Consider the following 57671-nt stretch of genomic DNA (forward strand, 5'->3'; position numbering starts at 1 on the left):
ACAAAGTGCTGAAAGACAGCCCAAAGCATCTGTACCTGTCCTCACCCCTGGCCGGGGTCTGGAATGAGGCAGCGATGAAAGCCGCTGCGGAAATTATCCTGTGCGAAGCGCTGATCGATGCCATGACGTTCTGGTGTGCCGGGTTCCGTAACGTGATCGCCGCATTCGGGGTGAACGGGTTTAACCGTGAGCATCTCGACGCCTTGCAGTATCACGGCGTGAAACGGGTGCTGATCGCCTTTGACCGGGACGAGGCCGGAGACCGTGGCGCGGCTAATGTGGCGGCTGATTTACTGGAAGCCGGTATCGAGGCATGGCGGGTGCAGTTCCCGCCGGGCATGGATGCCAATGACTATGCGCTGAAAAGCGGCAACGCCGAACATGCGCTGGGGCTGGCTCTGCAACAGGCGGTCTGGCTGGGACAGGGAACGGCACCAGGTGCGGTGTTCAGTCATGAGCGGCCCGTCTCGTCAGATATGACGGAAAAGCCTCACAATGCAGATGTGGCTAAACCGGCTGCCTTAGCCGCCCCACCGGAGCTGACTGTTGCCCCCGTGCCTTGTGAGCGCACGGCCTGCGGTGAACTGCTGATGAAAAGCGGGCCACGTATCTGGCGGATACGGGGGATGAAAAAATCGCCGGTGCCCGATGTGATGAAAGTCAATGTGCAGGTGCGGGATGAAACGTCCGGCCTGTTCCATGTGGATACACTGGACATGTATCACGCGCGGCATCGTCAGAACTACATCAGCACGGCGGCGCAAGAGCTGGAATGCGAGCTGTCGGTCATCAAACGCGAAGCCGGGCGGGTCCTGCTGATGCTGGAGCAGCAACAGGATGCGCAACAGCAGGCCGATGCCGAAGCCGCAGGGACAACGGCAGTCACGGTCAGCGCGGAAGACGAAGCCGCCGCGCTGGCGTTGCTGACATCACCGAACTTAACAGAACAAATTATCCACGACATGGCCGCCTGCGGGGTGGTCGGCGAATCCACCAATCTGCTGACCGGGTATCTGGCGGCAGTCTCGCGCAAACTCGATAAACCGCTGGCCGTGCTGATACAAAGCAGCTCGGCGGCAGGGAAATCTTCCCTGATGGAGGCGGTGCTGAACCTGATGCCGGAAGAGGAGCGTATCCAGTACTCGGCGATGACCGGGCAGAGCCTCTACTATCTGGGAGAAACCAGCCTGCAACACAAAATACTGGCGATAGCCGAAGAAGAAGGCGTGCGGCAGGCGGCCTATGCCCTGAAACTGTTGCAGTCCGACGGCGAGCTAAAAATCGCCAGCACCGGCAAAAACGAACAGAGCGGCGAACTGGTGACGCGGGAATACAAGGTACAGGGACCGGTCATGCTGATGTTAACGACGACGGCCATTGATGTGGATGAAGAGCTGCTGAACCGCTGTCTGGTGCTGACGGTCAACGAATCGCGCGAACAGACGCAGGCCATCCACGCCATGCAGCGGCACCGTCAGACACTGGCCGGGTTGCTGGCTGACTCAGAGAAAAGCTATCTGACGCAGTTACACCAGAATGCCCAGCGCCTGTTAAGGCCGCTGAAAGTGGTGAATCCGTATGCGCACCAGCTCACTTTTTTAAGCGATAAAACGCGGATGCGGCGCGACCATATGAAATACCTGACGCTGATACAAGCCATTGCCTTGCTGCACCAGTATCAACGTGAAGTGAAGAAAACCACCCACCGCGGACAGGTCATCGAATATATCGAAGTCACCCAAGACGACATTACCCTGGCTAACCAGCTGGCGCATGACGTGCTGGGGCGCACGCTGGATGAAATGCCGCCGCAGACGCGTAAGCTGTTACTGCTGATACAGGCGATGGTGAACGCACAGGCGCAAATCCAGCACTGCCAGCCAAACGAAGTGCGCTTTACCCGGCGGGATATCCGCGCCTTTACCCACTGGAGCGACAGCCAGCTTAAGAATCATTGTCAGCGTCTCACCGAAATGGAATACCTGCTGTCGCATGGCGGCAGCCGGGGGCACCTGCTGCATTATGAACTGCTGTGGGACGGGGAAGACAACGGCGCGGCGCACCTGTGCGGCCTGCTGGATGTCGGAGAACCGGACTCAGAAACGGCAGGCAGTGAACGCAAGTCTGACCCGGAAGGTGGCAAGTCTTCCCCAAGTCTGGGGCAAGTCTGGTCTAAGTCTGGGGAAGAAAAACCCGCGTCAGCCCAGACAGTACAAGGGCCGGCGGGTGAACAAGTCCGGGCAGATGAAAACGCAGTTATTAGGGAAAATAATCACGGAGACGCATTGCCCGTGCCCGACAGGGATAAAACGCCGGCAGCCGTCCCGACAGGTCAGGAGAGCAAGTCTGACTTAAATGAACGCCAGTCTGCCTCAAGTCTGGGTCAAGTTAGGGTCAAGTCTGGGACGAAAAAATCCCCATCAGGGCAGGCAGAACACGGGTTCAGCGTGCCGCAAGTCGGGGTAACGGAAGACACAGTGATAAAAGGAAAAAAGAAAACACGCCCCTTATCTGCGCCCGCCACTCAATCTCAACCGGAGGTCAATCATGGCAAACCGTAAACCGCGCAAAGGAAGTCTCCTGACCGTCGATGACGTCTACCGTCAGCCGGTGGGTCCGGCACATGACCCGAAGAGCCTGTATGCGTTGCTGCTGCGCTTTGTGGCGTGGCGGCAGGAGCGGAACTGGTCGGAAACCACGCTGAAAGTACAGACCCATCACACCTATCGCTTCATCCTATGGGCCACGGAACGGGGCCTGTACTATGCCGCGGATATCACGCGGCCGATACTGGAACGTTACCAGCGCTACCTGTACCAGTACCGCAAGACCAACGGAGAGCCGCTGAGCATCCGCACCCAGCGCACGCAGTTGCAGCCGTTACAGGTGTGGTTCAAATGGCTGACGAAACAGAATCTGATACTGGCGAACCCGGCAGCGGACATTGAGTTGCCGCGGGAAGAAAAACGGCTGCCAAAGTATATCCTGAGCATTGATGAAATCGAGCATATCCTGTCGCTGCCTGACCCGCATACGTTGCAGGGCGCGCGCGACCGGGCCCTGATGGAGCTGCTCTGGTCAACGGGGATACGACGCAGTGAAGCGGCCCGGCTCGATATCTACAGCATTGACGGGTCACGCAAAACCGTGACCATCCGGCAGGGCAAGGGCAATAAAGACCGGGTGTTGCCCCTCGGCGAACGGGCTTTAAGCTGGCTCCAGTTCTATCAGCAACAGGTCCGCCCGCAACTGCTGGTCACCCCGGACCTTCAATCGCTGTTCGTGGCGATGGACGGGCTAGACGGGTTGCAGCCGAACGGTATCACCCATGCCGTGAGCGGTTATATCCGGGCCGCCGGCATTGAGAAAAAAGGCGCCTGCCACCTGTTCCGGCATGCGATGGCAACCCAGATGCTGGAGAACGGGGCGGACCTGCGCTGGATACAGGCGATGTTAGGCCATGCCAGCGTGGAGTCAACACAGGTGTATACGCAGGTCTCTATCCGGGCCTTGCAGGCGGTGCACGCCAGCACCCACCCGGCGGAGCAAATGGCCGACGAAAAAGTCAGCGACGCCGATGAGGTGGGTTTACTGGCCGACCTGTACGCCGAAGACAACGCCGACACCGACACGCTGCCGGACAGCCCGACGCCGACCTGAAACCTCAATATCCGCTGACCGTCCGCCCGCCCCCGTTAAGTTGGGCGGGCTCGGTGTGGGGGCAGACCGTGGCCGGACTGCCCGTGAGCCCTGGCGCACGCGGGGGTAAATAGTCGTCAGGCGGCGCAAGCCCCGGCGTCCCCGTTGAGCTGGTACAGGCCGCCTAACGCCTATTCAACATAATGCGGGGGAATTATACGCACTGCGCCGGTGAGCCCGGGCAATCGCCTGAGCATTGATGAGCGGCTTAATGCGTATAATTGGCATTATGTCTTGCGCCCCCGCGGGTCGGCATTGCGGGGAGTGGCGCACAAGGCTGCGCCTTATGCTCTAACCGACTGAGCCGGGCATCGGCAACCCTGAGCTCTTCTTTAGCTGCCCTGCAACCGTTGGGCCAACCCCCCTAAAGGCAAGTCGGCCTGCGGCCTCCGCTCATTGACTTCCCCCGCCCCAACCCTGCTGCACTGGCTGCGCGCGGCTCGCACTGCGCTGCGCTCCGTTGCTCGTTCCCGTGCTCGCCATCTCCGCCCCGTGCAGCCCCCGGGGGCTTCCCTGAACAAAACAAAACCGCGTGGTCATGCAAGGTCATACGCAAACCGAAGCCACAGTGCCTCAAAGCGTCGCAGGGGCGCCGCTTGCGGGCTCTCTGCCGCCCGCGCCCGCAGAACGGCCGCCCGCCGCCCAAGCGAGTTGGGCGACGTTCGCCCGTTGCCGAAAAAGGCGCTACACTGACAATGGCACGGCTGGAAAAACCGGCCTTTGGAGGGGAAAAGCGCGTCAGGGGGTTTTGGGTTCGGCGGTGAACGGACATCGGAAAAACCGGGTTGTAACTGACTGAGGGCATTAGGAAAATCGGCGTCCGGCGGTTAACGTTGCAATGGAATGCGTTGTTGTAGACAACAATGCCCTTAGCATGGGGAGTCTGTTTGGTTCCGAAGGCGCTAAACATTTTGAAGGAGCGGGATCACTCGCACAAAAAATGGCCCAATCCGGGGCAACACCCGAAGAAATCAACGCAGCCTTAACTCACTACCTCAAAGGACAAGTCCCTGAGGGTCAAGACCCAGCAAAAGGTCTGATTATTGCGTGGGGGAACTTCTTTGGTGTTCCGTTGGATGTCGTGTTATCAAATGAGCAGATGACGCCACAGAAAGCGGCGGAAATTGTTGCCGGAGGGATACCTACCAGTGAAGCGAAGCTGATACAGTTTGCGGCAGCAAAAGCGTTTTTGTCTTTAAGTAAGTATCAGTCGACAGAAGTCATTGAGGGGAAAGGAAGTTCTCTAGCTGATAAAAATATTGCTGGAAATAAGACGACAACTCATTCTGAAAAATTAGAGTGGAATTCATGGCAACATTATCAAAAAACTACTGTTGATGGACGACAATACGCCAAAATTGGTGATCGTCTTTACTCACAACATGCTGTGGATAGAATGCAACCTTCTGGTCTTGGTTCACCAGCAGGAACAACCGGACCTGGTAGAAATGTGACGCCCAACATTGTAGATCATGTAATTAAAACTGGTACTCCACAAAACAGTTTTGTTAATGGTGTTACCCGGACAACATATTGGAATGGTGATGTTGGTGTCGTGACTGAAAAAAATGGTAATGTAATTATTACGATCCTTCGTAGGAGTGTGAAATGAATGATTGGATCTACCCTGAAGTAATTGAGTGTCTGAAAGAAGCTTGTAGGAGCTTTCTTGAAAGAAAGATAACAATACAGGATATTCAGTCAGAGATTTATAAAGCAGAAAATCAAATAGTTGCACTTGAAGAAAAGTGGCTTCACACAATTTTATTTGATGCAGAGAATGAGATAGAGCTATTGATCTATACAGTCGATGAAAAAAGGCTAGATGAATCAGTAACATCTATAATCAAAAATATTTTAACCAATATAGGATAATTTCAAGTAATTTCCTGCCTCTTGAACGGATATCTAGTTTAAGAGGCAAGATTTCTTCTGAGATTGTTTGAACGACTGTTTCACTTTATCACCTTCAACATCAAACCACGGGGATAGCATTCAGTCTAGTTAATAGCCATATCGGGATTTACCGGTTTAATACTCAGTCCTTTTAGCTATACCAGTACCTAATCCAGTGACAGCGAATAATGGGTTAGTTTATAAATCAAATCCTAAACATACTCTTGGTGGTGATGGAAATCGCCGTAATGCGGGAATAGAACCAAAAGACTCATTGAAACTTTTTGAAAACTCAATTCCAAGCTCCAAAAATTATGGTAATAAAGAAGTTAGATTCGCTAAGGATGAAAAAGGTAATATTCATAGGTTCGAAGGTACCAATGGGGAATATCACTGGAATGGCAGTTCTGGAGATATAAAAAACCAGTTAACAAGTAAACAGGTGCCAAGCGACATTCAAAAGAAATTGGGAGTTAGGTTGAAATGATTTATGGCGATCCGTTTTATTTTTCTCTTCAGTTCGATGCTGTTGAATCATGGAACTCATCTGATGGTTTTTGGAAAAATGGCATTTTCTTTTTCTATTTGGATGGACATAAAATATTTGATCTTTTGGATGTTTTTGAGCTGAAAACAACCTTCAGTTTTTATTCAAATATGAAAATAGATGAATTGGTATGTAATGATGTCAACATTGAACCAGTTAGCCTGTATAGAAATGCTGAGAGTTATTTCACAGGGGATGGAGAAAATCTCATTGAGGGGCTGTTCGATATGACATGTACACCAATGGGAGATAATGGATGTTATGTTTACTTCATGAAAACGAGCCATAATGATCGTTTTGTATGGAGTAATGATGATGGAAAAACAATAAATGAAACATTATTACCATCTGGTACTGTAAGCTCTGTAATTAAAAAATTATCTAATTATTGATGTTAGAAACATAAATCCCGGCCAAAATGAACTACCCCAAATGTTAGACAATCATCCGACATTTAAAAGGGGTTGTTCATTACGTCTGAGAAAAGTGGCTTACAGGCTAAAAAGTCGCGTCGGGGCGTTATGGGCCGGGCATCGAATCGCACCGAGGAAAATCGGTTGTAACTGACTGAGCACACAGGAAAAATCGGTGTCCGGCAGTCAACTTCGCAATGGAATGCGTTGTTGTGGATAATAATGCTCTTGGTTATGGTCCAGGAACCTTTTGGGGGCAGATAGCCAACTCGATCAGCTCAGATCCATCATTGTCCTTTGATCTACAAGGTAAAGGGAAAACAGTAGAAGAAATAAACGAAGCTATAAAATACTCTCATCAGGGGCCATCATGGGGTGTTACTTATAAAGTTAAACCACATGTAAAAGGTGAGGTTACAGCTGGAATAGGTACAGCAGGGTTTGCTGAAGCAGCATTGGATCTAAATAAATTTGCAATTAATGGTGGGATGACAACAGCTATTGGTGCTCATGGTGGAGCAACTGTCTGTTGGGGTTTCTTGCATGCTTCATCTACTTTGGCTTGAGCAAAAAAGTTTCACGAAGAAGTGTAAAATCTCCATTGCTCTTTTTTGATTTTTGTTTTTTTAATAAAAACAAACTTGCTAATTTTTCCATAATAATATTATTTGTTATTTATATGTCTGGGATTTGGTTTTAATTTATCAAAAATGGAAACTTAATTTCCTTTGCTGGCTATTTTGTTGGAGTGTTTGTAATTCTTATTTATTGCGGATTTTTCTTAAAAAAATTTGCACATAGAAATAATATTGAATTCATAAAAGAGTTTGCTTTTGAAATGGAAATAAGTCTTCAAAATACGTTATTATGGTTATCTAGGTTATTTTATATTGTTTGGCTTTATTTATTTTTTCTACGTAATTGTTGTAGACGATAATGCATTTAATATGGGAAGTCTGTTTGATTATAAAGGAGGAGGAACCCAGTTTGATCTTATGGGGCAAAGAACAGGTACATTCACTAATGAACGGGTTATTCAGAAAAAATAGGATATAAAATGGCTATCTTAGTAAACGATAACAAGATTAATATTAATGGGCACCTAATTATATTTAATCAAAAGATTATTAAGGCGATAGAAATTGATAATGGTTCTGTTCTTGTCTTAACTGATATTCCTATAGGAGATGATGGACTAAATAATCTATTTTCTTACACAAATAATGGAGAATTTCTTTGGCAAATAGAGCCTTCGGATTTACAAAAGGAAGGTCAAACAAATTACCCATATGAAGGGTTGAATGTTGTTGCAGGGCAATATTTTGTTGTTGATTTTTATGGAAGAAGAATATTTTTAGAACCTTATACTGGTCTATTATTATCACGAGATGTTGTAAAATAAGATGTGGAGAATAACGCATTAGCGACCAGTTTGATTGGTGGAGGAGCTAATACAGGTATTCAATATATTTCTATGGTAGTATTGATTTACAATGATGTCGTTTTTGTGCATTGGACTGGCTCAAGCTATATAAAATGTGATGGTTCAAAGAATGGTCGAGTAAAGTTTTTCTTTATTAAAAATATCATATGGATATTGGTTATGTTTTTATGAACCTAGCTATTTCTTTATTATCAAATGGTTGTGTCATTTTTTTATAGATGGAATATTTCTTTTGTCACTTGGCGATGTAAATAAGGCTATTAAAAACAGGGGTATTTATCGGACTAATAAGTTATTGGTTTATTATTATCACCTGTATGATTTACGTAGATTAATAATCAATCTTTGGATTGAAATTACTATTTGGAGAAATTTTATGAAGTGTATTAAATGTGAAAACCCAGCATTACATGAATCATATTTTTGTGCAGCATGTGAAGAGAAAGAACTGAGTGGAATTGGAGGTTTTCTCTATTTTTCAGCAATAAATATTATCTTTGCAATATTAAGTTCTTTATTTGGTTCATATAAAACAATGACAATCTTGATTTCTGGTTATGATTTTCTCGGTGAATTACGTATCCTTATAGGATTTGAGTTTATACCCGTTATCTTTCAAGTTGCTTCTTTGTTGGCTGCACTCGCTCACCCCGGTTACATAGTTACCTATGCTCCCGGGGATTCACTCTCTGGCCGTCGTGATATATCTTGAAATCCATAGGGTATATTTGTTTTACCATTATTTTTGGAGTTGCACTTTATACACCTGTTCTTTTCTTTAGAAAAAATAAAAAAACACCTTTGTTTTATATTATCCTTTTGGTTTTTACTTTATTATTTGTAATAACCGATTTAGCATTGGCTCATTATGTATATGAAATAAAACTGGATTATAATTATCTTTTCTTGCTTTTCAGAACTGTGCTTTATGCGTGTATATGGATACCTTATTTTATTATATCTGTTCGAGTTAAAATAACATTTATAAGGTAATGATTAAAATTAAACTATTTTGCAAGCAATATTGAACAAGAAATAATAATAAGTGAATTTTTTGTAACTAATATTTATCCAAAAAATATGATAGTAAAAATTATCCTGGCCTTGTGAATTGTTCCCCAAAAATTAGACAATTTAAATCACGCGTTTATTAAGGTCTGAACCCTGTATTTTATGGAGTTCAGACTATTTAATTTCTATTTAATTCGTAAGCGTTCGGGAAAAAAGTAAAAGTATTATAGTCAAGATAATTTTTCGTTCTATTATTAATAACTGTATTAATTGCATAATGATTTTGGCTGCTAATTATTTTTTTACAATCAAACATGCGTCTCAATATTATGCTGAAATGATCAAGAATAGCAAATGGAATAATCCAAAGGTTGTATATAATTTGGAGAGCAGTTCTGTTGGTAAGTAAATGTTAATATATTGTAAGATGTAAAAGGTGGTTAATTTATTCTTTATCAGATAGATATGAACTTGGTATAACAATGATATTAGGAGAGCCAGGTAAACGGATTTTTACGTTAAGACTATTTTTCAATTGTCATGAATTTTCTTTTTTCCCTATTCAGGGCCTGTATCTGGTTAACTTTAAAATTAATTATTGCCTTAATTTTCTTTTTCTTATCTGGATATTTTAATTTTACTCAAGAAAACTTCTTGCTTTGTTTAAAATTAGGAACTTTGGGAGAGTCTGTTGATAGAATAGAATGTTGATTCATATATTATTGTTAACGTAATTTATATTCAAATACTGGAATAATTAAATCACATTTTTATTGTTATAAATCTTTATAAATTAGGATTGAAAGAATCTATTGATTTAGCAATAAGCTTTTTCCCACATTTTTGGCAGATATAATGACTTTCTCCTCGCAGAATTTTATTATGGCGTCGCAGGGTTAGTTCATGTTGCTGGCAACTACAGTAATAAGTAAAAGTTTGACTGCGTACTGAGTCGATTTTAAATTTGTGTGTACGGTTAGCTGGAATGTTTAGTACTTCTTCCATCATCCAACGCCACTGTTTCCCATGTGGAGGTACTTTCCCAAAGTAGCGATAAACCAATAGATGAGCTAATTCGTGAGGCACAACTTCATCAATAAAAGCTTGTTGGTTTTCAATCAGTAACACGGGATTCAGGCGGATTTCCCAATTTTTTATATAGGCGCTGCCCGCGGTGGTTCCCCGCTGGCGGTAGTTTATTGTAGGTTCAGGAAAGTCACGGTTGAGATATGAGTTTGCCTGTAGCAGTTTTTGCCGCAAGGTATTCATAACGGCTTGTTGTAGAGAAATTGGAACGCTAGCTAATTTCATGTGTTGAAAATGATAGATAGGAATTAGTGAATTTTATTAGAAATCCTTGAACAACCGATAGTAATATTTTTAGGGCTCCTTCGGTCGTCAGCTAATGTTAAAAAAGCCCGGTTTAGTTATCCAAACGGGCTTTTCGTATTTATATTTTTACATATTCATCGCTGATAGCTTCAAACCCGCAGCATCACGCAGTGCTTCTGCTTTATCAGTGGCTTCCCACGGGAACTGTGGACGACCAAAATGACCATAAGCGGCAGTATCGCGATAGATTGGGTGTAATAGATCCAGCATCTGAATCAAACCGTAAGGGCGTAAATCAAAGAATTCACGTACCAGCAGAGTCAGAGTTGCGGTTGAAACTTTTTCAGTACCGAATGTTTCCACCATGATGGACGTGGGTTCTGCAACGCCGATAGCGTAAGAAACTTGAATTTCACAACGATCAGCCAGGCCGGCAGCGACAATATTTTTTGCTACATAGCGTGCCGCATAAGCCGCTGAACGGTCAACTTTGGATGGATCTTTACCAGAGAATGCTCCACCACCGTGACGTGCCATACCACCGTAAGTATCTACGATAATTTTACGGCCAGTCAGACCACAATCACCCATCGGGCCACCAATGACAAAACGACCGGTTGGGTTAATGAAATATTTGGTTGTTGGATTTAACCATTCAGCAGGTAGAACCGGCTTGATGATCTCTTCCATGACGGCTTCTTGCAGATCTTTCTGGCTAATATTTTCAGCATGCTGTGTGGAAAGTACAACCGCGTCAACGCCGACAATTTTGTCGTTATTGTATTGGAACGTGACTTGGCTTTTAGCATCGGGACGTAACCAAGGCAGTACACCATTTTTTCGAACTTCGGCTTGACGTTGAACCAGGCGGTGCGCATAGGTGATAGGCGCGGGCATGAGTACGTCAGTTTCGTTGGTTGCATAACCAAACATTAGCCCTTGGTCGCCAGCACCTTGTTGCAGGGGATCTTCACGGTCAACACCTTGGTTAATATCCGGTGACTGTTTACCAATGGCGCTTAATACTGCGCATGAGTTCGCATCAAAACCCATTTCAGAATTAACATAACCAATCTCTCGAACTGTTTGTCGCGTAATTTCTTCAATATCAACCCAAGCGCTGGTAGTAATTTCACCACCAACCATAACCATGCCAGTTTTAACATAGGTTTCACAGGCAACTCGTGCTTTTGGATCTTGTTCCAGAATAGCATCAAGAACGGCATCAGATATTTGGTCTGCAATTTTATCAGGATGCCCTTCGGAAACAGACTCGGAAGTGAAAAGGTATGTGGTCATTATATAACGTTACCTTAAAATATAATTTCAGTTTGGAAATGGATGGATTAACATCTAGATGGCTATTCTAGGGTAATTCTTATCCATGTGCTAGATTTTTTTAGTTCATCAAGTAATTTTCATCGGGTGAATGAATAATTTCTTGGTTTATATGTCAGTTTCTGTCAATTTCATTTTGCAATTTTATGTAATTGCGAGTATAAACAGCGGCCGTAGTTGAATGATTTGTGCTACAGACTCGCAGAAAGCTAAACAGCTTCTGTTTCTCAATCGAGAAATGGCTCCTTAGATATGAGTCATGTGTGGGGGTGAATGGGGTAATGAACCATTATCTGCTGATTGCAAATGGCCAACAGCCACACTTGTCGTCGGATGTATCCGCGTCTTTTTCCTTTCTTTTCAATATGTCTTTAGTTCGATGTTATCTGTTGTCTGCAAACAGGCCGGATATGTCGGACAGGCGTATTGTCACTCGGTAATTTTGTCATTGTTTAGTAGTAACTAAACGCTTATTTACAACTTGAGAGCATGCTTTTCCCTGATATTTCTCAACACGCGAGAGTATAGCGTTTGGGTTTATTTATTAATTACAGGCGAAGGTGAAAAACTCTAACTCCCTTAAGGAGACTGCCATGAATGATAATATCGCTCGTAAAATGCAACAGACTTACAATATTGCATACTGGGGAGGGAGTTACTACTACGTCAATGATCTTGGCAATGTTAGTGTGTGTCCAAATCCTGATTTGCCGGGGGCAAGAATTGATCTTGCGGAATTGGTGAAAAGAGTTCAGCAGGAGCAGAAAAATTTGCGCTTGCCGGCGCTATTTTGTTTCCCTCAAATCCTGCAACATCGTTTGCGTTCAATCAACGCTGCATTTAAACGTGCTAGAGAGTCATATGGTTATAAAGGCGATTACTTTTTAGTTTATCCCATTAAAGTTAACCAACAACGCCGCGTTATTGAAGCACTGGCCAGTTCCGGCGAACCTTTAGGGCTTGAGGCTGGCTCCAAAGCCGAGCTAATGGCGGTGCTAGCGCATGCGGGCATGACTCGTACCGTTATCGTATGTAATGGATATAAAGATCGTGAATATATTCGTCTGGCGCTGATAGGTGAAAAGTTAGGTCACAAGGTTTACTTGGTTATCGAAAAAATGTCTGAGATTGCCCAGGTATTGGAAGAAGCTGAACGATTGAATGTGATCCCTCGCTTGGGAGTTCGTGCACGTTTGGCATCTCAGGGGTCAGGCAAATGGCAGGCCAGTGGCGGTGAAAAATCGAAGTTTGGGCTGGCGGCGACTCAGGTATTGCAATTGGTTGAGACTTTACGCGCAGTGGATCGACTTGATAGTCTACAATTATTGCATTTTCACCTTGGCTCGCAGTTGGCGAATATCCGTGATATTGCAACAGGCGTCCGTGAATCAGCGCGTTTTTATGTCGAGTTACATAAACTAGGTGTCAATATTCAATGTTTTGATGTTGGTGGTGGATTAGGTGTTGATTATGAAGGGACCCGTTCTCAATCTGATTGTTCTGTGAACTATGGGTTGAATGAATATGCCAACAATGTCATTTGGGGTATTGGTGATGCTTGTGATGAGCATGGTTTACCCCATCCGACAGTTATTACCGAATCCGGTCGCGCTCTGACCGCTCATCATACCGTCTTGGTCTCCAATGTTATCGGGGTTGAGCGTAATGAATTTACGCAGACGACGCCACCGGCAGAGGATGCTTCCCGTCCGCTCGCCAGTTTGTGGGAAACATGGCAGGAGATGCACTCGGAAGGAAATAGACGCTCTTTACGTGAATCGTTGCATGATGGTCAGCTTGATCTGCATGATGTTCATACACAATATGCTCATGGCATGTTGGATTTGACAGAACGAGCGTGGGCGGAAGAGTTATATCTGAATATCTGTCGCCGTATTCAACAGGATCTTGATCCAAGCAACCGTGCTCACCGGCCAATTATTGATGAGCTGCAAGAGCGTATGGCAGACAAATTCTATGTGAATTTTTCACTGTTTCAGTCTATGCCTGATGCATGGGGTATTGATCAATTGTTTCCTGTGTTACCCATTGAGGGGCTGGATAAGCCGTTGGATCGCCGGGCGGTATTGTTAGATATCACCTGTGACTCCGATGGTATTATTGATCATTATGTGGATGGTGATGGTGTAGCAGCGACAATGCCGATGCCTGCTTATGATCCTGATTGCCCGCCAATGATTGGTTTCTTTATGGTCGGAGCATATCAGGAAATTCTTGGCAATATGCATAACCTGTTTGGCGATACAGCGGCTATTGATGTTTATGTATTTGATAATGGCGAAGTGACCTATAACCAAAGTGAAGAGGGGGATTCAGTCGCTGATATGCTGCAATATGTGAAACTGGACCCTAACGTACTGATGGCCCGTTTCCGTGATCAAGTAAAAAGCACAGATTTGGATACAGGTTTGCAAGAGCAATTTTTACTGGAATTTGAAAGTGGTCTTTATGGCTACACATATCTGGAAGATGAATAATCTTCTGGTGTTAATTAAGCCTCCTGTATACAGATAATGTTATTTATATAAACCAGATACAGAATGCAGAAAAATGGGGTTATCTCAGAAATACCCCATTTCGTCATGGCATGGGTATTCTGGTATTAAGTAACTTTGTCCTGTCAGGAAACTTTTGAGGATATATCTCATGACAATAAGTACCTTGGGCAACCAACAAGATGACTCTTTGGTTTCAAATGCCTTCGGTTTCCTGCGCTTTCCGTTGAATTTCCAGCCATATTCTAGCGATGCAGAGTGGGTAATTACCGGGGTGCCATTTGATATGGCAACATCAGGCCGTGCAGGTAGCCGCCACGGGCCTGCGGCTATTCGTCAGGTTTCTACCAACTTGGCATGGGAAAGCCGCCGTTGGCCGTGGGATTTTAAATTACGCAATTGTCTTAACGTTGTGGATTGTGGTGATTTAGTCTTCAACTTTGGTGATGCTCAGGATATGAGTGATAAGTTGCAAGCTCATGCTGAAAAAGTGCTGGCTTCCGGTAAGCGTATGCTCTCTTTTGGTGGCGACCACTTTATTACTTTGCCTTTGCTACGCGCTCATGCCAAATATTTCGGCAAAATGGCTCTGGTTCATTTTGATGCTCATGCTGATACCTATCCAAATGGCAGTCAATTTGATCACGGCACCATGTTCTATCACGCGCCAAATGAAGGGTTGATCGACCCGCACCATTCAGTACAAATTGGTATTCGTACTGAACATGGACGGGACAATGGTTTTACAGTGCTGGATGCTGATCAGGTTAATGATCGTAGTGTGGATGATTTGCTTGCTCAGATAAAAGAGACGGTTGGTGATATGCCGGTTTACCTGACTTTCGATATCGATTGTCTTGATCCGGCTTTTGCACCAGGTACGGGTACACCCGTCATTGGTGGTTTGACAACCGATCGAGCACTGAAATTACTGCGTGGTTTGCAACCGCTAAATATTGTCGGTATGGATGTGGTGGAAGTCGCTCCAGCGTATGATCAGTCTGAAATTACGGCTCTGGCAGGTGCGACTATTGCACTGGAGATGCTCTATTTACAGGCGGCTAAGAAGCGCTAAAGAGCACGTAGTCTTAATATAGCCTTAGGGGATAGTGAGATAAGCTCGTGCTGAGTTGTGGCGCTATCCCCTTGAAACTCGGCTATTTTGATTGATGTAACCTTTATATGCTTTTCTGGATTCTCTTTGTCATTTTTTACATGCGAGCATCAATTAACCGAATATCATATTGAGAGAAAATACTATCGGCTGAAATCAATGTCAGTCCTTCCATCTGAGATTGAACAATTAGCATCCTATCAAAAGGATCACTATGATAGCGTGGTAAGTCCCCTGCGTACTCAGCATGGGAATGGGATATAGGTAGGTAGTGGAAAGAAGTTATTCTTCTCCATAGCAATTTCAAAGTCGGCTCTGAAGTCCAGTTTACCGATGGAGCGTTTAATAGATATTTCCCAAGGCGTAACCGCGCTAACATGAACAATGTTTGCCCCTTTGGACAAAATATTCCGAGTAATTGGCCCCAGTTTTGAATTATTGGTGAGCCACCAGATAAAAACATGTGTATCAAGCAACAAACGTTTCACTTGTCACCTTCAAACATGAACTGAATTTCCCGATCTGCATCAAAAAAATCTTCTCCTATGGTAATAAGATCTTCGAATCCTCCAGGAACTCTATTTTGTTGGGTTATTGGTACAATCTGGACATAAGGCTTGCCAGCTTTGGCTATGATGATAACTTCACCACTGACAGCTTTGTCAGCTAGTTGGCTTAAGTTACTTTTAGCTTCATGCATATTTGCTTGGATAGTCATAATAAAGCCCTCATACTTGGCTAGATTAGCTAAGTATGACAAAAAATGCCGAAATAACCGGCAATTTTTTTGTTACATAGAATTGAGATGCCACAGTGTTGGACTGGGCATCTGCTAGTAGCATACTTTTTAAATCAAAGAATGATATTTTTTAGCGTTATTTAGCGCTGTTTCTAATTTCTTTTCTTTTTCCCACGCATGAGATTCAGTGTTTCTACTGCCATTGAGAAGAACATAGCGAAATAGATGTAACCTTTAGGTATATGCACTTGTACGCTTTCCAGAATAAGGGTAAAGCCCACAAGGATTAAGAACGACAGCGCCAGCATTTTGACGGAGGGGTGACGATCAACGAATTCGCCGATAGGACGAGCGGCTAGCATCATAACACCGACCGCTATGATAACGGCTGCCATCATAATGAATAGATGATCGGACAGACCAACAGCGGTAATGACTGAATCCAGGCTGAAAATAATGTCCAGCAACATAATCTGGATGATGGCTCCCAAGAAAGAGTGAACAGGACGTTTTAGCTCTCCTTCATTGTCACCTTCGATAGCTTCGTGGATTTCTTTGCTGGCTTTCCAGATCAGGAACAGACCACCGAAGAATAGGATTAAATCACGGGCAGAAACATCATGCTCAAAAGCTGTCAATATCGGGTAGGTTAGCCGAATAACCCAGGCAATAGATGCTAACAGCGCCAAGCGCATTAGCATTGCTCCCATTAGTCCGATTTTACGTGCTCTATTTTGTTGATGGTTAGGGAGTTTTGCCACAACAAGTGACAAAAAGATAATGTTATCAATCCCTAAAACGATTTCTAGAATTGTCAGGGTGGCAAGTGCCATCCAAGCTTGGGGATCAACAATCCATTCTAACATTGCTTATTAAAACCTTAAGGTAAAAATCTAATTATACGCGCGATTAAGTGCAAGGTAAGTATGCCAATGTAAAAATCAGTCATGGCTCAACGTTAAATCAAAAAATGGCGGGCCAGTAGAGGGGCGGTGAAATTTTTCCTCAGATAGAACCCGCGAGGCAGAGTCATAATAGGCTGGCCGTGTATTCCGATTGCTTCAGTTAATGCTTTGCTGTTAGCCGCTTTTGGGCGTAACTGTAATACTTCGCCATGACGGGCGGTAACGCTCTCTACTTTGCCAAGCACGATGAAATCCATCAATTCTTCCCAGTCACGACGCAGTAACTCTTCCTCTTGTTGATTGGGACTCCACAATAAAGGGGAACCAACTCGGCGTTCGGCTAGAGGAATTTCCCGTTCGCCTTCAACAGGTATCCACAGCACCCGCGATAATTTGCGCCTGACATGGCAACTTGCCCAGGTAATGCCGCTGTTGCCTGTTAATGGTGCAACGCAGACAAATGTTGTCTCCAGTGGATAACCTCTTCTGTCCACGGGGATGGTTTTAAGCTCAATACCGATATGTTCGAAATCTTGTTCTGGCTTACTGCCGGCACTCGCACCGAGATAATATTCTAGCAACATGCCTACCCAGCCTTTATCTCGTTTCAGATTGGGTGGGATAGGTAAATCTGCTTTTGCCGCGAGTTCTCCCATTGATAAGCCAGCCAGAAGGTGGGCGCATTCAAGCAATTGTTGCTCGTTGTCTGGTGGCGGTGGAGGGGAAAAAAGAGTGCTCATTTGGGATATCCGTTTTTTAGGTCAAAAAACAGCCTTAGTTTCTGTGAATAATAAATCTGAGGTTCATACAATAGCTAACAAGTGATAATAGCATGATATACAAACATTTTTTATTGCTGTTTCAAATGTTGTAAAATTGACTGCCGTTCTTGTTCACCTATTGCCGGTAATAATGAACAGGATCTTACACCATGTTATCCACAGTTTTATGGGATAAGTAGACAAAAATGAGATCACTGGTTTGATTTACAGGTTTGACTAACACTTTTTTCTACAAAAACTACTGTTTTTTGCTTAACCAAAAAGCATAACCTGTGGATAACATGATGTTTGGTTGTTTTTTGTTCTCATCAACTAACGCTGTCCATTATAGCCGTGACTAACGTTAGAAATAACGAGGTAAATAGCTGCTATTTCAATGAAAAATAAATACTATTTCATTTTTTGTCTATAAATTGATAATTCATAATATAAAGCTATACCTGAATTACCCCTGCCTTTTTCACATAGATATCCACAGAAAAAGTGAATAAAAGCGAGTTTGTACACCTGTGTATGTTCATAACTCTGGCCTTTTCTGTGAATTACCCTTCAGATGGGTTGAACCAGGCAGATTTGAAATCAAACCAACCAAAGGTGTTCATTTTGACTCCCCTCATACTTCTCTGTCCCTGTAACTCAAGCCAGTGGTGGAACAGTGGATGCAGCCAATGTTCATCAATTATTTTTTCACACCACTCTTCAAGCGATAACGCTTGTTGTCGCCATTGTGATACTTCTTTACTTAAATCATTACCAAGGCACTTTTTCAATAATGGCATCTCGTACAGCGTAGCGAACAGCGAAAACTCCAGAGGGTTATAAAAGTTGGCGGTAGCAAGCCAGAGGTCACTTTCGGTGTTGCCATTGAACCATGTGTCATAATCCACGATGTTGATTTTCAATTCGACGCCGCACTTGGTCAGTATGGCTTGCAGGATCTGGCTGATTGTGTGGTATTCGTGATGTTGATGGCAAAGCGTGACGGTCAGATGGGTAATATCCTCTGGTTTGTTCAATTCGGATATCAGTTTACTGTGATGCCAGCGTAGTAATAAACCATAAGCGGGTGACCAATGGCGTTGATAAAAGGGGTCACAGTGCGCTAGTAGATTTATCGGTGTTAGCAGGCTGCATAGCCATTGGCGAACCTCTTCTCTCTTACATTTAGTTGAACGGTGGTCGTGTAGTAGAAAATAACAGCCCTCTTCTATCCTGCTATCTAACGAGTTATTACCTGTGCTGTCACTTTCCAGATGCAAAGTTGTACAAACCAGTTTCTCGGCGAGTTCCGGTAGGAACCATATATTCACCTGATCAATCAGCGCCCGAAAGCCAAAGTAATTATCAAAGGCCCGAATTTGTAGTTTCTGAGCGCTGTTTTTTATGACCTGGTAAGGGCCGGTTCCCACTGGCATACGAGAGAAGTTCGGTAACTTTTGCCACTCTTGAGGCAAGATCATGGCATGTGGGCTGCCAATTAATAAAGGGAGCCAGAGATCGGGTTCTGAAAGAAAAATATCAATTACATAGGGTGTTGGCGTGGTGACTTTTTCAATATGAGAAAAAAGAGGCAGGTTGCGTAATCTTTGTAGTGAAGCAATGACATCCGCCATCTGTAATTCTCTGCCGTGGTGAAAATGGATGGCCGGCCGTAGATAAAATCGCCAATGATTTGAGGATAATTGTTGCCAATGATGAGCTAAGTCAGCTTCTGGTTCCCCATTTTCCTCATTTATGCGGGTTAGGCTATTAAATATCTGCCTGACCAGATGAATTTCAGAACGGCGTAACGGTGAACCGGGTAGAAGATTAGGAAAGGGGCGATAATAGAGTATCCGCAGTAAGTTTTTTCCCTGACGGAAACGGCGTTCAATCTGGGAGAGTACCATATGACGGACTGTATCTTTATCACCAACCAGTTGGACCAACTTCTCAACATTCTGTTGCTCAAGTAACTCTTCAGCCCGTTGTTGTTGAAGTTCCCAGCCATCGCGTAAGAAATTCAGTTGAGAACGTTTCCCTCGACCGGACTCTGCCTGCCACTGTAACCAGCCAGCTTTCTGCATATTGTTGAGCAGTGAACGGATATGACGTTTTGAACAATGCAGTACATTTGCCAGCTCTTGTAATGTTGTTTCAGCCTCTTTTCCTTGATGGTGTTGCCATAATCGAATGAATTGTTGTTGTAAGCGTGAACTGGGCATAAAAGAGGAACTCCAGAGTATTATTCATCAATTTTTATTTCCTTATATTGAGACGATAATTATCCATATTGAAAGTAGCTCAATAGGCCAGACGAAATCTGGCTTCTCCCCCAATTTTCTTGAGTAATGGTGATTTGCCAGCCAGTAAGAAAACTTACTGGCTTTTTTTCTTATTATACATTATGTACTCCTCGCTTCTTTTTTACATGTTAGCTTAAAACGAGTAATAATCTGGCATTGGTGGCGATTTGTCCAGCTACTATCGCTATTTTATCTGTTAATTTCTTTTAAATGTGATGTGGCGTGATTAAATATTAGTTAAGACATTGTATGTGGCTGAAAAGTGACTGCCTGTATGAGTATAGACGTGGTGGGATTGTTCTTGCCTTTGACGTCGATAGAAAAATCCCGTAGTAGAAAACTACGGGATGAATCAATAAAGGAAAAATTAACGCAGAAAAACCGGTTGTTCCTGCTCGTAGGCTGTTATGGCGTCCAGATGTTGTAATGTCAAGCCGATGCTGTCCAGACCATTCATCATACAGTGACGTCGGAAACTATCGATTTCAAAATCATAATTTTTATTGCCAGCGTGAACTTTCTGTTGTTCTAGATCGACAGTAAAACGACAAGCTTTGTTTTGTTGAACCAAATCAAATAGCTCATTAACATCTTTATCGTTCAGTTTTACTGGCAATAACTGGTTGTTGAAAGCGTTACTGTAGAAAATGTCCGCAAAACTTGGGGCGATAACCACTTTAAAACCATAATCCGTTAGTGCCCAAGGCGCATGTTCGCGGGAGGAACCGCAACCAAAGTTTTCACGAGCCAGAAGAATACTGGCACCCTGATAACAAGGCTGATTTAATACGAATTCAGGGTTAGGTTTTTGTCCTGCATCATCAAGAAAACGCCAGTCATGAAATAGATGTTGACCAAATCCTGTGCGCGTGACTTTCTGCAAGAATTGTTTGGGAATAATGGCATCAGTATCGACGTTTGCCGCATCTAAAGGAGCAACCAAGCCGGTATGTTGAATAAACTTTTCCATCATTCTCTCCTTTATGACTTCTGTGCTGGATGGCGTATATCGATAAAATGACCATTAATCGCTGCTGCTGCTGCCATCGCTGGACTGACCAAATGGGTGCGTCCACCACGTCCCTGGCGCCCTTCAAAGTTGCGGTTACTAGTAGAAGCGCAGCGTTCACCGGGTTGCAGGCGGTCGTTATTCATTGCCAGACACATGGAACATCCGGGTAAGCGCCATTCAAAACCAGCCTCTATGAAAATTTTATCTAAACCCTCTGCTTCTGCTTGTGCTTGAACAGGGCCTGATCCGGGAACAACGATTGCTTGAACACCAGGAGCCACTTTATGGCCTTGTGCGATGGCTGCGGCAGCCCGTAAATCTTCAATCCGGGAGTTGGTGCAAGAACCGATAAAGACTTTATCGATCTTCACATCTGTTAGCTTAATACCGGGTTTCAAATCCATATAAGCCAGTGCTTTTTCAGCAGAGGCACGTTCGACAGGATCACTAAAAGATTCTGGCGCAGGAATGGCTTGATCAATGGCGATCACTTGTCCAGGGTTTGTTCCCCATGTGACCTGCGGAGAGATCTCTTCTGCATTAATGGTAATAACGGTGTCATATTGTGCATCAGGATCGGATTTCAATGTTTTCCAGTAAGCAACAGCTTGTTCCCACAGCTCTCCTTTTGGTGAGAACTGGCGGCCTTTCATATAAGTAAAAGTGGTTTCATCCGGTGCGACCAAACCAGCTTTAGCGCCCATTTCAATTGCCATGTTACATAAAGTCATACGGCCTTCCATGCTAAGCGCTTCAATCGCCTTACCACAGAATTCCACCACATACCCGGTACCACCCGCGCTACCTGTTTTGCCGATGATCGCCAGAACGATATCTTTGGCGGTGATAGCATTACCGACACCACCCATCACTTCGATTTTCATAGTTTTAGCGCGGGCTTGTTTTAGGGTTTGGGTGGCGAGTACATGTTCAACTTCAGAAGTGCCAATGCCGAAAGCCAGTGAGCCGAATGCCCCATGCGTCGCGGTATGGGAATCACCACAAACAATCGTCATGCCCGGCAGGGTTATACCCTGTTCAGGTCCGATGACATGAACAATCCCCTGATAAGGGTGGTTGAGGTCATATAATGTGATACCGAATTCGGCACAATTTTTCATCAACTCCTGCATTTGAATACGAGCCATGTCACCACAGGCGTTAATATCTTTTGTTTGCGTGGATACGTTATGATCCATTGTTGCGAACGTTTTACCTGGCTGGTGCACTGGGCGGCCTTTGGTGCGCAAACCATCGAAAGCTTGCGGCGAGGTCACTTCATGAACCAGATGACGATCAATATAGAGTAGCGGGATTTCATTCGGTACTTCCCGGACAATATGGGCGTCATATAATTTTTGATATAAAGTTTTAGCCATGCTAAATACCCTCGGCTATATAACGGGCGATAGCGCTGCCCATTTCATCAGTACTAATTGCTTTACCGTTTCCGGCTAAATCTGTTGTGCGATAGCCCTGTTCCAGCGCGTAGTTAACCGCCTGTTCAATCGCATTTGCGGCGTCATTGCGACCTAAGCTGTAACGCAATAGTAAGGCGGCAGACAGGATTTGGGCTATCGGGTTAGCAATACCTTTTCCGGCAATATCTGGAGCAGAACCGCCTGCGGGCTCATACAGGCCAAAACTTTTTTCATTCAGGCTGGCGGAAGGTAACATGCCCATTGAACCGGTAATCATGGCGCATTCATCAGATAAGATATCGCCGAAAATATTAGAGCACAGCATCACATCAAACTGAGATGGATCTTTAATTAACTGCATGGTGGCGTTATCAATATACATGTGATTGATTTCTACATCTGGATACTCTTTTGCAATCTCAGTAACAACTTCTCGCCACAATACGGAACTCTGCAACACATTTGCTTTATCAATAGATGTAACTTTATTACTACGTTTGCGGGCGGATTCGAAGGCGATACGGGCAATGCGCTCGATTTCAAAACGGTGATAAATCTCAGTATCAAATGCTCGTTCATATTTACCTTGGCCTTCACGTCCTTTGGGTTGACCAAAATAGATACCGCCGGTTAATTCACGGACACATAAAATATCAAAGCCTTTGGCGGCAATATCACTGCGTAAAGGACAAAATACCTCTAATCCGGCATATAGGCGGGCAGGGCGTAAGTTACTGAACAATTTGAAATGTTTGCGTAATGGCAACAGTGCGCCACGCTCAGGTTGCTCTGCTGGTGGTAAATGTTCCCATTTAGGCCCTCCCACGGAGCCGAACAATATGGCATCAGCCTGTTCACAACCTGCTATGGTTTTTGCCGGTAGTGGACAGCCGTGGCGATCGATAGCAATCCCCCCCACATCATATTCGCTGGTGGTGATGCGGATATTGAAACGCTTACGGATTGCATCCAATATCTTATAGGCTTGTGCCATAACTTCGGGGCCAATACCATCACCGGGTAAAACTGCAATATGATAATTGTTCGACATGTTTACACCATTTCCTTTGTATTTTGCTGTATGCGTTGTTTCTCTTTCTTAACTTGCTCTGTACGCCAAACACAGTTCAGAGCATGAACCATTGCTTTGGCAGAAGATTCAACAATATCGGTTTCCAACCCCATGCCGTGGAAGCGACGCCCAAAGCATTCGACAACGATATTTACCTGGCCCAGTGCATTTTTCCCGTGTCCTTTACCTGATAACTGATAAGAAACCAGTTCAATTGGGTATTCAGTTATTCGGCTAATTGCCTGATAAACCGCATCTACCGGGCCATTACCTGTGGCAGCTTCTGATTTCAGCTCTTTGCCACACACTAAACGTACAGCGGCTGTTGCCATCACATTGGAGCCAGATTGGATATTAAAGTGATCAAGATGGAAAAATTCGGGTTCTTGCTGTTGCAGGTTCATGAAAGCTAAGGCTTCCAAATCATAGTCAAATACCTGACCTTTTTTATCTGCCAGGCGTAAAAAGGCTTCGTATAAGCTATCCAGATCGTAATCTTTATCCTGATATCCCATCTCCTCCATACGGTGTTTCACTGCGGCACGACCGGATCGGGAAGTCAGATTCAATTGAATTTCTTTCAGGCCGATGGACTCTGGTGTCATAATCTCGTAAGTTTCACGATTTTTCAGTACTCCGTCCTGATGAATCCCGGATGAGTGGGAAAATGCATTGCTACCAACAACTGCTTTATTCGCGGGGATCGGCATATTGCATAATTGACTGACCAACTGACTGGTGCGGTAAATTTCTTGATGGTTGATATTGGTATAAACGCCTAACGTTTGCTGACGAACTTTAATCGCCATAATGACTTCTTCCAGTGAGCAGTTGCCGGCACGTTCACCCAAACCGTTTATCGTCCCTTCTATCTGACGGGCGCCCGATTGTACTGCTGAGATCGAGTTGGCGACCGACATCCCCAAATCATCGTGGCAATGGACGGATAATATCGCTTTATCGATATTAGGAACGCGTTCGATCAAATTGGTAATGATGCCGCCGAATTGATATGGCACGGTGTAACCGACAGTATCTGGGATATTGATAGTCGTTGCGCCAGCTTTGATAGCGTTTTCAACGATCCGACACAGATTATCAATAGGTGTACGGCCCGCATCTTCACAGGAGAATTCGACATCATCAGTGTAACGACGTGCTCGTTTGATTGATTGAGCTGCCATTTCCATAACATTTTCGAATGTCTTTTTCAGCTTAGATTCAATATGTAAATTGGAAGTGGCTAAAAAAACGTGGATTCGAAAGGCTTCCGCAACTTTTAATGCTTCTGCGGCCACATCGATATCTTTTTCTACGCAACGCGCCAAAGCACAAACACGGCTGTTTTTTATCTGCTTAGCTATCGTTTGGACAGATTCAAAATCACCAGGAGAGGAAACTGGAAAACCGACTTCCATGATATCAACACCCATTCTTTCCAGAGCCAAGGCAATTTGGAGTTTTTCGTTCACACATAAGCTGGCTTGTAATGCTTGTTCTCCGTCACGTAAGGTGGTGTCGAAGATAATAACTTGCTGGTTCATATGTACGTTCCTCTCGTGGTTATTTTTTGCGCCCAGCAGGTAAAAAAAACCCGCGCATGGCGCGGGTTCTTGTGAATGTCTGGTTTGGACCAACTCTGTTTTGAATCAACTCTGTTTTCTGTCCACCAGCATACCGCGCATATCAGATACGATAAGTAGTAGGTTTAATAGACAAATTGAGTGAATCATATCGATCCAACCTTTCAGTAGTATTAATGAGTGTTCGTGATTCGTATGCTTTTATTGATACGTTATCTTAAAAGTGATGTCAAGAATTCATTTAGGCATATGATTCTTGGTTTTACTTTTCTTATGGCGGTAAATTGAAGTGTTGATCTGTTTATATTTAAAAAGATTTTATTTTATCCTTTTTTGTTTGGGTTTGACTTTCGTGATGAGCTAAGATTTATATAAAAATAGTGCATTATACTGATTAATTAAAATTAAGTATTTTCCGTTTAGTGAGCTGGAAGTGGATTTGTATTTTTCTGAAAAACATCATTTGTCATTGGAAAAATAGATACAAATAGGAAGTTATGTTATATATCTTTGAAAAAATAATTCTATAACATAATAACTCTGATAAAATTGTTTAATAATAATAAGTCAGTAATTTTATTATGAATTGTGTCATTCTTTGATTTATCATCATATACAGAATAGCAGGGTGAATAAATTGTTAACATAATTGTACTTTTTTGTAAATAAATAATGAGCATTACATTGTCTACTAATTGAAATTATATATTTTTAACACTAATAGGGGGATGCGCTGGTTAGCTATGCGTATTCAGATTTGTACAAGGACGAGTCTTAATTATTTGTTATCGAAATGATTAAGACAATTGATCTCGTTAATAGTTATAGTCATCGTAATATCTGAGTAATAAATGAAGGTATTTCCGATGTTTTGTTATTAGCCGGGATCATCTGCATGAGTTTAGTGGAGTTAAACAATGGCTGAATACACCTCAGTAACTGCAACCAAAAAAGATCCAAATGAAATTCATTTGCGTAATGTGGATCTCAATCTGCTGACTGTTTTTGATGCAGTTATGCAAATGCAGAATGTGACACGTGCGGCACAGATATTAGGAATGTCACAACCGGCGGTCAGTAATGCGGTTTCTCGTTTGAAGCTAATGTTCAATGACGAATTATTTGTACGCTATGGGCGTGGAATACAACCGACGGCAAGGGCCCATCAATTATTTGGTCCAGTCCGTCAGGCATTACAACTGGTATATAATGAGTTACCTGGGGTTGGTTTTGAACCTGATAATAGTGATAGGGTTTTTAGTCTTTCAATTTGTAGCCCTTTGGATATTAGGCTGGCTGCAAAAATAGTTGAACAGGTAAAACAAAATACACCTAATCTGGGTGTGACGATTAGATCATATTTACATGATAATATTGAGCATCAGCTCAGATACCAGGAAACTGAGTTTGTCATTAGCTATACGCAGCTAGAACGCATGGATTTTCATCATTACCCGTTATTCAATGATGAGTTGGTTTTGGCTGTTTCTAATCATCATCCAAGAATTGAAAATAGTATTAGTGAGCAGCAATTGTATGAGGAACATCATGCAGTTGTATCATTGGATAATATATGTTCATTCAGCGTTCCCTATTATGATGGAGGTGAACGTCTGCGTTCGGTTGTTTATCAGGGTACCGACTTGAATAGTGTGTTGCACATTGTCTCTCAAACTTATTTGGTTGCAATTGCGCCAAAATGGCTGGTTGAGCACTATAGCGAACAATTAGCAATAAGGGCGGTTTCATTACCGTGGGATCAAGTAAGTCGTCCGTGTTATTTGATTTGGCACGAATCTACAACGAAAGATAAAGGGCATCAGTGGATGAAGTCGTTGTTGAGTCAACTTAGTAACAGATAATTAATTTGAAACTCACTACTGTATAAGGGTGGTGAGTTTTTTTATTTTATCACAAATTTTTCAACTTTTGATAAATAGGCTTTTCCTGTTGTTCAGGAATCGGTAGACTGCGAGGAAATAGCTAACACCTGTAAGCTGAAAAGCGAATAAGTGATGCGAAAAGGTATTATCAGAGAATAAAATTACTGTTTTTTCTCCGATAAGAAAAAAAATTTTCGAACAGGAAAAAAATTGTGATAACTAAAAATTTACATCCTTATCACTTGATAAACCGATTGCAACAACAAATCAAACGACACCCAGAGAAAATTGCTTTTCGCCAATGGTCTCCGGCTGAACAACTCGAACTAAATTGGAATGATATTGGCAAAAAGACCAATGCTATTAGCCGGGCGTTGTTGGAGATTGGTGTTGATGTGCAAGAAAAAATTGGTCTCTTTGCACATAACAGCATGGCGTGGTCATTGACAGATATTGCTGTATTACAACTTCGGGCGGTTACTGTTCCGCTGTATGCGACTAGTAGTCAAGAACAAGCGAGTTTCATACTGAATGATGCTAGTGTGCGTATCCTGTTTGTCGGTGGGCAGGCGCAGTACGATGTTGCTATTACTTTGACAGAACGTTGTCCTCAGTTAAGTCACATTATTGTCTTAGATGAATCAGTCGATTTGCGGGATTGTTCATTAGCTCAACATTTATCTGATTTCATGGCTGATGATAAATTACAACATCAGTCGGAGTTGGAAACCCGTATCGCTAACCACAATCTGGATGATCTTTTTACGCTTATTTATACGTCTGGTACAACTGGCGAGCCTAAAGGCGTCATGCTTGATTACCGTAATTTAGCCTATCAGTTGTATTCACATGATCATGTCCTGGCGTTAACTGATCAGGATGTTTCTTTGAGTTTTCTGCCGTTATCCCATGTCTTTGAACGCGCATGGAGTTTTTATGTCATGCATGTAGGGGCGCAAAATGTTTATCTGACCGACACTAACTTTGTTCGTCAAGCTATGGCCGATATTCGCCCGACCGTGATGTGCGCAGTGCCGAGATTTTATGAAAAAATTTATAGTGCGGTTTTTGAAAAGGTTTCTCAGGCTCCTTGGCATCGAAGAAAACTCTTTAATTGGGCGATTAAATGTGGTGAGCGTCAGTTTTTACGTAAGTTGCAAGGTAAAAAAAGCTGCCCTTGGTCGACAGCAATGCATCGACTGGCTGATAAATTGGTATTGAGTAAATTGCGTAATGTATTGGGGGGCAGAGTTCGGTTTTTACCTGTTGCTGGCGCACGTCTGGACGAAACGATTATCCTGTTCTTTCTCGCTGTTGGGATAAATATCAAATATGGCTATGGCATGACAGAGACTTGCGCCACAGTTTCTTGTTGGGAAGAGCAAGGTTATGTACTTGGTTCTATTGGCAAACCATTGCCTGGCATTGACGTCCGTATCGGTGAAGAAGATGAGATACAAGTGCGTGGCCCAATTGTGATGAAAGGCTATTTCAATAATCAGCAAGAAACCGCCAAAGCATTTACTCAAGACGGTTGGTTGCGTACCGGTGACGCTGGTAAATTGGATGAAAATGGTCATTTGTTCATTACTGAACGTCTGAAAGATTTGATGAAAACATCAAATGGTAAATATATTGCCCCTCAAATGATTGAAAGCGTTTTGGGGCAAGATCGTTTTATTGAACATATTGCTGTTATTGCTGATGCTCGTAAATTTGTATCGGCTCTTATCGTGCCTTGTTATGAAGCATTGGAAGAGTATGCAAGATCAATTAACCTCAAATATCATGATCGAGTTGAATTGCTGCGTCATAGTCAAATTATCAATATGTTTGAGCAACGCTTGAAAGAGATGCAGAAAAACTTCGCTCACTTCGATCAGGTAAAGCGTTTCACATTATTGCCAAATCCATTTTCAATGGAAACAGGAGAATTAACGCCAACGCTAAAATTGCGAAGGAAAATTATTATGCAGCGTTACCATAACGAAATTGAATCCATGTATCGAGATTAATTTCTGGAGCTTTATAGAGCGAGACCGGCTATTCAAGGGAAATTTAAGGTAAGTATTCTACTTTCAATTTATCTCAGGAGTATCCGGTTTTTAAAATTTCAATATTAGATGAATAAGCTGTAGTTTAATTTTAAAAATTATAAATAAATTATATTCACGGGTATCATTCTATGCTTGGAATAGAGCACTTGTTATTTAATAGGTTAGGGCAAGGTATAATTATCTGACTTTAAACGTCATGATGAAAAAGATGGTTATAAAAATGAAATAATAGTATTTTGTACTTGTGCGGTGTGCATGTATAGTAAATAAGACATATTTTGTATAATGAGGTGAATTGATGAATTTTGATAATATAGTTATTGTTCATGGCCTTATGGCGACTCCTGATCATCATTGGTTTCCTTGGCTTAAAAGTCAATATGAAAGGTCAAATGTTCGGGTAATAGTGCCGGAAATGCCTGAATCTCACGCTCCTTCACCTCATTTATGGCAAGAAAAGTTGCAGGAGAGTGTACCTAATCCTAATGAAAAAACGCTTTTTATTGGGCATAGCTTGGGTTGTATTGCCGCACTCCGTTATATTTCATCTTTACCTGATAATGTAAATATTGGCGGGATTGTATTAATTGCAGGATTTTATGAAAAATTATCGACTTTACCCGAATTAAGTATATTTACTGAGGAGAACTTGGATTTTCATCCCCTTATACACAGAATAAACCAACGAATAGTAATATTATCGCTTAATGATGAAATTGTACCTCCACAGTTTACATTAAATTTAAGTCAGCAGCTCCGGGCTGAATTATATGGCTTCCCTGGTGGCGGGCATTTTTTAGATCGCGACGGTTTTACTGTTTTTCCTAACTTAGAGAAGGTATTAAAAGACAATTCAATGTTATAAATAAATGTCTTTGTTGTTCTGTAAATATGCCAAGTTTACTTATATTCATAACTTGGCTATTTTAATTAATATGGATTATGACTAATAATAAATTCAGGATAGTGTAAATTAAAACTTAATTTAAATAAATGAAGTGGAATGGTTAGTGCCAAAATATATATTCTGCATTTTTAATCGCAGTGGTGAAAAAATTAAACCATAAGCTGCTATCGAAGTTCTCTATCGTTTGATGAAGGGTGAGGTCTGCTGACAAAATGGGCACTTCACGTCAACTTTGGCCATCAAAAATTTTTTAATAAATGACGGAATTTTACATGATGATCACCGCATTGAATGCATGACCGAAAGAATAATGACAATAAATTCAAATAATTACGTAAAATCAGCCTATTGAAAAGCATACCAAGCTCGGTACAATTTTTATCACAAAAAGTAACAAATAATGTACAATTTTTTCAATGGGTTACATTTTTAGTTGTGATAGTACCCACAAATAATTAACTATTATATAGTTGAAATAATAAAAACTGTTAATATTACAAAACTGAATTAAATTTTAATCCAGTGTAACTTGTCAAAACAAACATCCCGGAGGGGAATAAAAGTGAATGTGATAACAGCACAAGCATTTAGACCGCTAACTGATGATGAAACATTAAATTATGATAATGGTTTAATGAGTTCATCCCCTAATTAATAGAAAAAGGAATAAAGGTATACATAACCTTTATTCCTTTATTTGTTCTTTCATTTATAAGATAAAAGGTAAAGCATGGACATAATTAACGTAAAAAGGAAAATAACAGAAATAATAAATAAAAAATTTAATGATACTGATCTGTATACTTGCTACTTGTCAGGCTCAGTCATTGAAGGGTTTGCAACGCCAAAATCTGATTATGATGTCTATGTTATATTGGAAGAAGAACTAGAAAAAGAATGCGAAGAGATATTTATACCATCCGATATCGGAATGTTAGAAGTGACGATAATCTCTTTAAAAGAGATAAAAGAAATCATGAAGATAATCAACAATGGAAGCTTAAACTCCGATTGGTATAAATTACATTTATCTCATAGGATATTAACAGGGGAATCGATTATAAAATCAAATAATTTTGACACATTAAAAGGAGGAATAAATAAAGCTAAATTATGTGAAATACTTAAGACCAAAGCAAAAAACTTTGGAGAAAAGTGTTTTTCCGATGGGATTGGAAATATTTTAAATAATGACCTAATATCAGCAGCATTCAACTTTGAACGAACAGTTAATTCAGCAATGGATTATATCCTGGCTTCAAGTGAAAACACATCCACTTTAATAAAGTGGCGCTATCAAAATGCAATGAAGGTGTTTGGAAAAGATCATCCAATAACATCTATATACTTGATGATTTGTTCAAAATTTAATGTAATCAATGATATTGCAACAATTGATTACATAAATTCAGTTGCAAAAATGTGGCAATTAACTTTAGACTATTGTCAAGGAAAAGATATTTTTAGTTACAATGTATCTTTTACAAAAAGAAGAATAGCTAATACATCCGATATTTCATTATCAGATGAAAATAATAAACCAATAATAAAAAATTTATGGTATAGAGTCTTGTGTAAAGATGGGAAATTAATACTTTTCGCAAAAAAAGCATTATGTGAGATCAATTCAGATGCATATAGGGTTTGGTTAGTAATAGACAATGGAAAAACAGAGTTTGAAGTTGTTTCAGAGTTGGAAAAACTTGGAATAACTAATACAAAAGCTAGTTTTTATATATCGGAATTCGAAAGACTAGGGGCGTTAACAAGATAATACATATTTGTAATGAATTAGTTGATTATTTAAATATAAATAAACTTACTTATTATATAGGTAATTTAGTAAATGGATATGGCTTAGATCCAGAATTAGCCTTATATGGTACTGAACTACGTGAGTTAAAGAGAAATAAAGGAAACATTCTAGGAAACTTAACCCACATTAAACATAGAAAATATTTACCAAGATCATTATCTATGGGATAAGGTTTTTACGCTAGCTAAAAACAAACCATTTATTATCGGTAGTGGTAGAAATTCACTTGATACTGAAGCGTACTACGGGGAAAAAAGAAATGATTAAACGCGGGTTATTTATAGCTTTTGAAGGAAATGATGGTGCAGGTAAATCAACAATTTCACGCGAGATTTATGATATTTTATCTCTAGATTATAATAATATTGTTTTTTTAGATAAGAATTATCCTTTACTACCATCTGGATATAGTATGTATCACATGGGAAAAATACGAGATATCCTTTGGGATTATGACATTTCAGCTCCATTGGGTGAACTTGGTGACCGGCATTGGATTCTATTGATAGCATCATGGTTTTCTGTTTTAGATAGTTTAATTATTCAACCTTGTTTATTGCAAGGTAAAATTATTATATGTGATAGTTGGTATTATAAATATTTAGCAAGATTCTTACTTAAATCCACGGAATTAGCAGAATTAAGTAAATCAGTTCTATCTATAAACACAAAACCAGACATGGTTATATATCTTGATGTTCCTCCAAATATTGCTGAAAAAAGGAAAAGAATATTAAAACCTAGTGAGTCTGGAAAATTAGAGATAAATGAAAACTATGATTTTATAGAATATCAAAAACATGTTCTTAATCAATACCAGACGTTTTATGATGACACTTGGGAAATTATTGATACTGACACCTTAACTAAAGATGCAGTAATTAAATTAATAGTGGATATTATTCAAGTGGAAATACTGAAAAAAATGTAATTATTGCAAGATCTATATTTATTGAGGTTATTTTATCTGGAGGAAAATAATGGATAAAGAATTTAGAAAATTAATATTAGCTTCCTCAGGAAATTCTTTTACCTTGTATTTGGAGATGATAATATCATTCACGCTAATCACATATCACTGGAACGGTGGAGCGATATACTCATCTTTATATACAATTTCATATGCTGCATCGTTACTATTTCTAACGCCCTATGTTTCGTCATTTGTCGATGAACATATAAAACCGAAAAAGTACATTGTTATCATTTCGTTACTTTGTGATGTTATTACTGCTTTTCAATACAACATTGATGATATTAATATATATTCTTTATTCTTTATTCTTTATTCTTTATTCTTTTATTAAAAATATCCTTCGTTTATTTTTAGGACCTTCTAATTTTTTAATATTAAAAAACATATCAACCAAGCAATTTGAAAAAAACTTTAGTTATTGGCAGGTTTTATTTCAAATATACAAAATGTTAGCCCCGTTATTTTTAGGTTTTATTCTTATCTATTACTCAGTAAAACAAATTCTTATTTTAATATCAGTGCTTTATTTTATTTCAGCAGTTTTATATATTTTTGTTTCAGAACCATTGATTAATGTTGACCGCAAAAAAACAAGATATCACTAATTAATTACTTTAATATAATGAAAGATAATAGAATATTATCTTCATTTATTGTTATTTCTACTTTAACTTGTTTTGGCTATTTATCAGATAGCCTAATAGCTCTTAGCTTTATGAAGCAGGGATTAAATGGAAGCCATTATAGTTTTGCTATGTGTCTTTCAGGTGTTTCAGGTATTCTAATTGGTTTATTATTTGGAAAGTATAAAATTAACATATCTTTAAATATTATGTTGTTTTCATTCTTTTTGTGGGGATTGGGGTATCTTTTAATAGGAATAACAAATCAATTTAACGATTTATTTCCTGATAAAATCAGTTTATTTTTTATATTTTTAGTAATGGTAATAATAGGAGTAGGATCGTCTATGAATAATATTATTGTTACCATTCATATGCAGAAATTCGCAACTAATGATAACTCGGCTAAAATATTTGGCTTAACGTCAATTTCTGTTGGTTTTTCCATGTTTATTGGCCCTTTGATAGGTTCGACAATATCTTATTTTTTTTCCCATAAGCATCGTTTTTTTTACAACATTTATAGGTATTTTTTTAACCATAATTGTGGTCACTTTAATAAATCGTAAATCCACGTCATGACATAGTTTTACTGAGAGCCAATGGAGGATGTATTAGAAAAGGTATTAAAAGACAATTCAATGTTGTAAATAAGAATTTTCTTATATAAATTAATATGGCAGTTTTTTCATGTCTTATGTAATTATGATAGATTTTGTGTGTTTTAAATAATTTGTCAAAATATCATTTGCCTACTGTAAAATAACCCGCTCTGAATACAGAGCGGGATTATAAGTGTATTTTTAGTTGCTTTTTTCTACTGATGGGATGGGTTTATATCTCATTAGAATTAAAAATTCATCCCAATTATTTATTATTTCTTGAGATATTTCTTTTTCCACGGTGCCCTTTTCAGCATTTATTTTAATATAATGAAATGCCTTTTCTAAATCTTGTGGGCTATTCCCTAAACCATGTAAATAATTCACTCCTATTATCTGATACCCATTTATTATTCCAGAATCTCCAGCTCTTTGAAGCAGATCATTGGCTTTTATTTGATCTTCTTGTACTCCATAACCAAAACTATAAATTATGCCGAGATTATATAAAGATTCCGCATGGTTTTTATCTAACTTTAATGCCTTGCTATAATACTCGATGGCTTTTTGGTAATCCCTTTCTGATTCCTTTAATGAATTGTCAGTATAAAGTTTTCCTAATAAAAAATAGGCATCAACGCTACCATTCTGAGCTTGTTTTTCCAGTTCCCGAAACTCTTCAACTGTTCTCGGTACTTTCAGTGGAAGTTCCTTAACCATACCTGTATATTTAATTCCATCAAATACAGTTCTAGGAATATTTGTTTTCGTCGGTTCTGCACATGCATTGGTAAATAATACGATTATCAGCAAAAGTATATATTTCATTCTACTAGTTTATCCTATCGGGTTGACGGTAAGAAGTTGAATTGGTGTTATCCCGACAGAGATAGTGTTGTTAATTTCTTCTGTTTGCTGGCTGACAAAGCAGGCCATCGCATTAATTAGATTATGTAATTCGTTACTTAGTTCAGCTTCGTGTATAGATATTGGCTCCTGTTTAAACCAGACATCCGTGATCTCTGTCTGATATCCATTTGACCAGTTGACGGTAGATGTCAGTCCGTGGTAATTACCTTGTAGATCAAAATAATCGCTCTCCTGATAGTTTAGTTGAATAGATTTAATATCGGTTTCTTCAAGACTGTTAAGTTCATCTGGGGTACTGAGTCCGTCTAAATTCCTATCCTGCCAGATTTTTAATGTGTTCCAAGTTACATCTTGGTTATCAATAATACCGTCCTGATTGCTGTCTATATCAGCTAAAGCCATAAAACCATGTTGTGCTTTTACTCCAGATGACAGTTGGGAATTTTCCCCAAACAATTCGGTGCCATTATTGATTAATCCGTCATTGTTTTTATCCCAGACTAATAAGCTATCATTTGCATCGATCCAACCTGTATTGACTTTATGCCCTTGACCGTCAAAATCAAATACTACTCCTAATTCACTGGTTACTGTTTGAACGCCATCGCCATTTAAATCAATTACTAATGGTGTTATGTAAGTTTTCGTAACTTTTTTCGGGTTTGGGAAAATTTGATTGAGTACTTGATTAGGAGTCTTCTCTAAGTTTAGAGTAATGCCAGAGTAACCAGCATGTCCTCCCTCTCTGTGAAACGTGTCTTTTACAAAATCAATACAGTTATTTGTTAATAAATTATAGGATGGTGGTTGCGTTTTTCCATCCCGGTAATCAATAGTTTTCTGAAAAACCATATCAAGGTCCATCAAGAATTGAAGGTTTTGGGATACCATTGTTAGTGATGAGGCGGTAGGGTAGCGTATATGGTCATTAAACGACAAATTGTCTTTAACGGTACCCCAATCTTCCCCCGGACTTAATCCTGCGGTAATGGACTCAAAATTACCAGTTTTGGGGTTGTTATTTCTGATGGTATAGAAAACATGACCCGTAAGTGATTTACCCATATTGATTCCATTTTCTCCTGCTATAGGAGCACCTTGGGGGGCTACATGCAAGGTTATAGATGGCGTGTTTTCAAAGTATGAAAGTTTATCGTCGGGCATAATTTCTTGATAGTTTTCAAATATTCCTATTGTTTTATGTTTAGGTTGTTGTAGCGTTTCATCAGGCATATGTGGTTTCTTCCTCATTGATTTAAAAATAATTCTTATCTTTCAGATAAAGTGTCACTAAATTGGTTCTTTTTGTTTTAAAAAATGAATTGAGAAGTCATTATCATTCCTAAAGGCTTTCTTCGATTTTGGTTTTTAACGGGCTGAGCACATAGTCAATAATTCTCAGTCGGTTAGTTTTTGTTTCTACCTTTATGTTCATATTGGCAACTAGCATCATTTGTTCACCATTAACAGTCAGATGATTTTTATCTAACTGAATGATAGTCGAATAAATTAGGTTGTATCCGTTTATATTTCTTAGGACGATTATTGAATTGAGGGACACAACTTGGTTTCCTTGGCACGAAATGAAATGTTGTTTATCTGTATTCCAGACAGCCCTACATAAGGCAGGCGGAAAAAATCTTTTTTGATACTTTTAGTCTTTAAATCCATAGCCTTTAAACCCAATTTATTAGTTGCAAGTAACCACTGGGTTTTATCTAATCCTACAAGCGCCAAATCAGACCCCATCAAACATTAGAAGTTAAAATTGAACTATCTATATCATAACTCATTATTGCCTTTTGTAAATAATTTTAATGATATGGTTTGATTGTATTGCGGCCAAATAATCTGATTAATTTAAATTACCATTTAATTGTCAGCCTTAAATCATTTTCTTGGGAGATGATCTTTTACTTATTATTTAATTTGCGTATATGAGTATAAAAATCATATATTAAAATCTCTGGGAAAATATTGAATAGTTGAGGCTGGGACGGCAGGAAAAATAATAGCTTCCATCATATTATCTAATTAAAATGAGGTAAATGAATTTTACCCTAATCAATTATTTTCAGTGGCTATCCAAAAACGAGGAAATGACGGTCAAATTATCTGAGGCGTTTGTCGGCATTTCCTTTATCAGCTTCATACTTCGGTGACCTAAACGATTTTGAAAACTGCTTTTTAGTTTTTTATCGTATATATACTGGATAATACCTATATGTTGTCGTTCTTTTTAGGTATAGCCGCTCATATTCTACTTATTTTTAGCTTCTTGATAGTAAGATAACGCTTACCGGAGACATTTGGAATTGTCATAAAATTGCTATTCTGCCTTTACTCACATTGCTAACGCCTGTTTCTAGCGTTATGTTAATTAACTCAGCATCAATATATCGCTGAGAGGCTATTCGTCTTACTAAAATAAAAGTGGAAGTCACTTCCGATTTATTAACTTGCAAACAGAGCCTGGAGGAAAACCTATGGAGATGTTATCAGGAGCTGAAATGGTCGTCCGATCGTTAATTGATCAGGGCGTTGAGCATATATTCGGTTATCCGGGAGGGGCAGTACTGGATATTTATGATGCCCTGCATACGGTTGGGGGTATTGAGCATATCCTGGTACGTCATGAGCAGGGGGCAGTTCATATGGCTGATGGCTATGCCCGTTCTACCGGGAAGGTTGGTGTGGTATTGATCACCTCCGGTCCTGGAGCAACCAATGCCATTACCGGTATTGCTACAGCTTATATGGATTCAATTCCGATGGTTGTATTGTCCGGTCAAGTCGCCAGTTCCCTGATTGGCAATGATGCATTTCAGGAATGTGACATGGTAGGGATATCCCGTCCGATCGTAAAACATAGTTTTTTAGTGAAAAAAGCAGAGGATATTCCGAAGGTACTGAAAAAAGCCTTCTATCTAGCCTCCAGTGGCCGTCCGGGACCTGTAGTGATTGATTTACCGAAAGATACGGTAAATCCGGCAGTAAAATTACCTTATATTTATCCTGATCAGATCAGTATGCGTTCTTATAGTCCAACGATTCAAGGACACAAAGGGCAGATTAAGCGGGCATTAAGAAAACTATTGAATGCGAAAAAACCGGTCATATATGTAGGCGGGGGGGCGATTAACGCAGATTGTTCAGCAGAATTATTGGTATTGGCAGAAAAATTCAATATCCCTGTTGTTAGCTCCCTGATGGGATTAGGCAGTTTCCCTGCAACTCATCCGCAAAGTCTGGGTATGCTCGGTATGCATGGTACATTCGAAGCTAACAAAGCAATCCATAATTCAGATGTCATTTTTGCTGTCGGTGTACGTTTTGATGATCGTACTACCAATAATCTGGAAAAGTATTGCCCGGGAGCAACGGTATTACATATTGATATTGATCCGACATCAATTTCGAAAACGGTTTCCGCAGATGTACCTATTGTTGGTGATGCTAAACAGGTGCTTGGGCAAATGCTGGCGTTGCTGGAGACAGTGGAAGACACACAAGATCCCGATGCGCTAAAAGATTGGTGGTTATCTATTCAGCAATGGCGCAGCCGTAAATGTCTCAGTTTTGATCGCAGTGGTGAAAAAATTAAACCACAAGCTGCTATTGAAGTTCTCTATCGTCTGACGAAGGGGGAAGCTTATGTCACTTCCGATGTCGGGCAGCATCAGATGTTTGTTGCATTGCATTACCCATTTGATAAACCAAGGCGTTGGATCAGTTCCGGTGGTTTGGGAACGATGGGATTTGGTTTACCGGCGGCTTTGGGCGTTAAACTGGTGAAACCGGAAGCGACGGTAGTTTGTGTTACCGGGGATGGCAGTATTCAGATGAATATTCAGGAGCTGTCTACCGCGTTGCAATATGGGCTGCCGATACTGGTTCTGAATTTGAATAACCGTTTCCTGGGGATGATAAGACAGTGGCAAGACATGATTTATGCCGGTCGTCACTCTCAATCTTATATGGAATCCTTGCCTGATTTTGTCAAATTGGCTGAGGCTTATGGTCATATTGGCATTTCTATCCAACGTTATGATGAATTGGAAAGTAAATTAGCGGAGGCCCTGAAAGAGGTGACTGAAAATCAGCGGCTGGTATTTGTTGATGTCACAGTGGATGAAACTGAACATGTATATCCTATGCAGATCCGTGGAGGAGCAATGGATGAGATGTGGTTAAGCAAAACGGAGAGAACCTGATTATGCGCCGGATTTTATCTGTATTACTTGAAAACGAATCAGGGGCTTTGTCCCGGGTTGTTGGTCTGTTTTCCCAACGTGGCTACAACATTGAAAGTTTAACTGTCGCTCCAACTGATGATCCGACATTATCGCGAATGACAATTCAGACTAAAGGCGATGCAAGGGTACTTGAACAGATTGAAAAACAGTTGCACAAGTTGGTGGATGTGTTACGAGTCAGCGAATTGGCGTCGGGTTCTCACGTAGAGCGTGAAATCATGTTAGTTAAATTACAGGCCAGCGGATATGGACGTGAAGAGATCAAACGCAGCACTGACATCTTCCGTGGGCAGATCATTGATGTGACTTCGACCTTATATACTGTGCAATTGGTAGGAACCAGCGATAAATTGGATGCATTTCTCGATGCTGTTCGAGATGTTGCTGAAATTGTTGAAGTTGCTCGTTCAGGTATTGTCGGCGTATCTCGCGGGGATAAAATTATGCGATGAAAAATCGCAAACTGCGGGGCAATATGCATACATTTATCAGGCTCTGCGATAAAGTAGGGCCTTTCTGGGGTCTATAAGGAGTTAATGTGAAACTGGATGAAATCGCCCGCCTTGCAGGTGTTTCACGCACAACGGCCAGTTATGTAATTAATGGTAAAGCCAAGCAATACCGTGTCAGTGATAAAACGGTAGAAAAAGTGATGGCAGTGGTTAGAGAACATAATTACCATCCTAATGCTGTGGCAGCCGGTCTCCGTGCAGGACGTACCCGTTCTATTGGTTTGGTTATTCCAGATTTAGAAAATACCAGCTATACCCGTATTGCTAATTATTTGGAACGTCAGGCTCGTCAACGTGGCTATCAGTTATTGATAGCCTGTTCGGAAGACCAACCTGATAATGAAATGCGCTGTGTTGAACACCTGTTGCAACGTCAGGTGGATGCAATTATTGTTTCTACCGCATTACCGCCGGAGCATCCTTTTTATCAACGCTGGGCAAATCGTTCTTTGCCTATTATTGCTCTCGATCGGGCGCTTGAAAATGAACACTTTATCAGCGTAGTGGGTGATGATTTTGAAGATGCAAAGATGTTGGCGCAAGAATTTCGTCAATTTCCGGCTGAATCTGTGCTTTATCTCGGCGCATTACCTGAATTATCAGTCAGTTTCCTGCGTGAACAGGGGTTCCGTGAAGCATGGAAAGATGATCCTCGTAAAGTGATGTATCTTTACTCAAACAGCTATGAGCGTGATGCGGCTGCTGAAGTGTACTCCAAATGGTTAGAAACTCATCCAATGCCGCAAGCGTTGTTCACCACCTCTTTTGCCCTGTTGCAAGGGGTCATGGATGTTACCCTTAAACACAGCGGCCGTTTACCAAATCAATTGGTTATCGCGACTTTTGGTGATCATGAATTATTGGATTTCCTTGAATGTCCAGTGCTCTCTGTAGCGCAGCGTCATCGTGAAATTGCTGAACGGGTATTGGAACTGGTGTTAGCGAGTCTGGATGAAAAGCAGAAGCCAGGGCCAGGTATCACACGGATACATCGCGACTTATGTCGTCGAGGAAGCCTGAGTCGAAAAATATGATAAAAACCCCTCATTAATTTTCTGATGAGGGGTTTTGGTTGTCGGATTTGTCATAAAAGAAGTGTGTAAAGGCAACTTTCAAGCAATCCTTACGTTGGGTGTTTCAGCGCGAGCAAATAGCAATTTCGTTCATACATAAATTATTCAGTAGGGAGAAGCGCATGGAACAGCGCTTATTTGAGTTTGGGATTTGTCTATTTACCTCCGTTTTTTTACCCTCTTTTATATATTAAATTGATTTTAATAATATTTATCTTGTGGTTTTTTGCTGCTAGTTAGTTTGAGTGTTGAGTTCATCAAATAGAATGATAAACATTGCTGCACGGTGGTTAAATAGTAATGAAATGTAAATTATGTAAATAAATTAATCACACAACTATTTTTTTATTATTTTATCGTAAACATTTACTCTCCTTGTGCTTGTAAAATTATTCAGAATTATCATGGTGTTAATTATTATTGATATTGCTAAATTTAATAATTATGCCTCCCAACAGCCAAAATCCTGCCATCAAATATAGCTAAAGCGCATCGGCTCTGGCTTGACAAGGTTTTCGTCCCATCCGTAAACTCCTTATTGTGGGGATTAGTGGGATAAAGTGGTAATTCTTGATCACCAGGGGCGACCTGAGTATGTTTCGTGGAGCAACGCAGATTAATCTCGATAGCAAGGGGCGGCTCACCGTACCTACCCGATACCGGGCTATGCTAAATGAGGAATCGCAAGGGCAAATGGTTTGTACCATCGACCTTCATCAGCCGTGCCTGTTGCTCTATACATTATCTGAATGGGAAATTATTGAAGAAAAACTTTCTCGCTTATCCAGCATGAATCCGGCGGAGCGTCGGGTGCAACGTTTGCTTTTAGGTCATGCCAGTGAATGTCAGATGGATAGTGCAGGACGTCTTTTGCTAGCCGGTACATTGCGCCAGCATGCAGGGCTAGTCAAAGAGGTTATGCTGGTTGGTCAGTTCAACAAATTTGAACTGTGGGATGAGCAGGCTTGGTATCAACAGGTTAAGGATGACATTGCGGCTGAGCAATCCACACAGGAACCTTTATCAGTACGGCTACAGGAATTATCACTATAAATATGGCAAATAGTCATTTTAAACATACCAGCGTATTGCTGGATGAAGCAGTCAACGGACTGAATATTCGTGAAAATGGAATCTATATTGACGGCACATTTGGCCGTGGTGGGCATTCACGTCTGATTTTGTCGCAATTGGGAACGGCAGGTCGTTTAATTGCAATTGATCGAGATCCGCAAGCGATTGAAGTGGCAAAAGCGATCACAGATCCGCGTTTTTCAATTGTACATGGGCCATTTTCTAAATTGGCTCACTATATAGAAAATGCCGGGCTGACTGGCAAAATTGATGGTGTATTGCTGGATTTAGGTGTTTCTTCGCCTCAGTTGGATGATCCAGAACGCGGTTTTTCTTTTATGCGTGATGGGCCGCTAGATATGCGGATGGACCCGACTCGCGGGCAATCAGCAGCAGAATGGCTGATGCATGCAACAGCAGATGATATTGCCTGGGTATTGAAAACATTTGGTGAAGAGCGTTTCGCCAAACGTATTGCCAGAGCAATTGTGGCACGCAATCAGGAAGATCCCATTACCCGAACAAAAGCGCTAGCCGATTTAATTGCTCAGGCTAGCCCAGTAAAAGAGAAACATAAGCATCCAGCAACCAGGAGCTTCCAGGCGATTAGGATTTATATTAATAGTGAGCTGGAAGAGATTGAGCAGGCGCTGGAAGGGGCATTACAAGTGCTTGCGCCACAGGGGAGACTTTCAGTTATCAGTTTCCATTCGCTGGAAGATCGTATTGTTAAACGATTTATTCGTCAGAATAGTCGAGGACCACAAGTACCGGCAGGATTGCCATTAACAGAGGAGCAACTGAAAGCGCGAGGTGGGCGTAGCTTGAAATCGATTGGCAAGATGAAACCTTCAGAGGAAGAAGTGGCTGATAACCCACGGGCTCGCAGTTCTGTTTTGCGTTTTGCTGAAAAAGTTAGTGAATAATGGCAGGTGAACGTCACGGATTAACCAGTATTATCGGCAACGATTTACTCAAGAATGCCAAAATACCGTTGATTCTTCTAGTCGCTGTATTGGTTTCGGCCATAGTCGTTGTAACCATTGCGCATGAAACCCGCTTATTGACGGCTGAAAGAGAACATTTGGTCGTGGAACGAGATGCATTAGATATCGAGTGGCGCAATCTGATCCTCGAAGAAAATGCCTTAGGTGATCACAGTCGAGTTGAGCGGATAGCTGTTGAAAAAATGCATATGCAGCATGTTAATCCTGCTCAGGAAAACATTGTTGTTTCACAGTGAGTTAATTTAAATATTAAAAGGTAAGCGATGAAAGCAGCACGCTCCGTGAAATTAAAACGGCAAGAAGATAAAGCCAGTTTTGTTAGCTGGCGTTTTGCTTTGTTGTGCGGGGGGATTGCCGTGGCTTTAATTGGCTTATTGCTGAGAGTGACTTATTTGCAGGTCATTAACCCGGATAAACTGGTTAAAGAGGGTGATTTACGTTCTCTGCGCGTGCAATCAATCCCTACCGCTCGCGGTATGATCAGTGACCGTATGGGGCGGCCTCTGGCTGTCAGCGTTCCAGTCAATGCTGTTTGGGCAGATCCGAAAGAGGTATTTGAAAAAGGGGGGATTACGGATGATACCCGCTGGAAAGCTTTATCTGATGCCATTAATTTACCTCTTGAGCAACTTACCGACAAAGTTAGTGCTAATCCGAAAGGCCGTTTTGTTTATTTAGCGCGTCAGGTTAATCCATCGGTTGGCGATTACATTCATAAACTGAAATTGCCGGGGATTTATTTGCGTCAGGAATCCCGGCGTTATTATCCGGCAGGTCAAGTAACGGCACATATTATTGGCGTGACCAACGTTGATGGTCAGGGTATTGAAGGTATAGAAAAAAGTTTTGATCGTTGGCTGACGGGTCAACCGGGTGAACGAACTGTACGTAAAGACCGCTTTGGTCGTGTCATTGAAGATATCTCATCTGTTGATAGTCTGGCGGCACACAATCTGGTATTGAGTATCGATGAACGCTTACAGGCGCTAGTTTACCGCGAATTAACCAATGCGGTGGCCTTTAACAAAGCAGAATCCGGTACAGCGGTATTGGTAGATGTTAATACCGGAGAAGTGCTGGCAATGGCAAACAGCCCGTCTTATAACCCAAATAATCTCGTCAATACACCAAAAGACGCGATGCGCAACCGTGCTATCACCGATATTTTCGAGCCAGGTTCCACTGTTAAGCCGATGGTGGTAATGGCTGCGTTGAATGATGGTATCATCAAAGAAAATACGGTTATTAATACCGTACCTTATAGGATAAGCGGTAAGGAAATTAGAGATGTATCCCGTTATCCAGAATTATCTATCACTGGTATTTTACAAAAATCGAGTAACGTCGGTGTTTCTAAACTAGCGTTAGCCATGCCTGCGACAGAATTGGTGGATGTTTATTCACGTTTTGGATTAGGAAAGGCGACCAATCTGGGGTTGGTTGGAGAAAGCAGTGGTTTATATCCAACAGGAAAACAACGGTGGTCAGATCTTGATAGAGCGACCTTTTCTTACGGTTATGGGCTGATGGTAACACCATTACAGTTAGCGCGGGTCTATGCAACGATTGGTAGCTTGGGTATTTATCGTCCTCTGTCAATTACCAAAGTTGATCCACCTGTGCCCGGCACAAGAGTATTTCCTGAGCCTATCATGCGAACAGTCGTTCATATGATGGAGAGTGTGGCTTTGCCTGGCGGTGGTGGAGTGCGGGCGGCGATAAAAGGTTATCGGATTGCAATCAAGACGGGGACTGCAAAGAAAGTCGGGCCGGATGGCAAATATGCTAATCGATATATTTCTTATGCCGCAGGTGTTGCCCCGGCAAGTAACCCAAGATTTGCACTGGTTGTGGTCATTAATGATCCACAGACAGGTAAGTATTACGGTGGTGTGGTTTCTGCGCCGGTATTTGGCGCCATTATGGGGGGCGTTCTACGCATCATGAATGTGGAGCCGGATGCTTTGGCGGCAGGTGATAAAAACGAATTTGTGATTAATAAGAAAGAGGATACAGGTGGCAGATCGTAATCTACGCGATTTACTCGCGCCGTTGGGTATTGACGCCCCAGTGCGTGAGTTACGCGAAATGACATTGGACAGCCGTAAATCGTCTGCCGGAGATCTGTTTGTTGCTATTAAAGGGCACCAGACAGATGGTCGACACTACATTCCTCAAGCCATCGCACAAGGGGTTGCGGCGGTTATTGCAGAAGCCCAGGGCGAAGCTGATAACGGAACCGTACAAATTATGCATGGTATTCCGGTTGTTTATGTGAACGATTTGAATAATAAGTTGTCACAGTTAGCTGGTGAGTTTTATTGTCACCCTGGTGATAAATTGCACTTGATTGGTGTAACCGGAACCAATGGTAAAACAACCACTACTCAATTACTTGCGCAGTGGAGCCACGGGTTAGGGGAAACCAGCGCCGTGATGGGAACTGTTGGCAATGGTTTACTGGGGCATGTGGCGCCAAGTGAAAATACCACAGGCTCGGCTGTTGATATCCAACTGGATTTGCAACAACTTGTTCGTCAAGGGGCGACTTTTGCGGCAATGGAAGTCTCTTCTCATGGACTGGTTCAGGGGCGTGTGGCTGCCTTGCCGTTTGAGGCGGCAGTGTTTACCAATTTGAGCCGTGACCATCTTGATTATCACGGTGATATGGACCACTACGAAGCCGCTAAATGGCTGCTATTTTCCACTCATAATGTGAAGCAACAAATTATTAATGCTGATGATGAGATTGGATTGAAATGGTTATCCCATTTACCACAAGCGGTTGCTGTAACGATGGAAAACCGTCTGCCGGAAAATTGGCAGGGCCGTTGGTTGGCGGCGCGTGAAATAAAGTATCACGATAAAGGGGTATCTATCACCTTCGAGTCTAGCTGGGGTGGCGGTACAATTGATAGTTCTTTAATGGGGGCATTTAATGTCAGCAATCTGTTGTTGGCGCTTTCCACCCTATTAGCTCTGGTTTATCCGTTGGAAAAACTGCTTGAAACAGCTTCTTGCCTGGAACCTGTCTGTGGACGAATGGAAGTATTCACTGCGCCGGGCAAACCCGTTGTCGTTGTTGATTATGCTCACACACCTGACGCGCTGGAAAAAGCTTTGATGGCTGCACGTTTGCATTGTCAAGGTAAGCTTTGGTGTGTTTTTGGTTGTGGTGGTGATCGTGATAAAGGTAAACGCCCATTGATGGGAGGCGTTGCGGAACAGTGGGCCGATTGTGTGATTGTGACTGATGATAATCCGCGCAATGAAGAACCACAGGCAATTGTTGCTGACATTCTGACGGGTTTTCTTGACCCGGGGAGAGCGATAGCGATTCATGGACGTGTTGAAGCGGTAACTAGCGCTATTATGCAGGCAAAAGCAGATGATGTTGTATTGATAGCGGGTAAAGGCCATGAAGATTATCAATTGGTCGGCCATCGTCGCTTGGATTATTCGGATCGGTTAACTGTTGCTCGGTTATTGGGGGTGATTGCATGATTTCCCTCACTTTGCAACAACTGGCACAAGTCACGAATGGCGTATTGAATCAGGTGACTAAACAGCAGGCAGCAAATATTTGTATCAGTGATGTGACTACTGACAGCCGTCGGGTTGGCAATGGCAGCCTGTTTATTGCCTTGAAAGGTGAGCGCTTTGATGCGCATGATTTTTTTGCTGATGCAGTAAAAGCTGGTGCCGATGCTTTGCTTGTCAGCCGTGTGTTGGATGTTAACTTTCCACAGGTCGTGGTTAAAGATACGCGTTTAGCAATGGGTAAATTAGCGGGTTGGGTTCGCCAGCAGAGTAATGCGCGTGTTGTTGCGTTAACGGGGTCGTCCGGTAAAACATCGGTGAAAGAGATGACTGCGGCGATTTTGCGTCAGTGTGGCAACACGCTCTATACCGCGGGTAACCTGAATAATGATATCGGCGTACCGCTGACATTGTTCAGATTGACGGAACAACATGAGTTTGCTGTGGTTGAATTAGGTGCAAGCCATGTCGGTGAAATTGCCTATACCGTAGAAATGGTCCGGCCAGAAACGGCATTAGTCAATAACCTGTTTGCTGCGCACTTAGCGGATTTTGGTTCTCTTGCGAGTATTGCAAAAGCTAAGGGCGAGATTTTTACCGGCCTGCCAGAAAAAGGTACGGCGATTATCAATCTGGAAAGCAATGATTGGGCTCACTGGCAACAGGTTATTGGCGACAAAACAGTACAGCGTTTTTCCATGCAACAAGCATCAGTCGCTGATTTTTACGCTACGGATATTCAGGTTAAACAACTGACGACAGATTTTTGTCTGCATACGCCTATTGGCAGCATAGAAATCAACTTGCCGTTGCCTGGGAAACACAATGTCGCTAATGCGTTAGCGGCCAGTGCGTTGGCAATCTCTGTTGGCGCGACTTTACGAGATATTCGTCTGGGCTTGTTGGAGCTGAAAGCGGTACCGGGGCGGTTGTTTCCAATCAATCTGGCAGAAGGAAAATTGCTGCTTGATGACACGTATAACGCCAATGTTGGTTCAATGACTGTTGCGGTCCAGGTGTTATCACAGATGCCGGGTTATCGAGTGCTGGTAGTCGGCGATATCGGGGCATTGGGTGAACAGTCGGAAGATTACCATCGTCAGATTGGTGAAACCGCAGCTTCTTGCGGTATCGATAGTGTGTTCAGTGTCGGCAAATTAAGTATTCATGTTAGTGAGGCAAGCGGTTGTGGTCAGCATTTTGCGGATAAAGCCGCATTGATCGCAACATTGGTTCCGCTATTACAACAACACAAGGTCATTTCAGTGTTAGTTAAAGGTTCGCGCAATACCACAATGGAAGATATTGTCCACGCATTACAGGAGAGCTTCACATGTTAGTTTGGCTGGCCGAATATTTGGTCAAATATCACACCGGCTTTAACGTCTTTTCTTACTTGACGTTTAGGGCTATCGTCAGCCTGCTGACTGCTTTGGCTATCGCATTGTGGATGGGGCCGCGCATGATAGCCTTCCTGCAAAAATTACAAATTGGGCAGGTTGTTCGCAACGATGGGCCGGAATCTCACTTTAGCAAACGTGGTACGCCGACAATGGGCGGTTTGCTGATCTTACTTTCAATTACGATTTCTACACTGTTGTGGGTGCGTTTGAATAACCCCTATGTTTGGTGCGTGCTGATTGTGCTGATTGGTTACGGCATTGTTGGTTTTGTGGATGATTACCGCAAAGTCGTGCGCAAAGATACTAAAGGGTTAATTGCCCGCTGGAAGTATTTCTGGCAATCCGTCCTGGCATTAGGGGTGGCGTTTGCCATGTACAGCGTCGGTAAAGATACTCCTGCAACGCAATTGGTCGTGCCATTCTTTAAAGATGTGATGCCGCAACTGGGCGTGCTTTACATTCTGTTGACCTACTTTGTGATTGTCGGAACCAGTAACGCAGTGAATCTGACGGACGGATTGGATGGTTTGGCAATTATGCCAACCGTTTTTGTCGCGGCGGGTTTTGCTTTGGTGGCATGGGCGACAGGTAACGTCAATTTCGCTAACTATCTGCATATCCCTTATCTGAGCCATGCTGGCGAACTGGTTATCGTCTGTACTGCGATTGTTGGCGCCGGGCTAGGCTTCTTGTGGTTCAACACTTATCCGGCGCAAGTTTTCATGGGTGATGTGGGTTCTTTGGCATTAGGTGGCGCATTGGGGACGATTGCTGTGTTGCTACGCCAGGAGTTTCTACTGGTGATTATGGGCGGTGTGTTTGTGGTAGAAACCCTGTCAGTTATTTTACAGGTGGGTTCTTTTAAACTGCGCGGGCAGCGTATTTTCCGTATGGCGCCTATTCACCATCACTATGAATTGAAAGGCTGGCCAGAACCGCGTGTTATTGTGCGTTTTTGGATTATTTCTCTGATGCTAGTGCTGATTGGCCTGGCAACATTGAAGGTGCGTTAATCATGGCAGATTATTTGGGTAAAAAAGTCGTCATTGTCGGGTTGGGGCTGACAGGTCTCTCCTGTGTTGACTTTTTTATGGCGCGAGGTGTGATCCCGCGAGTGATGGATACTCGTGCGGCGCCACCCGGTAAGGATAAGCTGCCCGATGGTGTTGAGTGTCACAGTGGAAGCCTGGATACTGGTTGGTTGATGGATGCTGACTTGATTGTTGTAAGCCCAGGCGTTGCTTTGGCAACGGCGGAATTGCAGGCTGCGGCTAATGCAGGTATCGAAATTGTTGGCGATATCGAGTTGTTTTGCCGTGAAGCAACAGCCCCAATCGTCGCCATTACTGGCTCTAATGGTAAAAGTACCGTTACCAGTCTTGTCGGTGAAATGGCGAAAGCGGCTAATTGGCAGGTGGGGGTTGGCGGTAATATTGGCCTGCCTGCATTAGAATTGTTGAAGAAATCTTGTCAGCTTTATGTCTTAGAGCTCTCCAGTTTCCAGTTGGAAACCACGTATGGCCTGAACGCAACAGCCGCTGCTGTGCTTAATGTGACTGAGGATCATATGGATCGTTATCCTCAGGGGGTATCTCAGTACCGAGCGGCCAAACTGAGGATTTATCGTCAGGCGAAGAGATGCATTGTGAATGCTCAAGATCCCCTGACACTGCCTGAAACGGGTATGGACAGCCGTTGTGTCAGCTTTGGTGTCGATTGTGGCGACTACCAGCTTGATAGTGAAAATGCCTGTTTGAAAGTTCACAACCAATCACTGCTGGCGACAAATGAAATTAAGCTGACTGGACGACATAACTACGTCAATGGGTTGGTTGCATTGGCTTTAGCTGATGCGGTTGGTATTCCTCGTGAGGCCAGTTTGGCGACATTGACGGTTTATCCAGGGCTTGACCATCGTTTCCAACTTGTTCATCTGAACAACGGGGTGCGTTGGATTAACGATTCTAAAGCGACCAATGTTGGCAGTACGGTGGCGGCGCTCGATGGTCTGAACCCAGAGGGTACGCTGTATTTACTGTTAGGTGGTGATGGTAAGTCAGCAGACTTTTCTCCGCTCAAGCCTCTCCTTTGTAGGGATAAAATTTGGCTTTATTGCTTTGGTCGGGATAGGAAACGACTGGCGCAACTACGCCCGGAAATAGCGACATTAACTGAAACTATGGAGCAGGCGATGCGTGATATTGCTCCGCGGCTGGTGGCGGGTGACATGGTGCTGTTATCTCCTGCTTGTGCAAGTCTTGATCAGTTCCGTAATTTTGAACAGCGTGGTCATGAATTTACCCGTTTGGCAGAGGAGTTGGGCTGATGTCTATTCCGGGATTCAGTAGATTAAAAGACTGGGTTGTTGGTGGCCGTGAAACTGATGCCGCCAATATGGTGTTGTATGATCGCACACTGGTTTGGCTGACACTCGGATTGGGAATTATCGGCTTTGTTATGGTGACATCAGCATCGATGCCGGTTGGGCAGCGTCTTGCAGAAGATCCGTTTCTGTTTGCTAAGCGTGATGCGACTTATCTCTTGCTGGCTTTCGGGGTGTCATTGATCACACTGCGTATCCCGATGGATTTCTGGCAACGTTATAGCAATCTGATGTTGCTTATTTCCGTTATTTTATTGTTGGTTGTTCTGGTAGTGGGAAATTCAGTCAATGGAGCATCGCGTTGGATTGCGATTGGGCCTTTGAGAATTCAACCTGCTGAGTTATCGAAACTTTCTCTATTTTGCTATCTCGCCAGTTATTTGGTGCGCAAAGTAGAGGAAGTGCGGAATAACTTTTGGGGGTTTTGTAAGCCAATGGGCGTGATGGTCGTGTTAGCGGTGTTACTTCTGGCTCAACCTGACTTGGGAACTGTGGTTGTACTGTTTGTAACAACGTTGGCAATGCTATTTCTGGCCGGGGCGAAGTTATGGCAGTTTCTCGCGATTATTGGCTCAGGGGTATTCGCGGTGGTTCTGTTAATCATTGCTGAACCTTACCGTATACGCCGTGTAACTTCCTTTCTGGACCCTTGGGAAGATCCATACGGCAAAGGTTATCAATTAACGCAATCTTTGATGGCTTTTGGTCGTGGCGAATTTTTAGGGCAAGGACTAGGAAATTCAGTACAGAAATTGGAATACCTGCCGGAAGCGCATACGGACTTTATTTTCTCTGTTTTGGCAGAAGAATTAGGTTACGTAGGTGTGGTTTTGGTGTTGTTAATGATATTCTTCGTCGCTTTTCGCGCAATGACGATAGGTCGTCGCGCATTGCAGATGGATCAGCGTTTTTCGGGTTTTCTAGCTTGTTCGGTGGGTATCTGGTTTAGTTTCCAGGCTCTGGTTAACGTTGGGGCCGCCGCAGGTATGTTACCGACTAAAGGCTTGACTTTGCCTTTGATTAGTTACGGTGGTTCAAGTTTGCTGATTATGTCTACAGCTATCGTATTGCTATTAAGAATTGATTTTGAAACACGCTTGGCAAAAGCTCAGGCGTTTGTAAGGAGTCCCCGATGAGTGACAAAACCCGGCGTTTGATGGTGATGGCAGGTGGAACCGGAGGACATGTCTTCCCAGGACTGGCTGTAGCTCATCATTTAAAAGACCAGGGTTGGGACGTTCTCTGGTTGGGAACCGCGGATCGGATGGAAGCCGATTTAGTGCCAAAACATGGCATTGACATTGAATTTATTCAGATTTCTGGTCTGCGAGGTAAAGGGATCAGAGCATTGTTAGCTGCCCCGGTCCGAATTTTCAAAGCAATCCGTCAGGCAAAGGCGATTTTACGTCGCTATCAGCCAGATGTCGTGCTTGGCATGGGGGGATATGTTTCTGGTCCCGGCGGTATTGCTGCGTGGATGTGCGGTATTCCGGTTGTGTTGCATGAACAGAATGGTATTGCCGGGCTGACAAACCGGTGGTTGGCTAAAATTGCTACGACCGTTTTACAAGCATTTCCCGGTGCGTTTCCAAAAGCCCCCGTTGTGGGCAACCCTGTTCGCGAAGATGTGTTGGCACTGCCTGTACCTAAACAACGTTTGGCAGGGCGTGAGGGTCCGATTCGGGTTCTGGTTGTTGGGGGCAGTCAGGGGGCGAGAATTCTTAACCAGACAATGCCTGAAATTGCCGCCGGTATGGGTGATAAAATTACTCTTTGGCATCAGACAGGCAAAGGGGCTAAAGAAAGTGTTCAGCATGCCTATGACAATTCAGTTAAATGCGAACATAAGATTACTGAATTTATTGACGATATGGCACAAGCTTATGCCTGGGCTGATGTGGTGATTTGTCGCTCTGGCGCGTTGACGGTTAGTGAAGTGTCTGCTGCGGGATTACCTGGGATTTTTGTGCCATTTCAGCATAAAGATCGTCAGCAATACTGGAATGCGCTACCTCTAGAAAAGGTTGGCGCGGCAAAAATACTGGAGCAACCACAATTTACGGTTGATGCAGTAATCGAATTATTAACTCAGTGGCAACGGCCACAATTGTTGGAAATGGCGGAAAAAGCCCGTTCAGCAGCAATTGTTGATGCAACTGAGCGAGTATCGGCGGCATTAATCGATGCGGCAAAAAAATGATTTAGACCGCCTTAAAAGGGGCGGTGAAGCAAACATACATAGTGAAGAAGAAAACGTGAATACACAACAACTGGCGAAATTAAGAGCTTTCGTGCCTGAGATGAGAAAAGTCAGGCACATCCACTTTGTTGGCATTGGTGGTGCTGGCATGGGGGGGATCGCCGAAGTGTTGGCTAATGAAGGTTATCAGATTAGTGGATCTGATTTGGCGCCAAACCCGGTAACTCGGCAACTGACTAAGTTGGGCGCTCAGATTTATTTTAACCATCGCCCTGAAAATATACTGGACGCCAGTGTGGTTGTGGCTTCAAGCGCAATTCAGGCGGATAACCCGGAAATTGTTGCTGCTCGTGAGGCCCGAATTCCGGTTATTCGCAGAGCGGAGATGTTGGCGGAACTCATGCGCTATCGTCATGGTATTGCTATTGCCGGGACTCACGGTAAAACAACCACAACGGCGATGATTTCTAGCATCTATGCACAGGCTGGCTTAGATCCCACTTTTGTGAATGGTGGTTTGGTTAAAGCCGCGGGAACACATGCTCGTCTTGGCAGTAGCCGTTATTTAATTGCGGAAGCTGACGAAAGTGATGCCTCCTTCTTGCATTTGCAGCCGATGGTGGCGGTCATTACGAATATCGAAGCAGACCATATGGATACCTATCATGGTGACTTCGAAAACCTGAAACAGACGTTTATTAACTTCTTGCACAACTTACCGTTCTATGGGCGTGCAGTTATGTGCATTGATGATCCGGTTGTCAAAGAGTTAATTCCTCGTGTGGGGCGCTATATCACGACGTATGGTTTTAGTGAAGAAGCAGATGTCCGTATTACCCATTATGAGCAAAAAGGCGCTCAGGGATATTTTACTGTCAGTCGCCAAGATATGGCGGATCTGAAAGTCGTATTGAATGCGCCTGGTCGTCATAATGCGCTGAATGCCGCGGCGGCAGTGGCTGTTGCGACTGAAGAAGGGATTTCTGGCAGTGATATTTTGGCTGCGTTGGCAGGTTTTCAGGGAACTGGGCGCCGTTTTGATTTTTTGGGCGATTTTTCTCTGGAACGTGTTAACGGCAAAGATGGCAGTGCAATGTTGGTTGATGATTATGGTCATCATCCAACGGAAGTGGATGCAACCATTAAAGCCGCCCGTGCTGGCTGGCCGGATAAACGTATTGTGATGATATTTCAACCTCATCGTTATACCCGAACCCGTGATTTATACGATGACTTTGCCAATGTATTGAATCAGGTAGATGTATTGCTGATGTTGGACGTTTACTCTGCGGGTGAAGCGGTTATTCCGGGGGCAGATAGTCGTTCGTTGTGCCGTACTATCCGTAGTCGCGGTAAGTTAGATCCGATTTTGGTATCTGATCCGGCAAAGGTGACCGCTGCATTGGCACAGGTGCTGGATGGTAATGATTTAATTCTGGTTCAAGGGGCCGGCAATATAGGCAAAATAGCGCGTAATCTGGCTGAAACAAAATTACAGCCATCTTTGAATGAGGAAAAACACAATGGCTGAGAAAGTCGCGGTACTGTTGGGGGGAACTTCCGCTGAACGTGAAGTTTCGCTGTTATCGGGACACGCCGTGTTGGCTGGATTGAGAGAAGCAGGTATTGATGCTCATCCAGTTGATACAAAAGATTTTCCTGTGACTCAACTTAAAGAGGCCGGATTTGAGAAAGTCTTTATCGCGCTTCATGGGCGCGGTGGGGAAGATGGTACTTTGCAAGGTGTATTAGAATTTTTGCAGTTACCCTATACCGGTAGTGGCGTGATGGCCTCTGCATTGTCAATGGACAAATTGCGCACAAAACAGTTATGGCAAGGGATTGGATTGACTGTTTCGCCATATGTTTCAATGAATTCTCAGCAATTTGAACGATTGACGGATTTTCAACTCCAAGAATATGTAGCAGATTTAGGTCTGCCATTAATTGTTAAGCCAAGTCTGGAAGGTTCCAGTGTTGGTATGACTAAGGTTAATGAGATTTCGGAGTTGCGTGGCGCATTAGAGGCAGCGTTTCGTTATGACGTTGATTTACTGATAGAAAAGTGGTTGTACGGCCCGGAATACACGGTAGCTATCCTTGGTGATGCAGCTTTACCTTCTATTCGTATTCAACCCGCTGCTGTTTTTTATGATTATGATGCAAAATATCTGTCTGAAGAAACACAGTATTTTTGTCCAAGCGGCTTAAGTGATGAAAAAGAGCAGCAATTGGTAGAAATGGCGCTTAAAGCTTATCAATCAGTAGGATGTAGTGGTTGGGGACGGGTAGATATCATGATGGATAGTGATGGTGGTTTCTATCTGCTGGAGGTGAATACATCGCCAGGGATGACCGGTCACAGCTTGGTGCCGATGGCTGCGCGTCAGGCTGGATTAAGTTTTTCACAGTTGGTGGCAAAGATTTTGGAGTTGGCTGATTGATATGTCTCAAGCGGCCCTGAAAGTAAGGGGACGGGATAATGAAAATAGCAGTTCTCGTCCTAGTAACGGCTCTTACCTGGCAGGGCTTATCTTCTTCCTGATGGTAATTGGGACCATTATTTGGGGAGGTTGGGCCGTCCTTAACTGGATGAAAGATGCGAACAGATTGCCTATTTCAAAATTGGTGGTAACGGGTGAGCGTCACTACACTACCAACGATGATATCCGGCAGGCAATTTTGTCATTAGGGCAACCGGGAACTTTCATGACGCAGGATGTGAATATCATTCAGCAACAAATTGAACGGATGCCGTGGATAAGGCAAGTCACTGTTCGTAAACAGTGGCCTGATGAACTGAGAATTCATCTGGTAGAATATGTCCCTTATGTGCGCTGGAATGATACTCAGATGCTGGACGCCGAAGGTCAGGTATTCAGCATTCCGGCTGAATGGGAAGTTAAAGGGTATTTCCCGATGCTTTATGGCCCACAAGGCAATGAAAAAGAAGTACTTGATGGTTATCGAGCTATGGCTAAACTTCTCGCTGCCAATAAACTGAAATTAAAAGCGGCGGCAATGACGGCGCGTCGTTCCTGGCAATTGACGCTGGATAATGGTGTCCAGTTAAAGCTGGGAAGAATGGATACAACAGGCCGTATTAAACGTTTTATCGAGCTTTATCCGCTGTTACAGCAGAACACAGAGAAAAGGGTAGATTACGTGGATTTGCGTTATGACAGTGGCGCAGCGGTAGGTTGGGCGCCTTTACCTATTGGTGATCCTAATGCTCCGGCCAAAGGGCAATAAACAATTACTGGCAATAATTATATGAGGCAGGCAGAACAACGATGATCAAATCGACGGACAGAAAATTAGTAGTTGGCCTAGAAATTGGCACAGCAAAGGTATCTGCCCTTGTTGGTGAAATTCTGCCCGATGGTATGGTTAATATTATCGGGGTGGGAAGCTGTCCATCCCGCGGTATGGATAAAGGCGGTGTAAACGACCTGGAGTCGGTTGTTAAATGTGTACAGCGGGCTATCGATCAGGCTGAATTGATGGCAGATTGTCAAATTTCCTCTGTTTATCTGGCGTTATCTGGAAAACATATTAGTTGTCAGAATGAAATCGGGATGGTTCCTATTTCCGAAGAGGAGGTTACTCAGGAAGATGTAGACAATGTTGTTCATACTGCCAAATCAGTTCGTGTGCGTGATGAATACCGAATACTGCATGTTATTCCGCAAGAATATGCCATCGATTATCAGGAAGGCATTAAAAATCCGGTGGGACTTTCCGGTGTGCGTATGCAGGCGAAAGTTCACTTGATTACCTGTCATAATGATATGGCGAAAAATATTGCAAAAGCCGTTGAGCGCTGTGGTTTGAAAGTCGACCAGCTTATTTTTTCCGGGTTGGCCGCCAGCTATGCTGTTTTGACCGAAGACGAGCGTGAATTGGGCGTTTGCGTGGTAGATATCGGCGGCGGGACGATGGATATTGCGGTGTATACCGGCGGAGCGCTGCGTCATACCAAAGTTATCCCTTATGCCGGCAACGTTGTCACCAGTGATATTGCTTATGCCTTTGGTACGCCGCCAAGCGATGCAGAAACGATAAAAGTACGCCACGGTTGCGCACTAGGTTCGTTAGTCAGCAAAGATGAAAGTGTGGAAGTGCCAAGTGTCGGGGGACGTCCACCACGTAGCTTACAGCGTCAGACGTTGGCTGAGGTGATTGAGCCGCGTTACATCGAATTACTGAATTTAGTGAATGATGAAATCTTGCGATTGCAGGAACAGTTACGCCAGCAGGGGGTTAAACACCATCTGGCTGCGGGTATTGTCTTGACTGGTGGTGGCGCTCAGATTGATGGCTTGGCTGAATGTGCCCAGCGTGTGTTCCACGCTCAGGTGCGTATTGGTCAACCTCTTAATATTACTGGTCTGACGGACTATGCGCAGCAACCCTATTATTCAACAGCAGTGGGGTTGCTGCATTACGGGAAAGCCTCTCATCTTAATGGTGATGCGGATATTGAAAAACATGCTTCAGTGAGTCGCTGGTTTAAGAGAGTCAGTAGCTGGCTGAAAAAAGAGTTTTAATTTTATACAGAGGCTGCGTTTTCTTTAGCCTCGATATAAAGGCACAAAGCGGAGAGAAACTATATGTTTGAACCAATAGAATTAACCAATGACGCGGTGATTAAGGTCATCGGCGTCGGCGGTGGCGGCGGTAACGCTGTTGAGCACATGGTGCGTGAACGCATCGAAGGTGTTGAATTCTTTGCAGTAAATACGGATGCTCAGGCATTGCGTAAAACGGCTGTCGGCCAGACTATCCAGATTGGTAATGGTATTACTAAAGGTTTGGGAGCTGGGGCAAATCCGGAAGTTGGTCGTACTGCTGCTCAAGAAGATCGGGAGGCATTGCGCACCGCGCTTGATGGTGCGGATATGGTATTTATCGCTGCTGGTATGGGGGGAGGTACCGGTACTGGCGCAGCGCCTGTGGTAGCTGAAATTGCAAAAGAGCTTGGAATTCTGACTGTTGCTGTGGTGACTAAGCCTTTCAATTTCGAAGGTAAGAAACGCATGGCGTTTGCCGAACAAGGGATCACTGAATTGTCCAAGCATGTAGATTCATTGATTACTATCCCTAACGACAAACTGCTGAAAGTACTTGGTCGTGGCATTTCACTACTGGATGCTTTCGGCGCAGCTAATGACGTTTTGAAAGGCGCGGTTCAGGGCATCGCTGAATTGATCACGCGTCCAGGTCTGATGAATGTTGACTTTGCTGACGTGCGTACCGTGATGTCCGAAATGGGCTACGCCATGATGGGTTCCGGTATTGCACAGGGTGAAGATCGCGCAGAAGAGGCCGCTGAGATGGCGATTTCCAGTCCACTGCTGGAAGATATCGACTTGTCGGG

At 42.8% G+C, this 57671-nt stretch carries 51 protein-coding genes (1 of these 51 running past the window's edge); 36 read left to right on the top strand and 15 right to left on the bottom strand.

The features are described 5' to 3' along the window. The 10 genes from EAE93_RS04670 to EAE93_RS25500 all read left to right on the top strand — a co-directional run. On the top strand, positions 1 to 2561 hold a 2561-nt coding region (locus EAE93_RS04670; RefSeq protein ID WP_214039188.1), incomplete at its 5' end, for a toprim domain-containing protein. Further along, the gene (gene xerC / locus EAE93_RS04675; protein ID WP_214039189.1) at positions 2548 to 3660 is read left to right on the top strand and encodes a site-specific tyrosine recombinase XerC; all 1113 of its coding nucleotides are present in this window, start codon (positions 2548 to 2550) and stop codon (positions 3658 to 3660) included. The genes EAE93_RS04670 and xerC, both read left to right, overlap by 14 nt. 877 nt (positions 3661 to 4537) lie before the next feature. After that, positions 4538 to 5311 (top strand): hypothetical protein, encoded by a 774-nt coding sequence (locus EAE93_RS24330; RefSeq protein WP_250150880.1) that lies wholly within the window; start codon positions 4538 to 4540, stop codon positions 5309 to 5311. Then, positions 5308 to 5574 (top strand): hypothetical protein, encoded by a 267-nt coding sequence (locus EAE93_RS04685; RefSeq protein WP_036810903.1) that lies wholly within the window; start codon positions 5308 to 5310, stop codon positions 5572 to 5574. Before EAE93_RS24330 ends, EAE93_RS04685 begins: the two co-directional genes overlap by 4 nt. 196 nt (positions 5575 to 5770) lie before the next feature. Beyond that, positions 5771 to 6082, top strand: a complete 312-nt coding sequence (locus EAE93_RS04690; RefSeq protein ID WP_052105815.1) for a hypothetical protein — start codon at positions 5771 to 5773, stop codon at positions 6080 to 6082. Then, entirely contained in the window at positions 6079 to 6534 is a 456-nt protein-coding gene (locus EAE93_RS04695) for an immunity 42 family protein (RefSeq protein ID WP_023044989.1), read from the top strand. The genes EAE93_RS04690 and EAE93_RS04695 overlap by 4 nt, the downstream gene beginning before the upstream one ends. Before the next feature lie 233 nt (positions 6535 to 6767). Continuing rightward, on the top strand, positions 6768 to 7121 hold the full coding sequence (locus tag EAE93_RS04700) for a polymorphic toxin type 25 domain-containing protein (protein ID WP_214039190.1): 354 nt from the start codon (positions 6768 to 6770) through the stop codon (positions 7119 to 7121). Positions 7122 to 7612: 491 nt separating this feature from the next. After that, entirely contained in the window at positions 7613 to 7957 is a 345-nt protein-coding gene (locus EAE93_RS04705) for a hypothetical protein (RefSeq protein ID WP_105399814.1), read from the top strand. Positions 7958 to 8231: 274 nt separating this feature from the next. Then, on the top strand, positions 8232 to 8711 hold the full coding sequence (locus tag EAE93_RS04710; protein ID WP_214039191.1) for a hypothetical protein: 480 nt from the start codon (positions 8232 to 8234) through the stop codon (positions 8709 to 8711). Beyond that, a complete protein-coding gene (locus tag EAE93_RS25500) occupies positions 8708 to 8992 on the top strand; it encodes a DUF2569 family protein (protein ID WP_214039192.1) in 285 nt (94 codons plus the stop codon). Before EAE93_RS04710 ends, EAE93_RS25500 begins: the two co-directional genes overlap by 4 nt. Positions 8993 to 9796: 804 nt before the next feature. Here EAE93_RS25500 and EAE93_RS04720 read toward each other — a convergent pair. Together EAE93_RS04720 and metK are read right to left on the bottom strand one after the other, a co-directional pair. Further along, positions 9797 to 10321 (bottom strand): SprT family zinc-dependent metalloprotease, encoded by a 525-nt coding sequence (locus tag EAE93_RS04720; protein ID WP_214039193.1) that lies wholly within the window; start codon positions 10319 to 10321, stop codon positions 9797 to 9799. A 147-nt stretch (positions 10322 to 10468) separates the two neighbouring features. Further along, positions 10469 to 11641, bottom strand: a complete 1173-nt coding sequence (metK, locus tag EAE93_RS04725; RefSeq protein WP_036810890.1) for a methionine adenosyltransferase — start codon at positions 11639 to 11641, stop codon at positions 10469 to 10471. Between the two features lie 632 nt (positions 11642 to 12273). On the opposite strand from metK, the gene speA reads away from it, so the two are divergent. After that, entirely contained in the window at positions 12274 to 14178 is a 1905-nt protein-coding gene (speA, locus tag EAE93_RS04730; protein ID WP_046397119.1) for a biosynthetic arginine decarboxylase, read from the top strand. 169 nt (positions 14179 to 14347) lie between these two features. After that, on the top strand, positions 14348 to 15271 hold the full coding sequence (speB, locus tag EAE93_RS04735) for an agmatinase (protein WP_036810884.1): 924 nt from the start codon (positions 14348 to 14350) through the stop codon (positions 15269 to 15271). A 136-nt stretch (positions 15272 to 15407) separates the two neighbouring features. On the opposite strand, the gene EAE93_RS24335 is transcribed toward speB, so the two are convergent. The 10 genes from EAE93_RS24335 to leuA form a co-directional block, all read right to left on the bottom strand. Further along, positions 15408 to 15617: a type II toxin-antitoxin system VapC family toxin gene (locus EAE93_RS24335; RefSeq protein WP_238326571.1), complete on the bottom strand. Its 210-nt coding sequence runs from the start codon at positions 15615 to 15617 to the stop codon at positions 15408 to 15410. After that, on the bottom strand, positions 15553 to 15798 hold the full coding sequence (locus EAE93_RS24340; protein ID WP_235319438.1) for a type II toxin-antitoxin system VapC family toxin: 246 nt from the start codon (positions 15796 to 15798) through the stop codon (positions 15553 to 15555). Before EAE93_RS24340 ends, EAE93_RS24335 begins: the two co-directional genes overlap by 65 nt. Then, positions 15795 to 16028, bottom strand: a complete 234-nt coding sequence (locus EAE93_RS04745; protein ID WP_088776098.1) for a type II toxin-antitoxin system Phd/YefM family antitoxin — start codon at positions 16026 to 16028, stop codon at positions 15795 to 15797. Before EAE93_RS04745 ends, EAE93_RS24340 begins: the two co-directional genes overlap by 4 nt. A 173-nt stretch (positions 16029 to 16201) precedes the next feature. Continuing rightward, entirely contained in the window at positions 16202 to 16915 is a 714-nt protein-coding gene (locus EAE93_RS04750) for a TerC family protein (RefSeq protein ID WP_214039195.1), read from the bottom strand. Between the two features lie 92 nt (positions 16916 to 17007). Continuing rightward, positions 17008 to 17694, bottom strand: a complete 687-nt coding sequence (mutH, locus tag EAE93_RS04755) for a DNA mismatch repair endonuclease MutH (protein ID WP_214039196.1) — start codon at positions 17692 to 17694, stop codon at positions 17008 to 17010. 584 nt (positions 17695 to 18278) lie between these two features. Further along, on the bottom strand, positions 18279 to 19940 hold the full coding sequence (gene sgrR / locus EAE93_RS04760; protein WP_214039197.1) for an HTH-type transcriptional regulator SgrR: 1662 nt from the start codon (positions 19938 to 19940) through the stop codon (positions 18279 to 18281). Between the two features lie 448 nt (positions 19941 to 20388). Then, positions 20389 to 20994 carry a 3-isopropylmalate dehydratase small subunit gene (leuD, locus tag EAE93_RS04765; RefSeq protein WP_082302197.1) on the bottom strand — a complete coding sequence of 202 codons (606 nt, stop codon included), beginning with the start codon at positions 20992 to 20994 and terminating at the stop codon, positions 20389 to 20391. An 8-nt stretch (positions 20995 to 21002) separates the two neighbouring features. Next, positions 21003 to 22412, bottom strand: coding sequence for a 3-isopropylmalate dehydratase large subunit (gene leuC / locus EAE93_RS04770; RefSeq protein WP_214039198.1), 1410 nt, complete (start codon positions 22410 to 22412; stop codon positions 21003 to 21005). Position 22413: 1 nt separating this feature from the next. Then, a complete protein-coding gene (gene leuB, locus EAE93_RS04775) occupies positions 22414 to 23505 on the bottom strand; it encodes a 3-isopropylmalate dehydrogenase (protein ID WP_214039199.1) in 1092 nt (363 codons plus the stop codon). Between the two features lie 2 nt (positions 23506 to 23507). Beyond that, on the bottom strand, positions 23508 to 25070 hold the full coding sequence (gene leuA, locus EAE93_RS04780) for a 2-isopropylmalate synthase (protein ID WP_036777464.1): 1563 nt from the start codon (positions 25068 to 25070) through the stop codon (positions 23508 to 23510). 956 nt (positions 25071 to 26026) lie between these two features. Here leuA and leuO point away from each other — a divergent pair. From leuO to EAE93_RS24345, 6 genes are all read left to right on the top strand, one after another. Continuing rightward, a complete protein-coding gene (leuO, locus tag EAE93_RS04790) occupies positions 26027 to 26971 on the top strand; it encodes a transcriptional regulator LeuO (RefSeq protein ID WP_036777467.1) in 945 nt (314 codons plus the stop codon). Between the two features lie 236 nt (positions 26972 to 27207). Continuing rightward, a complete protein-coding gene (locus EAE93_RS04795) occupies positions 27208 to 29007 on the top strand; it encodes an AMP-dependent synthetase/ligase (protein ID WP_214039337.1) in 1800 nt (599 codons plus the stop codon). Between the two features lie 340 nt (positions 29008 to 29347). Continuing rightward, positions 29348 to 29914, top strand: a complete 567-nt coding sequence (locus EAE93_RS04800) for an RBBP9/YdeN family alpha/beta hydrolase (protein WP_214039200.1) — start codon at positions 29348 to 29350, stop codon at positions 29912 to 29914. 772 nt (positions 29915 to 30686) lie between these two features. Then, positions 30687 to 31730, top strand: a complete 1044-nt coding sequence (locus EAE93_RS04805) for a nucleotidyltransferase domain-containing protein (protein WP_214039201.1) — start codon at positions 30687 to 30689, stop codon at positions 31728 to 31730. Positions 31731 to 32031: 301 nt separating this feature from the next. Continuing rightward, positions 32032 to 32703 carry a dTMP kinase gene (locus tag EAE93_RS04810; RefSeq protein ID WP_214039202.1) on the top strand — a complete coding sequence of 224 codons (672 nt, stop codon included), beginning with the start codon at positions 32032 to 32034 and terminating at the stop codon, positions 32701 to 32703. Between the two features lie 667 nt (positions 32704 to 33370). Beyond that, entirely contained in the window at positions 33371 to 33940 is a 570-nt protein-coding gene (locus tag EAE93_RS24345) for an MFS transporter (protein ID WP_250150882.1), read from the top strand. Positions 33941 to 34174: 234 nt separating this feature from the next. On the opposite strand, the gene EAE93_RS04820 is transcribed toward EAE93_RS24345, so the two are convergent. From EAE93_RS04820 to EAE93_RS04830, 3 genes are all read right to left on the bottom strand, one after another. Then, positions 34175 to 34801, bottom strand: coding sequence for a tetratricopeptide repeat protein (locus EAE93_RS04820; protein ID WP_036777474.1), 627 nt, complete (start codon positions 34799 to 34801; stop codon positions 34175 to 34177). A gap of 9 nt (positions 34802 to 34810) precedes the next feature. Further along, complete coding sequence (locus EAE93_RS04825) at positions 34811 to 36076, bottom strand: hypothetical protein (protein ID WP_052105813.1); 1266 nt, start codon at positions 36074 to 36076, stop codon at positions 34811 to 34813. A 309-nt stretch (positions 36077 to 36385) separates the two neighbouring features. Beyond that, complete coding sequence (locus EAE93_RS04830) at positions 36386 to 36580, bottom strand: hypothetical protein (RefSeq protein WP_036810851.1); 195 nt, start codon at positions 36578 to 36580, stop codon at positions 36386 to 36388. 749 nt (positions 36581 to 37329) lie between these two features. Between EAE93_RS04830 and ilvI the strand changes: the two genes are divergently transcribed. The 18 genes from ilvI to ftsZ form a co-directional block, all read left to right on the top strand. Further along, positions 37330 to 39057: an acetolactate synthase 3 large subunit gene (gene ilvI / locus EAE93_RS04835; protein WP_036777476.1), complete on the top strand. Its 1728-nt coding sequence runs from the start codon at positions 37330 to 37332 to the stop codon at positions 39055 to 39057. A 2-nt stretch (positions 39058 to 39059) separates the two neighbouring features. Continuing rightward, positions 39060 to 39551 (top strand): acetolactate synthase small subunit, encoded by a 492-nt coding sequence (gene ilvN / locus EAE93_RS04840; RefSeq protein WP_181147808.1) that lies wholly within the window; start codon positions 39060 to 39062, stop codon positions 39549 to 39551. An 86-nt stretch (positions 39552 to 39637) separates the two neighbouring features. Then, positions 39638 to 40645 (top strand): catabolite repressor/activator, encoded by a 1008-nt coding sequence (gene cra / locus EAE93_RS04845; RefSeq protein WP_036777478.1) that lies wholly within the window; start codon positions 39638 to 39640, stop codon positions 40643 to 40645. Positions 40646 to 41278: 633 nt separating this feature from the next. After that, positions 41279 to 41737, top strand: a complete 459-nt coding sequence (gene mraZ, locus EAE93_RS04850; RefSeq protein ID WP_036777480.1) for a division/cell wall cluster transcriptional repressor MraZ — start codon at positions 41279 to 41281, stop codon at positions 41735 to 41737. Positions 41738 to 41739: 2 nt separating this feature from the next. Then, positions 41740 to 42684: a 16S rRNA (cytosine(1402)-N(4))-methyltransferase RsmH gene (gene rsmH, locus EAE93_RS04855; RefSeq protein ID WP_214039203.1), complete on the top strand. Its 945-nt coding sequence runs from the start codon at positions 41740 to 41742 to the stop codon at positions 42682 to 42684. Further along, positions 42681 to 43001 (top strand): cell division protein FtsL, encoded by a 321-nt coding sequence (gene ftsL / locus EAE93_RS04860; protein ID WP_036777482.1) that lies wholly within the window; start codon positions 42681 to 42683, stop codon positions 42999 to 43001. The genes rsmH and ftsL overlap by 4 nt, the downstream gene beginning before the upstream one ends. A 27-nt stretch (positions 43002 to 43028) precedes the next feature. Further along, positions 43029 to 44795 carry a peptidoglycan glycosyltransferase FtsI gene (locus EAE93_RS04865; protein ID WP_040153580.1) on the top strand — a complete coding sequence of 589 codons (1767 nt, stop codon included), beginning with the start codon at positions 43029 to 43031 and terminating at the stop codon, positions 44793 to 44795. Next, positions 44782 to 46269, top strand: a complete 1488-nt coding sequence (gene murE / locus EAE93_RS04870; RefSeq protein ID WP_214039204.1) for a UDP-N-acetylmuramoyl-L-alanyl-D-glutamate--2,6-diaminopimelate ligase — start codon at positions 44782 to 44784, stop codon at positions 46267 to 46269. The genes EAE93_RS04865 and murE overlap by 14 nt, the downstream gene beginning before the upstream one ends. After that, the gene (murF, locus tag EAE93_RS04875; RefSeq protein ID WP_214039205.1) at positions 46266 to 47645 is read left to right on the top strand and encodes a UDP-N-acetylmuramoyl-tripeptide--D-alanyl-D-alanine ligase; all 1380 of its coding nucleotides are present in this window, start codon (positions 46266 to 46268) and stop codon (positions 47643 to 47645) included. Before murE ends, murF begins: the two co-directional genes overlap by 4 nt. Then, positions 47639 to 48721 (top strand): phospho-N-acetylmuramoyl-pentapeptide-transferase, encoded by a 1083-nt coding sequence (gene mraY, locus EAE93_RS04880; protein ID WP_036777487.1) that lies wholly within the window; start codon positions 47639 to 47641, stop codon positions 48719 to 48721. The genes murF and mraY overlap by 7 nt, the downstream gene beginning before the upstream one ends. Positions 48722 to 48723: 2 nt before the next feature. Beyond that, positions 48724 to 50034: a UDP-N-acetylmuramoyl-L-alanine--D-glutamate ligase gene (gene murD, locus EAE93_RS04885; RefSeq protein WP_214039206.1), complete on the top strand. Its 1311-nt coding sequence runs from the start codon at positions 48724 to 48726 to the stop codon at positions 50032 to 50034. Continuing rightward, positions 50034 to 51227 carry a cell division protein FtsW gene (gene ftsW / locus EAE93_RS04890; RefSeq protein ID WP_214039207.1) on the top strand — a complete coding sequence of 398 codons (1194 nt, stop codon included), beginning with the start codon at positions 50034 to 50036 and terminating at the stop codon, positions 51225 to 51227. The genes murD and ftsW overlap by 1 nt, the downstream gene beginning before the upstream one ends. Further along, positions 51224 to 52291 (top strand): undecaprenyldiphospho-muramoylpentapeptide beta-N-acetylglucosaminyltransferase, encoded by a 1068-nt coding sequence (gene murG / locus EAE93_RS04895; protein ID WP_214039208.1) that lies wholly within the window; start codon positions 51224 to 51226, stop codon positions 52289 to 52291. The genes ftsW and murG overlap by 4 nt, the downstream gene beginning before the upstream one ends. A 55-nt stretch (positions 52292 to 52346) precedes the next feature. Beyond that, positions 52347 to 53822, top strand: a complete 1476-nt coding sequence (gene murC / locus EAE93_RS04900) for a UDP-N-acetylmuramate--L-alanine ligase (protein ID WP_036777543.1) — start codon at positions 52347 to 52349, stop codon at positions 53820 to 53822. Next, positions 53815 to 54735, top strand: coding sequence for a D-alanine--D-alanine ligase (locus tag EAE93_RS04905; RefSeq protein WP_046395697.1), 921 nt, complete (start codon positions 53815 to 53817; stop codon positions 54733 to 54735). Before murC ends, EAE93_RS04905 begins: the two co-directional genes overlap by 8 nt. A 1-nt stretch (position 54736) precedes the next feature. After that, on the top strand, positions 54737 to 55543 hold the full coding sequence (gene ftsQ / locus EAE93_RS04910; RefSeq protein ID WP_036777495.1) for a cell division protein FtsQ: 807 nt from the start codon (positions 54737 to 54739) through the stop codon (positions 55541 to 55543). A 41-nt stretch (positions 55544 to 55584) separates the two neighbouring features. Beyond that, a complete protein-coding gene (gene ftsA / locus EAE93_RS04915; protein ID WP_036777496.1) occupies positions 55585 to 56841 on the top strand; it encodes a cell division protein FtsA in 1257 nt (418 codons plus the stop codon). 63 nt (positions 56842 to 56904) lie between these two features. Continuing rightward, on the top strand, positions 56905 to 57671 hold the 5' portion of the coding sequence (gene ftsZ, locus EAE93_RS04920) for a cell division protein FtsZ (protein ID WP_036810822.1). It continues 394 nt past the right edge of the window; 767 of the gene's 1161 nt are visible here — the first part of the coding sequence; its start codon is at positions 56905 to 56907; the stop codon falls past the right edge of the window.

The sequence above is a fragment of the Photorhabdus akhurstii genome (assembly GCF_018448925.1).
Lineage (GTDB): Bacteria > Pseudomonadota > Gammaproteobacteria > Enterobacterales > Enterobacteriaceae > Photorhabdus > Photorhabdus akhurstii.

Coding starts and splice junctions, on each gene's coding strand:
- EAE93_RS04905 (WP_046395697.1), top strand. CDS start 53,815: ATGGCTGAGAAAGTCGCGGTACTGTTGGGGGGAACTTCCGCTGAACGT.
- leuA (WP_036777464.1), bottom strand. CDS start 25,070: ATGAACCAGCAAGTTATTATCTTCGACACCACCTTACGTGACGGAGAA.
- EAE93_RS04745 (WP_088776098.1), bottom strand. CDS start 16,028: ATGACTATCCAAGCAAATATGCATGAAGCTAAAAGTAACTTAAGCCAA.
- EAE93_RS04825 (WP_052105813.1), bottom strand. CDS start 36,076: ATGCCTGATGAAACGCTACAACAACCTAAACATAAAACAATAGGAATA.
- leuD (WP_082302197.1), bottom strand. CDS start 20,994: ATGATGGAAAAGTTTATTCAACATACCGGCTTGGTTGCTCCTTTAGAT.
- metK (WP_036810890.1), bottom strand. CDS start 11,641: ATGACCACATACCTTTTCACTTCCGAGTCTGTTTCCGAAGGGCATCCT.
- leuO (WP_036777467.1), top strand. CDS start 26,027: ATGGCTGAATACACCTCAGTAACTGCAACCAAAAAAGATCCAAATGAA.
- leuB (WP_214039199.1), bottom strand. CDS start 23,505: ATGTCGAACAATTATCATATTGCAGTTTTACCCGGTGATGGTATTGGC.
- EAE93_RS04695 (WP_023044989.1), top strand. CDS start 6,079: ATGATTTATGGCGATCCGTTTTATTTTTCTCTTCAGTTCGATGCTGTT.
- EAE93_RS04750 (WP_214039195.1), bottom strand. CDS start 16,915: ATGTTAGAATGGATTGTTGATCCCCAAGCTTGGATGGCACTTGCCACC.
- sgrR (WP_214039197.1), bottom strand. CDS start 19,940: ATGCCCAGTTCACGCTTACAACAACAATTCATTCGATTATGGCAACAC.
- EAE93_RS04800 (WP_214039200.1), top strand. CDS start 29,348: ATGAATTTTGATAATATAGTTATTGTTCATGGCCTTATGGCGACTCCT.
- ilvI (WP_036777476.1), top strand. CDS start 37,330: ATGGAGATGTTATCAGGAGCTGAAATGGTCGTCCGATCGTTAATTGAT.
- murG (WP_214039208.1), top strand. CDS start 51,224: ATGAGTGACAAAACCCGGCGTTTGATGGTGATGGCAGGTGGAACCGGA.
- EAE93_RS24345 (WP_250150882.1), top strand. CDS start 33,371: ATGAAAGATAATAGAATATTATCTTCATTTATTGTTATTTCTACTTTA.
- xerC (WP_214039189.1), top strand. CDS start 2,548: ATGGCAAACCGTAAACCGCGCAAAGGAAGTCTCCTGACCGTCGATGAC.
- rsmH (WP_214039203.1), top strand. CDS start 41,740: ATGGCAAATAGTCATTTTAAACATACCAGCGTATTGCTGGATGAAGCA.
- EAE93_RS04685 (WP_036810903.1), top strand. CDS start 5,308: ATGAATGATTGGATCTACCCTGAAGTAATTGAGTGTCTGAAAGAAGCT.
- mutH (WP_214039196.1), bottom strand. CDS start 17,694: ATGAGCACTCTTTTTTCCCCTCCACCGCCACCAGACAACGAGCAACAA.
- murD (WP_214039206.1), top strand. CDS start 48,724: ATGGCAGATTATTTGGGTAAAAAAGTCGTCATTGTCGGGTTGGGGCTG.
- speA (WP_046397119.1), top strand. CDS start 12,274: ATGAATGATAATATCGCTCGTAAAATGCAACAGACTTACAATATTGCA.
- leuC (WP_214039198.1), bottom strand. CDS start 22,412: ATGGCTAAAACTTTATATCAAAAATTATATGACGCCCATATTGTCCGG.
- murF (WP_214039205.1), top strand. CDS start 46,266: ATGATTTCCCTCACTTTGCAACAACTGGCACAAGTCACGAATGGCGTA.
- mraZ (WP_036777480.1), top strand. CDS start 41,279: ATGTTTCGTGGAGCAACGCAGATTAATCTCGATAGCAAGGGGCGGCTC.
- ftsA (WP_036777496.1), top strand. CDS start 55,585: ATGATCAAATCGACGGACAGAAAATTAGTAGTTGGCCTAGAAATTGGC.
- EAE93_RS24330 (WP_250150880.1), top strand. CDS start 4,538: ATGGAATGCGTTGTTGTAGACAACAATGCCCTTAGCATGGGGAGTCTG.
- ftsQ (WP_036777495.1), top strand. CDS start 54,737: ATGTCTCAAGCGGCCCTGAAAGTAAGGGGACGGGATAATGAAAATAGC.
- EAE93_RS04865 (WP_040153580.1), top strand. CDS start 43,029: ATGAAAGCAGCACGCTCCGTGAAATTAAAACGGCAAGAAGATAAAGCC.
- EAE93_RS04705 (WP_105399814.1), top strand. CDS start 7,613: ATGGCTATCTTAGTAAACGATAACAAGATTAATATTAATGGGCACCTA.
- ilvN (WP_181147808.1), top strand. CDS start 39,060: ATGCGCCGGATTTTATCTGTATTACTTGAAAACGAATCAGGGGCTTTG.
- EAE93_RS04810 (WP_214039202.1), top strand. CDS start 32,032: ATGATTAAACGCGGGTTATTTATAGCTTTTGAAGGAAATGATGGTGCA.
- EAE93_RS04720 (WP_214039193.1), bottom strand. CDS start 10,321: ATGAAATTAGCTAGCGTTCCAATTTCTCTACAACAAGCCGTTATGAAT.
- ftsW (WP_214039207.1), top strand. CDS start 50,034: ATGTCTATTCCGGGATTCAGTAGATTAAAAGACTGGGTTGTTGGTGGC.
- EAE93_RS04820 (WP_036777474.1), bottom strand. CDS start 34,801: ATGAAATATATACTTTTGCTGATAATCGTATTATTTACCAATGCATGT.
- mraY (WP_036777487.1), top strand. CDS start 47,639: ATGTTAGTTTGGCTGGCCGAATATTTGGTCAAATATCACACCGGCTTT.
- EAE93_RS04805 (WP_214039201.1), top strand. CDS start 30,687: ATGGACATAATTAACGTAAAAAGGAAAATAACAGAAATAATAAATAAA.
- speB (WP_036810884.1), top strand. CDS start 14,348: ATGACAATAAGTACCTTGGGCAACCAACAAGATGACTCTTTGGTTTCA.